53 protein-coding genes and 1 pseudogene (2 of these 54 only partly in view) are annotated in these 56,515 nt (G+C 70.5%); 31 read left to right on the top strand and 23 right to left on the bottom strand.

The window, feature by feature from the left end; all coding sequences use genetic code 11:
• From REH65_RS15465 to REH65_RS15440, 6 genes are all read left to right on the top strand, one after another.
• A protein-coding gene (locus REH65_RS15465) for a vWA domain-containing protein (RefSeq protein ID WP_406692948.1) crosses the window boundary here: on the top strand, nt 1–38 show its 3' portion. It extends 1,105 nt beyond the left edge of the window; only the last 38 of its 1,143 coding nucleotides appear in the window; its start codon lies beyond the left edge, outside the window; it ends in the stop codon at nt 36–38.
• Nucleotides 39–90: 52 nt separating this feature from the next.
• Nucleotides 91–1,209: an XdhC family protein gene (locus REH65_RS15460; RefSeq protein WP_406692947.1), complete on the top strand. Its 1,119-nt coding sequence runs from the start codon at nt 91–93 to the stop codon at nt 1,207–1,209.
• Between the two features lie 132 nt (nt 1,210–1,341).
• The gene (locus REH65_RS15455) at nt 1,342–1,908 is read left to right on the top strand and encodes a (2Fe-2S)-binding protein (protein ID WP_281456977.1); all 567 of its coding nucleotides are present in this window, start codon (nt 1,342–1,344) and stop codon (nt 1,906–1,908) included.
• Nucleotides 1,905–4,334 carry a xanthine dehydrogenase family protein molybdopterin-binding subunit gene (locus tag REH65_RS15450; protein WP_406692946.1) on the top strand — a complete coding sequence of 810 codons (2,430 nt, stop codon included), beginning with the start codon at nt 1,905–1,907 and terminating at the stop codon, nt 4,332–4,334. The genes REH65_RS15455 and REH65_RS15450 overlap by 4 nt, the downstream gene beginning before the upstream one ends.
• A complete protein-coding gene (locus REH65_RS15445) occupies nt 4,331–5,185 on the top strand; it encodes a xanthine dehydrogenase family protein subunit M (RefSeq protein WP_281456975.1) in 855 nt (284 codons plus the stop codon). Before REH65_RS15450 ends, REH65_RS15445 begins: the two co-directional genes overlap by 4 nt.
• A gap of 220 nt (nt 5,186–5,405) precedes the next feature.
• Nucleotides 5,406–6,194, top strand: coding sequence for an SRPBCC family protein (locus REH65_RS15440; protein ID WP_406693171.1), 789 nt, complete (start codon nt 5,406–5,408; stop codon nt 6,192–6,194).
• 205 nt (nt 6,195–6,399) lie between these two features.
• On the opposite strand, the gene REH65_RS15435 is transcribed toward REH65_RS15440, so the two are convergent.
• From REH65_RS15435 to REH65_RS15425, 3 genes are all read right to left on the bottom strand, one after another.
• Nucleotides 6,400–7,380, bottom strand: a complete 981-nt coding sequence (locus REH65_RS15435; RefSeq protein WP_406692945.1) for an o-succinylbenzoate synthase — start codon at nt 7,378–7,380, stop codon at nt 6,400–6,402.
• Between the two features lie 246 nt (nt 7,381–7,626).
• Nucleotides 7,627–8,220: a suppressor of fused domain protein gene (locus tag REH65_RS15430; protein ID WP_281456972.1), complete on the bottom strand. Its 594-nt coding sequence runs from the start codon at nt 8,218–8,220 to the stop codon at nt 7,627–7,629.
• A gap of 107 nt (nt 8,221–8,327) precedes the next feature.
• The gene (locus REH65_RS15425; RefSeq protein WP_406692944.1) at nt 8,328–9,989 is read right to left on the bottom strand and encodes a DNA repair helicase XPB; all 1,662 of its coding nucleotides are present in this window, start codon (nt 9,987–9,989) and stop codon (nt 8,328–8,330) included.
• 390 nt (nt 9,990–10,379) lie between these two features.
• On the opposite strand from REH65_RS15425, the gene REH65_RS15420 reads away from it, so the two are divergent.
• The 3 genes from REH65_RS15420 to mdlC all read left to right on the top strand — a co-directional run bounded on the left by REH65_RS15420 (nt 10,380) and on the right by mdlC (nt 13,294).
• The gene (locus REH65_RS15420; protein WP_406692943.1) at nt 10,380–10,934 is read left to right on the top strand and encodes a GXWXG domain-containing protein; all 555 of its coding nucleotides are present in this window, start codon (nt 10,380–10,382) and stop codon (nt 10,932–10,934) included.
• A 58-nt stretch (nt 10,935–10,992) separates the two neighbouring features.
• Nucleotides 10,993–11,628, top strand: a complete 636-nt coding sequence (locus REH65_RS15415; RefSeq protein WP_406692942.1) for a hypothetical protein — start codon at nt 10,993–10,995, stop codon at nt 11,626–11,628.
• Between the two features lie 70 nt (nt 11,629–11,698).
• Nucleotides 11,699–13,294 (top strand): benzoylformate decarboxylase, encoded by a 1,596-nt coding sequence (mdlC, locus tag REH65_RS15410; RefSeq protein ID WP_281456968.1) that lies wholly within the window; start codon nt 11,699–11,701, stop codon nt 13,292–13,294.
• A 254-nt stretch (nt 13,295–13,548) separates the two neighbouring features.
• On the opposite strand, the gene REH65_RS15405 is transcribed toward mdlC, so the two are convergent.
• From REH65_RS15405 to REH65_RS15385, 5 genes are all read right to left on the bottom strand, one after another.
• Nucleotides 13,549–14,370, bottom strand: a complete 822-nt coding sequence (locus REH65_RS15405) for an ABC transporter ATP-binding protein (RefSeq protein WP_406692941.1) — start codon at nt 14,368–14,370, stop codon at nt 13,549–13,551.
• Between the two features lie 3 nt (nt 14,371–14,373).
• Nucleotides 14,374–15,180 (bottom strand): ABC transporter permease, encoded by an 807-nt coding sequence (locus tag REH65_RS15400; protein ID WP_281456966.1) that lies wholly within the window; start codon nt 15,178–15,180, stop codon nt 14,374–14,376.
• 88 nt (nt 15,181–15,268) lie between these two features.
• Nucleotides 15,269–16,036 carry an ABC transporter permease gene (locus tag REH65_RS15395; protein ID WP_281456965.1) on the bottom strand — a complete coding sequence of 256 codons (768 nt, stop codon included), beginning with the start codon at nt 16,034–16,036 and terminating at the stop codon, nt 15,269–15,271.
• A gap of 7 nt (nt 16,037–16,043) precedes the next feature.
• Nucleotides 16,044–17,057, bottom strand: coding sequence for an ABC transporter substrate-binding protein (locus tag REH65_RS15390; RefSeq protein WP_281456964.1), 1,014 nt, complete (start codon nt 17,055–17,057; stop codon nt 16,044–16,046).
• A gap of 562 nt (nt 17,058–17,619) precedes the next feature.
• The gene (locus tag REH65_RS15385) at nt 17,620–18,633 is read right to left on the bottom strand and encodes an ABC transporter substrate-binding protein (RefSeq protein ID WP_406692940.1); all 1,014 of its coding nucleotides are present in this window, start codon (nt 18,631–18,633) and stop codon (nt 17,620–17,622) included.
• Nucleotides 18,634–19,203: 570 nt separating this feature from the next.
• Here REH65_RS15385 and REH65_RS15380 point away from each other — a divergent pair.
• The 4 genes from REH65_RS15380 to REH65_RS15365 are packed head-to-tail and all read left to right on the top strand — an operon-like array spanning nt 19,204 to nt 24,509.
• Complete coding sequence (locus REH65_RS15380; RefSeq protein ID WP_406692939.1) at nt 19,204–22,581, top strand: nitrate- and nitrite sensing domain-containing protein; 3,378 nt, start codon at nt 19,204–19,206, stop codon at nt 22,579–22,581.
• 20 nt (nt 22,582–22,601) lie between these two features.
• A complete protein-coding gene (locus REH65_RS15375; RefSeq protein ID WP_175548002.1) occupies nt 22,602–23,009 on the top strand; it encodes a roadblock/LC7 domain-containing protein in 408 nt (135 codons plus the stop codon).
• Between the two features lie 32 nt (nt 23,010–23,041).
• A complete protein-coding gene (locus REH65_RS15370; protein WP_406692938.1) occupies nt 23,042–23,929 on the top strand; it encodes a DUF742 domain-containing protein in 888 nt (295 codons plus the stop codon).
• Nucleotides 23,910–24,509, top strand: coding sequence for a GTP-binding protein (locus REH65_RS15365; RefSeq protein WP_406692937.1), 600 nt, complete (start codon nt 23,910–23,912; stop codon nt 24,507–24,509). Before REH65_RS15370 ends, REH65_RS15365 begins: the two co-directional genes overlap by 20 nt.
• A 125-nt stretch (nt 24,510–24,634) precedes the next feature.
• Here the strand turns inward: REH65_RS15365 and REH65_RS15360 are convergent, their stop codons facing one another.
• Nucleotides 24,635–26,887 (bottom strand): helicase-associated domain-containing protein, encoded by a 2,253-nt coding sequence (locus tag REH65_RS15360; protein WP_406692936.1) that lies wholly within the window; start codon nt 26,885–26,887, stop codon nt 24,635–24,637.
• Nucleotides 26,888–27,157: 270 nt separating this feature from the next.
• Here REH65_RS15360 and REH65_RS15355 point away from each other — a divergent pair, with 270 nt between their 5' ends.
• The 4 genes from REH65_RS15355 (at nt 27,158) to REH65_RS15340 (ending at nt 30,783) form a co-directional block, all read left to right on the top strand.
• Nucleotides 27,158–27,352, top strand: a complete 195-nt coding sequence (locus REH65_RS15355) for a hypothetical protein (RefSeq protein WP_406692935.1) — start codon at nt 27,158–27,160, stop codon at nt 27,350–27,352.
• Between the two features lie 256 nt (nt 27,353–27,608).
• Complete coding sequence (locus REH65_RS15350; RefSeq protein WP_406692934.1) at nt 27,609–29,063, top strand: NAD-dependent malic enzyme; 1,455 nt, start codon at nt 27,609–27,611, stop codon at nt 29,061–29,063.
• A 131-nt stretch (nt 29,064–29,194) separates the two neighbouring features.
• Nucleotides 29,195–29,677, top strand: a complete 483-nt coding sequence (gene moaC, locus REH65_RS15345) for a cyclic pyranopterin monophosphate synthase MoaC (RefSeq protein ID WP_281456956.1) — start codon at nt 29,195–29,197, stop codon at nt 29,675–29,677.
• Between the two features lie 164 nt (nt 29,678–29,841).
• Nucleotides 29,842–30,783 carry a molybdenum cofactor biosynthesis protein MoaE gene (locus REH65_RS15340; RefSeq protein ID WP_406692933.1) on the top strand — a complete coding sequence of 314 codons (942 nt, stop codon included), beginning with the start codon at nt 29,842–29,844 and terminating at the stop codon, nt 30,781–30,783.
• A gap of 190 nt (nt 30,784–30,973) precedes the next feature.
• Here REH65_RS15340 and REH65_RS15335 read toward each other — a convergent pair whose 3' ends face one another.
• The 3 genes from REH65_RS15335 to moaA all read right to left on the bottom strand — a co-directional run bounded on the left by REH65_RS15335 (nt 30,974) and on the right by moaA (nt 33,660).
• Complete coding sequence (locus REH65_RS15335; RefSeq protein ID WP_406692932.1) at nt 30,974–31,561, bottom strand: transglycosylase family protein; 588 nt, start codon at nt 31,559–31,561, stop codon at nt 30,974–30,976.
• Between the two features lie 726 nt (nt 31,562–32,287).
• A complete protein-coding gene (locus REH65_RS15330; protein WP_406692931.1) occupies nt 32,288–32,596 on the bottom strand; it encodes a MoaD/ThiS family protein in 309 nt (102 codons plus the stop codon).
• 5 nt (nt 32,597–32,601) lie between these two features.
• Nucleotides 32,602–33,660, bottom strand: a complete 1,059-nt coding sequence (gene moaA / locus REH65_RS15325) for a GTP 3',8-cyclase MoaA (protein WP_281456952.1) — start codon at nt 33,658–33,660, stop codon at nt 32,602–32,604.
• Nucleotides 33,661–33,821: 161 nt separating this feature from the next.
• Between moaA and REH65_RS15320 the strand changes: the two genes are divergently transcribed.
• The 5 genes from REH65_RS15320 to REH65_RS15300 are packed head-to-tail and all read left to right on the top strand — an operon-like array spanning nt 33,822 to nt 37,652.
• Complete coding sequence (locus tag REH65_RS15320; RefSeq protein WP_281456951.1) at nt 33,822–34,223, top strand: molybdopterin-binding protein; 402 nt, start codon at nt 33,822–33,824, stop codon at nt 34,221–34,223.
• Nucleotides 34,224–34,994: a molybdate ABC transporter substrate-binding protein gene (gene modA, locus REH65_RS15315; RefSeq protein ID WP_406692930.1), complete on the top strand. Its 771-nt coding sequence runs from the start codon at nt 34,224–34,226 to the stop codon at nt 34,992–34,994. It begins immediately after the preceding gene.
• A gap of 20 nt (nt 34,995–35,014) precedes the next feature.
• Complete coding sequence (locus REH65_RS15310) at nt 35,015–35,785, top strand: ABC transporter permease (RefSeq protein WP_406692929.1); 771 nt, start codon at nt 35,015–35,017, stop codon at nt 35,783–35,785.
• Entirely contained in the window at nt 35,782–36,861 is a 1,080-nt protein-coding gene (locus tag REH65_RS15305) for a sulfate/molybdate ABC transporter ATP-binding protein (protein ID WP_406692928.1), read from the top strand. The genes REH65_RS15310 and REH65_RS15305 overlap by 4 nt, the downstream gene beginning before the upstream one ends.
• The gene (locus tag REH65_RS15300) at nt 36,852–37,652 is read left to right on the top strand and encodes an HAD-IIA family hydrolase (protein WP_281456947.1); all 801 of its coding nucleotides are present in this window, start codon (nt 36,852–36,854) and stop codon (nt 37,650–37,652) included. The genes REH65_RS15305 and REH65_RS15300 overlap by 10 nt, the downstream gene beginning before the upstream one ends.
• Nucleotides 37,653–37,886: 234 nt before the next feature.
• On the opposite strand, the gene REH65_RS15295 is transcribed toward REH65_RS15300, so the two are convergent.
• Nucleotides 37,887–38,849, bottom strand: coding sequence for a R2-like ligand-binding oxidase (locus REH65_RS15295; protein WP_406692927.1), 963 nt, complete (start codon nt 38,847–38,849; stop codon nt 37,887–37,889).
• Between the two features lie 107 nt (nt 38,850–38,956).
• Between REH65_RS15295 and REH65_RS15290 the strand changes: the two genes are divergently transcribed.
• Complete coding sequence (locus REH65_RS15290; RefSeq protein ID WP_406692925.1) at nt 38,957–39,574, top strand: HAD family hydrolase; 618 nt, start codon at nt 38,957–38,959, stop codon at nt 39,572–39,574.
• Here REH65_RS15290 and REH65_RS15285 read toward each other — a convergent pair.
• Nucleotides 39,571–39,777, bottom strand: coding sequence for a hypothetical protein (locus tag REH65_RS15285; protein WP_406692924.1), 207 nt, complete (start codon nt 39,775–39,777; stop codon nt 39,571–39,573). The genes REH65_RS15290 and REH65_RS15285 overlap by 4 nt on opposite strands.
• 239 nt (nt 39,778–40,016) lie before the next feature.
• Here REH65_RS15285 and REH65_RS15280 point away from each other — a divergent pair, with 239 nt between their 5' ends.
• Nucleotides 40,017–40,412 (top strand): cold-shock protein, encoded by a 396-nt coding sequence (locus tag REH65_RS15280; protein WP_281456943.1) that lies wholly within the window; start codon nt 40,017–40,019, stop codon nt 40,410–40,412.
• A 212-nt stretch (nt 40,413–40,624) separates the two neighbouring features.
• Here REH65_RS15280 and REH65_RS15275 read toward each other — a convergent pair whose 3' ends face one another.
• From REH65_RS15275 to REH65_RS15265, 3 genes are all read right to left on the bottom strand, one after another.
• Nucleotides 40,625–41,101, bottom strand: a complete 477-nt coding sequence (locus REH65_RS15275; RefSeq protein WP_281456942.1) for a DUF2771 family protein — start codon at nt 41,099–41,101, stop codon at nt 40,625–40,627.
• Nucleotides 41,102–41,110: 9 nt separating this feature from the next.
• Nucleotides 41,111–42,853, bottom strand: a complete 1,743-nt coding sequence (locus tag REH65_RS15270) for an MFS transporter (protein ID WP_406693170.1) — start codon at nt 42,851–42,853, stop codon at nt 41,111–41,113.
• Nucleotides 42,854–43,017: 164 nt separating this feature from the next.
• A complete protein-coding gene (locus tag REH65_RS15265) occupies nt 43,018–43,818 on the bottom strand; it encodes a glutaminyl-peptide cyclotransferase (RefSeq protein WP_406693169.1) in 801 nt (266 codons plus the stop codon).
• A gap of 180 nt (nt 43,819–43,998) precedes the next feature.
• On the opposite strand from REH65_RS15265, the gene REH65_RS15260 reads away from it, so the two are divergent.
• Nucleotides 43,999–44,871 carry a DUF3027 domain-containing protein gene (locus REH65_RS15260; RefSeq protein WP_281457923.1) on the top strand — a complete coding sequence of 291 codons (873 nt, stop codon included), beginning with the start codon at nt 43,999–44,001 and terminating at the stop codon, nt 44,869–44,871.
• Nucleotides 44,868–47,846 carry an ATP-binding protein gene (locus tag REH65_RS15255; protein WP_406692923.1) on the top strand — a complete coding sequence of 993 codons (2,979 nt, stop codon included), beginning with the start codon at nt 44,868–44,870 and terminating at the stop codon, nt 47,844–47,846. Before REH65_RS15260 ends, REH65_RS15255 begins: the two co-directional genes overlap by 4 nt.
• On the opposite strand, the gene REH65_RS15250 is transcribed toward REH65_RS15255, so the two are convergent.
• Together REH65_RS15250 and REH65_RS15245 are read right to left on the bottom strand one after the other, a co-directional pair.
• A complete protein-coding gene (locus tag REH65_RS15250) occupies nt 47,843–48,013 on the bottom strand; it encodes a DUF397 domain-containing protein (protein WP_406692922.1) in 171 nt (56 codons plus the stop codon). The two genes, REH65_RS15255 and REH65_RS15250, sit on opposite strands and share 4 nt — an antisense overlap.
• Nucleotides 48,010–48,849, bottom strand: a complete 840-nt coding sequence (locus REH65_RS15245) for a helix-turn-helix domain-containing protein (RefSeq protein ID WP_406692921.1) — start codon at nt 48,847–48,849, stop codon at nt 48,010–48,012. Before REH65_RS15245 ends, REH65_RS15250 begins: the two co-directional genes overlap by 4 nt.
• 108 nt (nt 48,850–48,957) lie before the next feature.
• Between REH65_RS15245 and REH65_RS15240 the strand changes: the two genes are divergently transcribed.
• Nucleotides 48,958–49,170, top strand: coding sequence for a hypothetical protein (locus tag REH65_RS15240; protein WP_281457919.1), 213 nt, complete (start codon nt 48,958–48,960; stop codon nt 49,168–49,170).
• Between the two features lie 18 nt (nt 49,171–49,188).
• Here the strand turns inward: REH65_RS15240 and REH65_RS15235 are convergent.
• A pseudogene (locus REH65_RS15235) lies at nt 49,189–50,141 on the bottom strand (zinc-binding dehydrogenase).
• Between the two features lie 96 nt (nt 50,142–50,237).
• Here REH65_RS15235 and REH65_RS15230 point away from each other — a divergent pair.
• Nucleotides 50,238–50,858 carry a TetR/AcrR family transcriptional regulator gene (locus tag REH65_RS15230; RefSeq protein ID WP_406692920.1) on the top strand — a complete coding sequence of 207 codons (621 nt, stop codon included), beginning with the start codon at nt 50,238–50,240 and terminating at the stop codon, nt 50,856–50,858.
• A gap of 13 nt (nt 50,859–50,871) precedes the next feature.
• Here REH65_RS15230 and REH65_RS15225 read toward each other — a convergent pair whose 3' ends face one another.
• Nucleotides 50,872–51,171 carry a DUF2530 domain-containing protein gene (locus tag REH65_RS15225; protein ID WP_281457916.1) on the bottom strand — a complete coding sequence of 100 codons (300 nt, stop codon included), beginning with the start codon at nt 51,169–51,171 and terminating at the stop codon, nt 50,872–50,874.
• A gap of 64 nt (nt 51,172–51,235) precedes the next feature.
• Here REH65_RS15225 and REH65_RS15220 point away from each other — a divergent pair, with 64 nt between their 5' ends.
• The 3 genes from REH65_RS15220 to REH65_RS15210 all read left to right on the top strand — a co-directional run bounded on the left by REH65_RS15220 (nt 51,236) and on the right by REH65_RS15210 (nt 54,710).
• Complete coding sequence (locus tag REH65_RS15220) at nt 51,236–52,702, top strand: NCS2 family permease (protein ID WP_281457915.1); 1,467 nt, start codon at nt 51,236–51,238, stop codon at nt 52,700–52,702.
• A gap of 215 nt (nt 52,703–52,917) precedes the next feature.
• Nucleotides 52,918–53,352, top strand: coding sequence for a MarR family winged helix-turn-helix transcriptional regulator (locus REH65_RS15215; protein WP_406692919.1), 435 nt, complete (start codon nt 52,918–52,920; stop codon nt 53,350–53,352).
• A 116-nt stretch (nt 53,353–53,468) separates the two neighbouring features.
• Complete coding sequence (locus REH65_RS15210; protein WP_406692918.1) at nt 53,469–54,710, top strand: MFS transporter; 1,242 nt, start codon at nt 53,469–53,471, stop codon at nt 54,708–54,710.
• A 189-nt stretch (nt 54,711–54,899) separates the two neighbouring features.
• Here REH65_RS15210 and REH65_RS15205 read toward each other — a convergent pair whose 3' ends face one another.
• Together REH65_RS15205 and REH65_RS15200 are read right to left on the bottom strand one after the other, a co-directional pair.
• Nucleotides 54,900–55,529: a superoxide dismutase gene (locus REH65_RS15205; protein ID WP_093415409.1), complete on the bottom strand. Its 630-nt coding sequence runs from the start codon at nt 55,527–55,529 to the stop codon at nt 54,900–54,902.
• Between the two features lie 86 nt (nt 55,530–55,615).
• Nucleotides 55,616–56,515: the 3' portion of a glutamate--cysteine ligase gene (locus REH65_RS15200; RefSeq protein ID WP_406692917.1), read on the bottom strand. 597 nt of this gene lie beyond the right edge of the window; 900 of the gene's 1,497 nt are visible here — the last part of the coding sequence; its start codon lies beyond the right edge, outside the window — the gene reads right to left on this strand; its stop codon occupies nt 55,616–55,618.

Here is a 56,515-nt window from a genome sequence, read left to right as displayed (position 1 = left end):
GGGAGCAGATCCCCGGCGTACCGGTCGGTTTCGCCTGACACCGGTCCGGGTGGATGCTTGAAGGGCCGGTGAGGCCCGTGGAGGTGTGCTGTGCGTGACGTGTTGGACGACTTGACCAAGCGCTGGGAGGCCGGCGAGTCCGTCGGGCTGGGCACCGTGGTGGCCACCTTCCGCTCCGCGCCCCGCCCTGCGGGTGCCTCGATGCTCGTCACCCAGGAGGGTGAAGCTGTCGGCAGCGTGTCCGGCGGATGCGTGGAGGGTGCCGTCTACGAGGAGGGCTCCACCGTCCTGCAGGGCTCGGATCCGGTGCTGCGCCGCTACGGCGTCAGCGACGACGACGCCTTCGCGGTGGGCCTGACCTGCGGCGGCATCCTCGACGTCTTCGTCGAGCGGATCGACCGCGAGACCTTCCCCGACCTCGACGAGGTCGCCGCTTCGGTGCGCGCGGAGGAGCCGGTCGCGGTGGCCACCGTCATCGAGCACCCGGAGCGGACCCAGGTCGGCACCCACCTGCTGATCTGGCGGGACCGGGTGCGCGGCACGCTCGGCTCCAGCCGGGTCGACGACGCCGTCGTCGACGACGTGCGCGGCATGCTCGCCAGCGGCCGCAGCGGCGTCATCGAGTACGGCCCGGAGGGGCAGCGCCGCGGCGAGGGCATGCGGGTGTTCGTCAACTCCTTCGAGCCGCCGCCGCGGATGCTGGTCTTCGGCGCGATCGACTTCGCCGCCGCGATGGCCCGGATGGGCGGTTTCCTCGGCTACCGGGTCACGGTGTGCGACGCCCGCCCGGTGTTCGCCACCAACAGCCGCTTCCCGGGCGTGGACGACGTGGTCGTCGACTGGCCGCACCGCTACCTCGCCGGCCAGGCCGAGGAGGGACGGCTCGACGAGCGCACCGCCGTCATGGTGCTCACCCACGACCCCAAGTTCGACGTGCCGGTGCTCCAGGAAGCGCTGCGCCAGAACGTCGGCTACATCGGCGCGATGGGCTCGCGCCGCACCCACGAGGACCGCATGCAGCGGCTCCGCGAGGAGGGCGTCACCGAGGAGGAGCTGGCCCGCGTGTCCTCGCCGATCGGCCTCGACCTGGGCGCCAGGACGCCCGAGGAGACGGCGGTGTCCATCGCCGCCGAGCTGATCGCGCTGCGCTGGGGCGGCCGCGGTGTGAGGCTTTCGGACGTGGAGGGTCCGATCCACCACCACGACTGAGAGCGCTTGGCCCCTCGCCGGGTGCTCTTGCTCTCGCCGGGACGGAGTAGGACCCTCTAGCCGAGTGACATCCGTCACTCGGCGGATAGTCGCGTTCCCGAACGCTCGCGCTCCTGGCGAGGAGGCCGCTCCATGTCCCGCATCACCGTCAACGTAGACGGCACCGAGTACACCGACGAAGTGGAACCCAGAACGCTGCTCGTGCAGTACCTGCGCGAGCGGCTCGGCAAGACCGGCACCGTCATCGGTTGCGACACCAGCAACTGCGGCGCCTGCACCGTTCACATGGACGGGCACAGCGTCAAGTCGTGTTCCGTCCTGGCCGTGCAGGCCGACGGCACCGACGTCACCACCATCGAAGGGCTGTCCCAGGACGGCAAGCTGCACCCGCTGCAGGAGGCCTTCCACGACAACCACGCGCTGCAGTGCGGCTACTGCACGCCCGGGATGATCATGCAGGCCCTGGACCTGCTGGCGGAGGAGCCCGAACCCGACGAGCAGGCCGTGCGCGAGGGCATGGAGGGCAACCTCTGCCGCTGCACCGGCTACCAGAACATCGTCCGAGCGGTGCGCGACGCCGCCCAGCGCATGGAACCCGGCGCCGGGCCCGCGGCCGAGCACACCGACGACACGCCCATGCAGCGCAGGCCCGCCGACGAGCGGACCGGTGCCGAGGCAACGGGAGGTCGCCAGTCATGACCGCTGTGGCAGAACCGGAACTCGGTCGTTCCCGCAAGCGCAAGGAGGACGCGCGGCTGATCACCGGCCGCACGCGCTGGACCGACAACCTCGCGCCCAGCGGGACCCTGCACCTGGCGATCCTGCGCTCGCCGATGGCGCACGCCAAGATCACCGCGATCGACACCGAGGCCGCCAAGAAGTCCCCGGGCGTCGTCGCCGTCGTCACCGGCCGCGACATCGCCGACCTCCAGGGCAGCCTGCCCTGCGCGTGGCCGATCACCGAGGACATGAAGGCCCCGCAGGCACCGCCGATGGCCGTCGACGAGGTGCGCTTCGCCGGTGAGGCGGTGGCGATGGTCGCCGCCCGCTCCGCCGCCGAGGCCCGCGACGCGATGGACGCCATCGACGTCGACTACGAGGACCTGCCGGTCGTGCTGGACATGCCCTCCGCGATCGCGCCGGGATCACCGCTGGTCCACGAGGACCTGGGCACCAACACCAACGCCGTGTGGACCTTCGACTCGGTCGAGGCCGGCACCGGCGGCGACGTCGAGCAGGCGCTGGCGAGCGCGGAGGTGCGCGTCGAGCGGACCTTCCGGCAGCAGCGGCTGATCCCGGCGTTCATGGAGCCGCGCTCGGTCGTCGTCGACCCGACCGGCGAGCAGATCACCGTCTGGTCGGCCACCCAGGTCCCGCACATCCTGCGCGTCATGCTCGCCATGACGCTGGGCGTGCCGGAGAGCAAGATCCGCGTCATCGCCCCCGACGTCGGCGGCGGATTCGGCGGCAAGCTGCAGGTCACGCCGGAGGAGGTGCTCGCGTTCCTGATGGCCCAGCGGCTCGGCCGCCCGGTCAAGTGGACCGAGACCCGCTCCGAGTCGATGGTCTCGGCGCACCACGGCCGCGACCAGATCCAGAAGCTGTCGATGGCGGCCACCCGCGACGGCCGGATCACCGGGCTCAAGGTCGAACTCCTCGCCGACATGGGTGCCTACCTGCGCCTGGTCACCCCGGGCGTGCCGATCCTGGGCGCGCTGATGTTCAACTCGATCTACAAGATCCCGGCGTACCACTTCAGCTGCACCAACGTGTTCACCAACAAGACGCCGACCGACGCCTACCGCGGCGCCGGACGTCCGGAGGCCACCTTCGGCATCGAGCGGATGATGGACGAGCTGGCCGCCGAGCTGGGCATGGAACCGCTGGAGGTGCGGCGCAAGAACTGGATCGCCCACGAGGAGTTCCCGTACGACACCGTCGCGGGCCTGACCTACGACTCGGGCAACTACGAGGCCGCGACCGACAAGGCGATGGAGCTGTTCGGCTACACCTCGCTGCGCGAGGAGCAGGAGCGCCGCCGCCGCGACAACGACCCGGTCCAGCTGGGCATCGGCGTCTCCACGTTCACGGAGATGTGCGGCCTGGCGCCCTCGCGGGTGCTCGGCTCGCTGTCCTACGGCGCGGGCGGCTGGGAGCACGCGTCGATCCGGATGCTGCCCACCGGCAAGGTCGAGGTCGTCACCGGAGCCACCCCGCACGGCCAGGGGCACGAGACGGCGTGGAGCCAGATCGTGGCCGACCGGCTCGGCGTGCCGTTCGAGGACGTCGAGGTGCTGCACGGCGACACCCAGGTCTCGCCGCGCGGCATGGACACCTACGGGTCCCGGTCGCTGGTCGTGGGCGGCATGGCCGTCGTCGCGGCCGCCGACAAGGTCATCGACAAGGCCAAGCCGATCGCCGCGCACATGCTCGAATGCGCCGAGGAGGACGTCGAGTTCGCCGCGGGCAAGTTCGGCGTGCGCGGCACCGACCGGGGAGTGGGGATGGCCGAGGTGGCGCTCGCGGTGTTCGCCGCGCACGACCTGCCCGACGGGGTGGAGCCCAACCTCGACTCCGACGCCACGTTCGACCCGGAGAACTTCTCCTTCCCGCACGGCACCCACCTCTGCGCCACCGAGGTGGACACCGAGACCGGGCAGGTCAAGATCCGCAAGTACGTGTGCGTGGACGACATCGGAGCGGTGGTCAACCCGCTGATCGTGGAGGGCCAAGTGCACGGCGGTCTCGCCCAGGGCATCGCGCAGGCGCTCTACGAGGAGGCCGTCCACGACGAGACCGGCACGCTCACCACGGGAACCCTGGCCGACTACCTGGTGCCTTCGGCCGCCGACCTGCCGGAGTTCGTCACCGACCGCACCGAGACCCGCGCGACCTCGAACGCCCTGGGCGTCAAGGGAGTCGGGGAGGCGGGCACGATCGCCTCGACCCCGGCGGTGGTCAACGCGATCGTCGACGCGCTGCGCCCGATGGGCGTCAACGACGTCGAGATGCCCTGCTCGCCGCAGCGCGTGTGGCGGGCGATGACCGGCGCTCGCGCGTCCGGGAAGACCGCGCCCGAGGCGGGCGGCGGACTCGGCTCGATGAACCCCGGAGGTGTCCAGTGATCCCGGCACAGTTCGAATACACCGCGCCCTCCACCGTCGAGGAGGCGGTGGCCGCGCTCGCCGCTGCGGGCGAGGACGCCAAGGTGCTCGGCGGCGGGCAGAGCCTGCTGCCCGTGCTGCGGATGCGGATGGCCGATCCCGGCACGATCGTCGACGTCGGCCGCATCCCGGAGATGCGGGGCGTCCGCGAGGACGGCGACCGGCTCGTCATCGGGGCGATGACCACCCACTACGAGGTGCAGCGCGACCCGCTGATCCAGCAGCACGCCGAGCTGATCGCGCTGGCCACCCGCACCGTCGCCGACCCCCAGGTGCGCCACCGGGGCACCTTCGGCGGCTCGCTGGCGCACGCCGACCCGGCCGGTGACCTGCCGGCCCCGGCGCTGGCGCTGGACTGCGAGATGGTCATCGCCGGGCCCACCGGCCGCCGGACCGTCCCGGCGTCGGAGTTCTTCGTCGACTACTTCACCACCGCGCTCGAACCGACGGAACTGCTGGTCGAGGTGCGGATGCCGAAGTGGACCGGCTGGAACGCCCACTACGAGAAGTTCAACCGGGTCGCCCAGGCGTGGTCGATCGTCGGGGTCGCCGCCGCGGTGCGGGTCTCCGGCGGTGCGATCGCCGAGGCGCGCATCGCGCTGACCAACATGGGCGCCACCCCCATCCGGGCGATGGGCGTGGAGCAGGCGCTGGTCGGCAAGCAGGCGACCTCCGACGCCATCCGCGAGGCGGCCCGGCACGCCACCGAAGGCACCAGCGCGGCAGGCGATTCCAGCGCCGACGCCGATTACCGGGAGCACCTCGCCGAGGTGCTGACCGGTCGCGCCGTGCTCGCGGCGGCGGGCGGCTGATCACGATCGATCGATGCGGGCCTGGCGGCGGTTGCGAGGAATCGTCGCCAGGCCCCGATCGTTCTCGTGGACGGGGTGGTCCGACTCGCTGGGCCGAACGGGCTACCGGCACGCCGTCCGGCCTGGGAGGCTGGTGGGCGGACTGCGTTATAGCTTCAGACTCAACGACGGCTCTGCGCCTGAGCCGAGCACGGCCAATCAGGAGGACCTTCCAGTGGAGATGCAGCACACGTTCAGCGTTCCGGTGCCGATCGATGCGGCGTGGAAGGCGATGACCGACCCCGAGGCGGTCGCTCCGTGCATGCCCGGCGCCACGCTGACCAAGGCCGAGGGGAACGAGTTCGCCGGATCGGTGAAGGTCAAGCTCGGCCCGGTCACCCTGCTGTACAAGGGAACCGGCGTCTTCAAGGACGTCGACGAGAAGAACCGCCGACTGGTCATCGACGCCAGCGGCAAGGACTCGCGCGGCGCGGGCACGGCGGCCGCGACGGTCGTGGTGAACCTGACCGAGCAGGACGGGACCACCCACGGCACCGTCGACACCGACCTCAAGGTCACCGGCAAGCCCGCCCAGCTGGGCCGGGGGCTGATCTCCGAGGTCGGCGGCAAGATCCTGAACCAGTTCGCCGACAACCTCGCCAAGAAGCTGGAGTCGGAGCGCGAGGCCCCGGCGTCCCAGGAGTCGGCTGCCGCCGCGGAGCCGAAGAGCACCGAGACCTCCAGCGGTTCCAGCGGGAACGGCACCGCCGCCGCCGCGGGTGCGGCCGCCGCCGGTGCCGCGGTGGGGTCGACCTCGGCGCGCAAGGACACCAGCTGGCGGGTCACCCCGGCCGATTCGAGCGCGGCCTCGGCGTCCGAGCCCGCCGCCAACGACGAGGCCATCGACCTGCTGGGCACCGCCGGAGCGCCGGTCCTCAAGCGGGTGGCCCCGGCCGCGATCGGTCTGCTCGTCGCCTTCATCGTCCTGCGCCGCTTCAAGAAGCGCCGCGCCCGCAAGCGCGCGGCTTGATCCTGAAACTGGTTCGTGACCACCCTGCTCAGCGGTGCGGGTGGCGGAACCTGAGCGCCTTCGTGGACTCCGTGCGCCGTTCCTTGAGCATTCGAATACGCGGCGTCCCGGCGTGCTCGCCACGAAGGCGCTCAGAACCCGCGCCGATGCCAGTTGCCGGGGTGGTGGAAGAGAATGCGGCTCCGCCGCATGCCTCAACGGCCCCCTAGGCCCCCAGGAGAGTTCCGACCCGGCCGAGGCGGTCGAGCCACCAGCGCTGCACGTCGGCGGGCGGGGTGGCGGCCGCGACCAGCGCCGGGTCGGGCTCCGGGGGCGCCGAGGGCACCGGCATCGAGCCCTGCTCGGGCAGCAGCGAGTCGGCCACGACGTCGCCGTCGAGCAGCGCCATCGTGCCCAGACCGCAGGCGAACGGCAGTTCCGGCAGGGCACCGGCCAGCGCGAGCTGGGCGGACAGGCCGACGCTGGTCTCCACCGCCGAGGACACCACGCACGGCAGCCCGCAGGCCTCCGCGACCTGCAGCGCCCGGCGGACCCCGCCCAGCGGGGTCGCCTTGATGATCGCCACGTCGGCGGCCCCGGCCACGGCCACCCGCAGCGGGTCCTCGGCCCGGCGGATGCTCTCGTCGGCGGCGATCCGCACGTCGACCTTGCGCCGCACCGCGGCCAGCTCCTCGACGCTCGGGCACGGCTGCTCGGCGTACTCCAGACCCCCGGCGGCCTTGTCGAGCTCGCGGATGCGCTCGATCGCGGTGTCGACGTCCCACGCGGCGTTCGCGTCGATCCGGATCGCCCCGTCCGGCCCGAGCGCGTCCCGCACGGCGGCGACCCGCTCCAGGTCGTCCGCGGCGGGCTGCCCCGGATCGGCGACCTTGACCTTCGCGGTCCGGCACCCCGAACCCGCCACGATCTGCTGCGCCTTCTCCGCTGACACGGCGGGAACGGTGCAGTTCACGGGAATCCGCTCCCGCACCGGCTCGGGCCAGCGCTCGTGGCACGCCTCCAGCGCGGCCCGCAACCACGGCACGGCCCCGGCGTCGTCGTAGTCCTCGAACGGGCAGAACTCACCCCACCCGGCGGGGCCCGACATCAGCACCCCGCGCCGCACGGTGATCCCGCGGAAGCGGTTCCGCATCGGCAACGCGTACACCCGGACCGCATCCAACGCCGCAGGATCGAAGCTCGCCATACCCCAATCCTTTCAGCCCGCACCGCCACCCGCGCCCCCGAGGGCACGCGATCACGTCCGTCTCAGGATCCGGATTACTCCCGTATTCCGTCACCCGAACACGGCCGCAATCCGCCGACCCCCGGCCCGGGGTGGGACCGGAATACGGCCGTAATCGGGGACCCGAATACGGGCGCAATCGGGGACCCGAATACGGGCGCAATCCGGAACGCCGGAGCCGGAGACGGGGGCCAGGGGTGAAGGGCGTCAGGCGATGCTGGGGCGGCCGAGGTCGAAGACGTCCACCTCGAAGCGGGCCCACTGCTGGCGGAGGGCTGTCACCCCGTGGTCGAGGATGTAGTTGAGCTCGCCCAGGGTGACCGGGAGCAGCGTGAAGACCTGGAGCTGCTCGTTGCCCTCGGGGTCGGTGAAGCGGGTGAACTCCGAGGGGAAGATCGGGTGGCCGCTGGCGAGGACGCCGTGGAACTCCGTGCCCGGGAGCAGCGGTTTCTCGTTCGGGACGATCTGGTCCGGCACCAGGAAGGTGCGCTGCTGCACCAGCAGCTCCGAGGTGAGGTCCACGAGGTGGCGGGCGGCTTCGGCCTGCTCCTTGTAGACCGTGCAGGCCAGCTCCTGCGCCGGTTCGGCGCCCAGCGGCTGGAACCGCAGGCCGCTGCTGATCACCGTCGTCAGATGGAGCTCCTCGAGGAAGAAGAACACCAGACCGTAGCCGCGGTTGCTGCCGTGCACGTTCGGCGGCTCGGCGCCGGTGGGCGTGCCGGCGTAGCGTTCCAGGTTCTCCGCGAGTCCGACGAAGCGGTGCGCACCGCCCATCGCCGGTCGTTCGTGCTCGGTTTCCATCCGATCTCCAGTGTCTTGCAGCTCAGACGCTGCGTTCGTTCATCGCAACGGTAGCCGCAAAGCAGCCGCACGCGGACCCCTTTTGGAGGACGACTGTCCGCAGATCCTCACCCGGCGTCAGGGAGGGCCGGGCCGAGCAGGTCGTCGGCGTCCACGATCCGGTAGGCGTAGCCCTGCTCGGCGAGGAACCGCTGCCGGTGCGCGGCGTAGTCGGTGTCGAGGGTGTCGCGCGAGACGACGGAGTAGAAGTGCGCCTGCTTGCGCTCGCTCTTGGGACGCAGCAGGCGGCCGAGCCGCTGCGCCTCCTCCTGCCGGGAGCCGAAGGTGCCGGAGACCTGCACGGCGACCGAGGCCTCCGGCAGGTCGATCGAGAAGTTGGCGACCTTGGACACCACCAGCCGGTTGATCTCGCCGCGCCGGAACGCGTCGAAGAGCTCCTCGCGCTCCTTGTTCTTCGTCGAGCCCTCCACGATCGGTGCGTCCAGCGCCTCGCCGAGCTCGTGCAGCTGGTCCAGGTAGGCGCCGATGACCAGGGCCGGTTCGCCCGGGTGCTGGTCGAGGATCGCCTTGACCACCGGGGCCTTGGTGCGCGCGGTCGCGCACAGCTTGTAGCGGTCCTCGGCCTCGGAGGTTGCGTAGCGCAGCCGCTCGTCGTCGGTGAGCGTCACCCGCACCTCGACGCACTCGGCCGGCGCGATCCAGCCCTGGGCCTCGATGTCCTTCCACGGCGCGTCGTAGCGCTTCGGGCCGATCAGCGAGAACACGTCGCCCTCGCGGCCGTCCTCGCGGACGAGGGTGGCGGTCAGGCCGAGGCGGCGGCGGGACTGCAGGTCGGCGGTCATCCGGAACACCGGGGCGGGCAGCAGGTGCACCTCGTCGTAGACGACCAGGCCCCAGTCGCGGGAGTCGAACAGCTCCAGGTGCTTGTACTCGCCCTTGGAGCGGCGGGTGATCACCTGGTAGGTGGCGATGGTGACCGGGCGGATCTCCTTCTTCTCGCCGGAGTACTCGCCGATCTCGTCCTCGGTCAGCGAGGTCCGCTCGATCAGCTCGCGCTTCCACTGGCGGCCCGCGACGGTGTTGGTGACCAGGATCAGCGTGGTCGCGGCGGCCTCGGCCATCGCGGCGGCGCCGACGAGGGTCTTGCCCGCGCCGCAGGGCAGCACGACGACGCCGGACCCGCCGGCCCAGAAGGACTGGACGGCCTGGCGCTGGTAGTCGCGCAGGTTCCAGCCGTCCTGCTCCAGCTCGATGGGGTGGGCTTCGCCGTCGACGTAACCGGCGAGGTCCTCGGCGGGCCAGCCGACCTTGAGCAGCATCTGCTTGAGGCGTCCGCGCTCGCTGGGGTGCACGACGACGGTGTCGTCGTCGATGCGCGAGCCCAGCATCGGGATGATCTTCTTGTTGCGCAGGACCTCTTCGAGCACGGCCCGGTCGACGGAGCTGAGCACGAGTCCGTGCGCGGGGTCGTTGACCAGCTGCAGCCGTCCGAAGCGGCCCATGGTCTCGACGATGTCGACCAGCAGCGGCTGCGGGACGGGGAAGCGGGAGTAGCGGACCAGGCCGTCGACGACCTGCTCGGCGTCGTGCCCGGCGGCGCGGGCGTTCCACAGCGCCAGCGGCGTGATCCGGTAGGTGTGCACGTGCTCCGGCGCGCGCTCCAGCTCGGCGAAGGGTGCGATGGCGGTGCGCGCGTCGTCGGCGAGGTCGTGATCGACCTCGAGCAGCAACGTCTTGTCGGACTGGACGATGAGAGGTCCGTCGGTCAAGGTGAGCGCTCCCTCGGGGTTCGGGCGGCGTTTCCGCAGGTGATCAGCGCTGTTGGCAGCCACCAACCGGACTCCCGACCCAGTATTCCACCCGCTCCGACCTGCTCCCCGCGGGTCCGACCCCCAGAACCCGGCGAAGTGACCCACATCGCCTGATCCCGGCGCGCGCGTGCGTCACCAGATGACGGTTTTAGTGAGAACTGTCCGGACATAACGGACATTGATCACGGGTGATTCGAGGAAGAACTGTCCCCTGGTGACGTGAGCGCGGACCGGAGCGGTGGGCGGGAGGCCGGGGTGCGGACTGGGGCGCTTGGGGGATTGTCGTGGGAGGGGAGGGGTGGGAGCGTTTTTCGATCTTGGTCGTGATCGGTGAGGAGGGTGCGGGTCGTGGTGGACGTCGTGGGGCGGTTGCGGGAGTTGGAGGCCGGGGCCGCGAAGGACGGCCGGGTCCGGCGGGAGGACGTGCTGGAGTTGTTCGACTCGCTGCCGCCGGTGCGGGTCGAGGAGCTGGCCGGGACGTGGCGGGGGAACGGCATCGCGACCGGGAACCCGTTCGACGGGCTGCTGGAGCGCTTCGGCTGGTACGGCAAGCGGTTCAGCGGTCCCGAGGACGCCGAGCCGCTGCTGTTCCGCGGCAAGGGCGACCGGGTCGTGAGCATCAACCCCGCGTTCATGCCGGTCGGGCTGATGCTCGGCATCGCCGACAAGCTCAACAGCCCGGTCGTCGCGAAGCTGTTCCGGCTGCTCATGCCCCTGATGACCACGGCGAAACCCCGCGCGCGGCTGCGGATGGTCGAGTACCGGGGCGTCTCCTCGGCTGCCGACGCGCTGCCGATCCACGACCCGTTCCGCAAGATCGACGACGACACGCTGCTGTGCGCGATGGACCTCCGCGGCCTCGACGCCCCCTTCCTGTTCGTGCTCCGGCGGGATGCCGCGTAACCAGGTGTTTTCCCTGGCCGGGTAGGTTGATCGTGGCGAACTCGACCACGGAGGACCAGTGACCTACCCACCGCAACCGGACCCCTACGGCGCGCAGTCCGGCCCGTACCCGGGTGGCTGGCAGCAGGGCTACCAGTACCCGCAGCAGGGTTCGGACGCGTTCTGGCGGCAGGTCGCGGGGAACCAGCAGCCGCCACCGCCGCCGCCGCCGAAGAACCGGACCGGTCTCGTCGTCGGGCTCGTGATCGGCGCGGTGGTGCTGCTGCTCGGGAGCGCCGTCGCGATCACGCTCGCCGTGGCCGCGAGCAACCGCATCGAGGCCGGTGACTGCATGGCGCTGAACGACGAGCGCGGCGGTCGCATGGCCTCCGCCGACTGCGGTTCCCCGGACTCCGACTACGAGGTCGTCGACGTCCGCGAGGGGCGCGACCTCGCGGGCTGCGGCGACGACTACGTCAACTTCGCCGACGACAGCACCTACTGCATCGTGCTCGACGTCCGGGTCGGCGACTGCCTGACGCCGTTCCAGCAGGACGAGGGAGTCCTGCCGCTGAAGCTGGAGTGCTCGAAGGCCGAGGACCAGGTCACCAGGGTCGTCGGCGGGCAGGACCCGGAGTCGGCCTGCGACGAGAACGAGGGCTACTACGTCTTCAGCCGGAAAACCGTCTGCTTCGGAGACGTCCGGGGCGTTTAGAGTTTCTTACCGCTAACGAATTCGGTCTGCCGCGACGGGTCGGGACCAGCGCGGCGAGGAGGGGATGGACATGGGTAGCGAGGATCGCACGGTCCGCGACATCACCCGGGGGTTGATGCGCGAGCTCGGGCTGACCACGGTGTTCGGCAACCCGGGCACGACCGAGGTCCCCTTCCTGACCGGCTGGCCGGACGACTTCCACTACGTGCTCGGGCTCCAGGAGTCCGCGGTGGTCGCGATGGCCGACGGCTACTCCCAGTCCCGCCGCGAGCCGGTGCTGGTCAACCTGCACTCGGCCGGTGGCGTCGGGCACGCGCTGGGCGCGGTGTTCACCGCCTACCGGAACCGCACGCCGATGGTCATCACCGCTGGTCAGCAGACCCGCAGCCTGATGTTCGGCGAGCCGTTCCTGGGCGCCACCGAGGCCCCGAACTTCCCGAAGCCGTACGTGAAGTGGAGCTACGAGCCCGCTCGCGCCGCGGACGTCCCGGCCGCGCTGGTGCGCGCCTACCAGATGGCCACCACCCCGCCCCACGGCCCGGTGTTCCTGTCGATCCCCGCCGACGACTGGGACGAGCCGGGCGTCGAGGTCGCGGCCCGCCCGCGCACGCCCGGGTTCGCGCCGGACCCGACGGCGATCACCGAGCTCGCCGAGGCGCTGCGGCGCTGCGAGCGGCCCGCGTTCGTCGCGGGCCCCGCCGTCGACGCCGACGGCGTGGTGGACGAGATGGTGCGGCTGGCGGAGAAGACCAAGGCGTCGGTGTACGCGCCGCCGATGTCGCCGCGCTGCTCCTTCCCGGAGGACCACCCGTGCTTCGCCGGGTTCCTGCAGCCCGAGCAGCGGCTGCTCAGCCAGGAGCTCGGGAGCTACGACCTGGTCGTGGTGTGGGGCGCGCCCGCGTTCACCTACCACGTCTACCGGGGCGAGGCCGAGGTCGCGCTGCCGGAGCTGTTCCTGGTCCACGACGACGCCGACGTGCTGGCGCGCGCCCGCTCCGGGCGCGGCGTGATGGGCACGATGGCGCACGCGGTCCCGCAGGTCAACGCGCAGCTGGAGGATCTGGAGCGGCAGGCGCCCGCGACGATGCCGCGGCCGGAGAAGCCCGCCGCGACCACGCCGATGACCGCCTCCTACGTCTTCGACGCGCTCGTCGAGCAGCTGCCCGCCGACGCGGCGGTCGTGGAGGAGACCCCGAGCCACCGCAACGACCTGCACGAGTACTTCCCGGTGCGCTCCACCGACGGCGGGTTCTTCACCGGCTTCTCGGGCGCCCTGGGCTACGGCGTGGGCGCGGCGGTCGGCGTCGGCATGGCCGACCCGGCCCGGCGCACGGTGGCGCTGCTGGGCGACGGCTCCAGCATGTACGGCATCCAGTCGCTGTGGACGGCGGTGCGCGAGCAGGCCCCGGTCACCTTCGTGATCATGGACAACTCGCGCTACGCGGCGGTGGCGGTGCTGGGCGAGGCCGCGGGCGGCAGCAAGCTGCCGGGCGTGGAACTCGGCGGCATCGACTTCGTCGGACTGGCCACCAGCCTCGGCTGCCCGGCCAAGCTCATCCAGACCCCGGAGGAGCTCGCCCAGGCGCTGCCGGAGGAGTTCTCCGGCAAGCAGGGCCCGAGCCTGCTGCACGTCAAGGTCGACCCGGGCCAGCGCTTCCTGTACTGACACCCACAATTCGGCACTCGTTCTGCGTGGCGGTGCGGGTAGCGGAACCTCAGACGCCGCCTGGACTCCGTGCGCCACTCCTTTTGCATGCCACACACGGCGTCGCGGCGTACTCGCCAGACGACGTCTGAGAACCCGCGGCGGTGCCGGCTGCGAGAGCGGGCTCCGCACCTCGCGGCTCCGCCGCTTGCACCGAGGTTGACATGGAAGAAGGGCGGTCCCGGAGCAACCGGGACCGCCCTTCTTTCGTTGCGTCACATGACCTGAGTGGTCTCCGCGGACGAGGCCGGGGCCGGGCCCGCGCTCTTGACGTCGAGGAGGCGGGCCACCTCGCTGCGCAGGTGCACGAACGTCTCCGACTCGCGGGTGGTGATCTGGTCGCGCTCGCCGCCGAGCGGGATCTCCAGGTCCTTGACGATCGTCGCCGGGGACTTCGACAGCACGAACACCCGGTCGGCGAGGTAGATGCTCTCGTCGATGTCGTGGGTGACCAGCAGGACCGTGCTGTCGAACTGCTTGCGGACCCGCAGCAGCAGGTCCTCCAGCTCGAAGCGGGTCTGCGCGTCGACCGACGCGAACGGCTCGTCCATCAGCAGCAGCGCCGGCCGGCAGGCCAGGGCGCGGGCGATCGACACCCGCTGCTGCATGCCGCCGGAGAGCTGCCACGGGTACTTCTTCGCCGCACCCGACAGGCCGACCCACTCCAGCACCTCGTCGGCGCGCTCCCGCCGCTCGGCGCGGCTGACACCGCGGGCCTGCAGCGGGAACTCGACGTTGGCGCGCACCGACTTCCACGGGAACAGCGAGCGGCTGTAGTCCTGGAAGACCACGGCCAGGTCGCTGGGCACGCCGTCGACCGGCTCGCCGTGCAGGCTCACGTCGCCGGTGGTCGGCTTGATCAGGCCGGAGATGCCTCGCAGCATGGTCGACTTGCCGCAGCCGGACGGGCCGACGATGCACGCCAGCTCACCGGTGCGGACCTCGAAGGTGAGGTCGGCGATGGCCTGGTGCCCGTTCTCCCCGCCGTAGCGGTGACCGAGTCCGGAGACTTCCAGCATCGTGTTCGTTCGGGTCATTGGTCAGCCTCCGACAACTTGGTCCGCCGACGCCTGCGAGGGCTGCCAGCTCAGCGCACGGCGTTCCACCACGAGCAGCAGGGTGTTCAGTACGTATCCGAGGACGCCCAGCAGGACGATTCCCGCCCACATCGCCGGGAAGTCGAACTGCCGCTGGTCGAACATCAACCGGTAGCCGATGCCGTTGGTGGAGCCCACCAGCTCCGAGACGACCATCAGCACCAGCGACAACGACAGGCTAACCCGCAGTCCGGCGAAGATCTTGGGCGTGGCGGCGGGCAGCACCACGCCGGTGATCCACTGACCGCGCGGGATCCGGAAGGACCGCGCGGTGTCCACCTTGACCTGGTCGACCGAGCGGACGCCGTCGACGGTGTTGAGCAGGATCGGCCACACGACGCTGAACACGATCACGGTGATCTGCATCGACGAGCCGATGCCCAGCAGCACGATGAACACCGGCACCAGCACCGGGGACGGGATGGCGCGCATGAACGCCATCAGCGGCCCGACGTAGTCCAGCAGCGTGCGGGACCGGCCCAGCAGCGTGCCCAGGGCGACGCCGATGACCGCGGCCAGCACCCAGCCCAGCGCGACCCGGCCGAGGCTGGCCAGCAGGTCGCCGGTGGCCTCGGTGGTCAGGAACAGCGACTGCGGTGGTCCGGAGAACCACTTCTGCCCGGCCGTGGCGAGGATCTTGCTCGGCGACGGGAAGAACGGGTGCTGCGCGAGCTGGGTCACCAATTCCCACAGCAGCACGGCGACGATGAACACGAGCCACTGGCGGAGAAATCCACGCGTCTTCTTCATTGCGCACCTCGCAACCGCGCGTTGAATTCCAGTGAATTCGCGATGTCAATTCCCGGGGAATGGGGAAAGCCGGGAAAGTGGTGGCCCGTCACACTGCCTCCCGATCGACCGCGCTCCACGCCAGGCCGCGCTTGTGCACCGTCTCCAGCGCCTCGTTGATGAGGTAGCCGACGATGCCCGCGACGATCGTCCCGGCCAGCACCAGGTCCATCCGGCCCGCGCCGGTGGAGGCGTCCAGCACGAAGCTGCCCAGGCCGGAACCGCCGCCTGCCAGGAACTCCGTGCTGACCACCAGGATCAGCGCGACCGAGGCCGACATCCGGATGCCGGTGAGCACGAACGGCGCGGCGTTGGGCAGCAGCACGGTGAACATCGTGCGGACCCGGCCGAAGCCGAAGGACCGCGCGGTGTCCACCATCACCGGGTCGACCTCGTCCAACGCGTAGATCGTGTTGAACAGGATCGGCCACACCGCCGCGTACACCGCGAGCGCGATCTTGGTCTCCGGTCCGGAGCCGACCAGCACGATGGCCAGCGGGATCAGCGCCACCGAGGGGATCGGCCGGAGGAACTCGATGATCGCGCGGGTGGCCACCCGGATGCCGCGGACGCTGCCCAGCAGCAGACCCGCGGGGACCGCGATGGCGATCGAGATGCCCAGCGCGATGGCCCAGGCCAGCACGCTCGCGATCAGGTCGAGCAGGAAGGAGGAGTCGCCGAGCAGCTCGACGAACCTGGTCAGCACCACCGAGGGCGGTGGGAAGTACTGCGGGTCGACGAGCCCGGACCTGCTGAAGGCTTCCCACAACAGCAGGAATCCCAGCAGTCCGAGCAGACCCCGGATTGTTCTGGTCATGTCCCGATCAGCTCTGCGGCGGCTGGATGATCATGCTCGCCACGTCGACGTCCTTGTTGATGTAACCGAATTCCAGCATCAATCGGGGAACGCGCTGCAAGCGGGTGGCGTCTGCGCGCGCGTTCAATTTCAGCAATGTGATGATGGACGCAGTTTCCTTGTCGATTTTGGCGAACTTGGGCAGCAGCGGCTCGATCTTGGCCCGGTCCTGCGCCTCGGCCACCGACGCGGTCATCGCGCGCTGGAACGCCGCGACGGTCTTCGGGTTCTGCTCGGCGAACTGGGAGTTGGACACGTAGCCGCCCAGCGGCAGGTCCTCCAGCGGCCCGGTGGTGGTGTCGAGGACCGGGACGGCGTCCGCGTCGCGGGCGGCCAGGGTCAGGAAGGGCTCGACGACCATCGCGGCGTCGACCTGGCCGGTCTTGAGCGCGTTGGGCATGTTCATGAAGCCCAGCGGCACCATCTGCACCTTGTCGGAGGGCACGTTGTTGGCCTTCATCGATGCCTTGACCAGCAGCTCGGAGATGGTGCCCGCACCGGAGATGGCGATCCGCTTGCCCGCCAGGTCCTGCGGAGTGCGCACGTTGGAGTTCGGCCCGGACATGATCAGGCAGCTGTTGGGCACCGCGGACATGCAGTCGGCGACGATCTTGAGGTTGGCCACGCCCTTGGCCTGCGCGGCGAAGATCGGCACGTAGCTGGAGAAGGTGATGTCCAGGTCGCCGCCGATGGCGCTGTTGAGCGCGGCGCCGCCGTCGGGGGCGGAGACGATCTCGACCTGGAGGCCCTCGCGCTGGAAGTGGCCGGCTTCCACGGCCAGGTACAGCGGGGCGAGCTCGGCGGTGGGCAGCGCGCCGACGCGCAGCCGCGACTTCTCCACCTGGGCGTTGCCGGAGGACTGCTGCTCAGCGCCGCCGAGGAGCCCGCAACCGCTGGATCCCATCAGCGCTCCCGCGGTGACCGCACCACCGGCGATCTTCAACAGGTCTCGGCGGCCGAGCGGGCGGTGGGTGGGACGCATCGTTTTCCTCCTGGCGTGGCGGGGTGTGGCCCGGGGCGGGCCTGGCGGCTGGAGCGACTTGCGTGGACCGAGGCCGCTGCGGCCGGGAGGCGGGTGCGCGTGCGCTGCGGGTGGCGGCGCTCGCGGGACGAGGGCGTCCCCCGTTTCGGGCACGTCCCGCGTTCTCCAGGTCACCGGCTGCATCGGTGCGTGCAGAACTCTAGATACCTGACCAGGGGGGAACAACAAGACGTAATTGCCTCGTTGTGACGAGTAGTCGAAGGTGTGTCTCTCATCACTCGTTCGCGAGAGCAAATAACACGAAGGGTGTCCTCCACATCGCGAACGGGTGAGGTTGTGTTCAAAAACGGGAAATACACGGATGTTGCAAACGAAAGCCGCAGACGTCTCGAAGCGGACGAAACGTCTGCGGCTCGGTGGGAATCCGTGGCGGGTTCCGGACAACTTCAGAGCCCGGAAACCGGTCTGGACCGGATTTTCGACGGAGGAAGACGAACGCCGGGCTCATCCCGAAGGAGGCCCGGCGTTCAGCCCTGCGTCTGAGATCAGCCCGCGCGGCAGGTCAGGCCTGGGCCGGCGGCACGATCATCTTGGCGACGTCGATGTCCTTGTCCAGGAAGCCGAAGTCCTTCATCAGGCGCGGAACCCGCTGCAGGCGCGTGGCGTCGGCGCGCGAGTTGAACTTCAGCAGCGAGATGATCGCGGCCGTTTCCTTGTCGATCTTGGCGAACTCCGGCAGCAGCGGCTCGATCTTGGAGCGGTCCTGCGACTCGGCCACGGCCCGGTCCATCGCGCGCTGGAAGGCGGCCACCGTCTTGGGGTTGTCCTGCACGAACTTGGCGGTCGCGCCGTAGCCGGTCAGCGGCAGGTCCTCCAGCGGGCCGGTGTTGGTGTCGGCCACCGGGACGGCTCCGCTGCTGCGCGCGGCCTGGGTCAGGAACGGCTCGGTCAGGATCGCGGCGTCCACCCGGCTCTGCTGCAGCGCGGCCGGCATGTTGATGAACGGGATGGCGGTGAACTCGGACTTCGAGAAGTCCACGCCGTAGGCCCGCATGGTGGCCTTGACCAGCAGTTCCGAGATGGTCCGCGGACCCGAGATGGCGATCGTCTTGCCCGCCAGGTCCTGCGGCGTGCGCACCCGGGAGTTCGGCGAGGTCATGATCGTGGTCGTGTTCGGCGCGCCCGCACCGCAGTCGGCCACGATCTTGAGGTCGGCCACGCCCCGCGCCTGAGCGGCGAAGAAGGGCACGTAGCTGGCGTAGGTGATGTCGTAGTCGCCGCCGATGGTGCTGGTCAGCGCCGCGCTGCCGTCCGAGGTCGTGACGATCTCGACGTTGAGGCCCTCCTGCTGGAAGATGCCGTTGCGCACGGCCAGGTGCAGCGGGGCGAGGTCGGTGACCGGCATGGCGCCGACCTTGAGGTTCGGCTTCTCGATCTGGCCGTCGCCGCCGCCCGCCGATTCCGAGCCGCCGAGCAGGCCGCAGCCGCTGGCACCCATCAGCGCGCCCGCGGTGGCGGTGCCACCGGCGAGTTTGAGCAGACCTCTCCGCGACATAGCGCGACTGGCCAGGGTCATCGAGTCCTCCTTGCGAAACGCACGACATGGCGCGCCACCGGCGAGAACTCCCCGCCGGTCGGGCGCGGACAACCCCGATCAGGGTCCCGCAGGTGCGTCTGTGCACTGTGGACTTGGCCACGGCGTTCGATGGAGCGCGCCGGTGCGGGCCGGGCGCGAACCCGACTGCCGTGACGGGTGGGGCGCAAAAAGGACTGTAAAGGTTTGAACTATCGGGTTACAACCAGGCGTAACTAACTATGGGTCACACGTTTGGCCCAGCTGTTATCCACGGCACTCTTAAGAGTGATGGACACCCGTATTGGGGGCCTGACTTGTGACGCCGGGTTAAGTATAGTCTCGCCCGTCGAGGTGACCGGCCTCTGCTTCGGGGGAATGCACGTTGTGACCAGGGAGTGTGATGGCAAGCCCGGCTGACAGAGTCGGGGTCTGCGGAAACTCGATCGCCGAGGTGACGTGGACCCGCTCGTGGGTACCCGATGCGGCAGCGTCGGTTCGCGGGCACATTCCCAGCACGATGATCTCCACCGTCACGGCCAGAGAGGGCAGCTAGCCGTGGCGGTTCCGCACATGTCCGCCGCAGCGCAGGAAACAGGGATGCTCAACAACGACCCCGCGACCGCAGCCGGTGCAGCCGATCCGGCTGCCGCCCGGACCAAGAAGTGGTGGCTGCGCAACTGGCGCCTCCGGTACAAGATGGCCGCCGTCCTGCTCGTGCCGACCCTGGCCGCGCTCGGCGTCGGTGGCGTGCGCATCTACGACGGCCTCAGCAGCCAGTCGCAGATGCAGACCATCGTCGACCAGGTCGAGTTGGCGCAGCAGACCTCCAACCTCACCCACGAGCTGCAGCGCGAGCGGGACTTCGCGATCGTGCTCACCACCGCCAACGGCGGCAGCGCGGGCACCGACTACGCGAACCAGAGCAAGCGGGTCGACACCGCCGTCCAGCAGGTGATGGCGTTCGACTCGCAGGTCGGGGGCTTCACCCCCGAGGTCCGCTTCGCCTTCCAGAGCGCCGAGCACCGGCTCGGCAGCCTCGGAGCGCTGCGCGGCACCGTCAACAGCGGCTTCACCAGCCCGCAGACGATGATCGCCTACAACTCGGTGATCGACACGCTGCTGACCATCAACAACCAGGTCGCCAACTCCGCGGCCAACACCGACACCGCGCAGACCGCTCGCGCCGCCGACTCCCTCGGCCAGGCCAAGGAGCAGCTCGCGCGGCAGCGCTCCATCCTGCTCAGCGCCGCGCTGCGCGATGAGTTCCTGACCGGTCAGCCCGACGAGATGCGCGCCGCCAACGCCCGCTACGAGGCCGCCTTCGGCGAGTTCGAGTCCGCGGCCACTCAGGAGCAGCGCGCCCTGTTCGCCGAGCGGGTCGCCGGTGCGGCGATCGACCGCACCGAGCAGATGGAGCAGAGCTCGCTGATCGCCTACGACAACGATCAGCAGAACCAGAACCTCGGCGTCTCCCCGGCCGACTGGGGGCAGGAGTCCGGGCAGCGCACCGACCTCGTCCGCGAGGTCGAGTCCGACGTCCTCGAAGACCTGCACTCCGACGCCACCGCGCTTGCCGACTCGGCCACCTGGACGCTGATCCGCGACTCCGCCCTGGTGGCGCTGCTGCTGATCGTCGCGTTCGGCGTCGCGACCTTCATCGCCCGCTCGATGCTGCGGCCGCTGCGCACGCTGCGCTACAACGCGCTGGAGATCGCGCAGAAGAGCCTGCCGGACGCGATCAACCGGGTCACCGAGAACCCGGGCGCCTCGCACCAGACCACGGTCCCGACCGTGCCGGTCTACACCGACGAGGAGATCGGGCAGGTCGCCCGCACCTTCGACGCGGTGCACCAGCAGGCGCTGCGACTGGCCGTCGAGCAGGCCATGCTGCGCAACAACGTCAACGACCTGTTCGTCAACCTCGCCCGCCGGTCGCAGACCCTGGTGCAGCGCCAGCTGGCGCTCATCGACCGCCTGGAGCAGGACGAGCAGGACCCGGACCAGCTGTCCAGCCTCTTCGAGCTGGACCACCTGGCCACCCGCATGCGGCGGAACAACGAGAACCTGCTGATCCTCGGCGGCACCGACCTCACCCGGCGCACCATGCGCCCGGTCCCGCTCACCGAGGTCCTCGGCGCCGCCGTCTCCGAGGTCGAGCAGTACGCCCGGGTCGCAGTGGTCGACGCCCCCGAGCTGGCCCTGCAGGGCCGCGTGGTCAACGACTTCGTGCACCTGGTCGCCGAGCTGCTGGAGAACGCCACGGTGTTCTCCAACCCCGACACCGAGGTCACCGTCCGCACCGCCTACCGCCGCCAGCAGCTGGTCATCGAGATCCGCGACCGCGGCGTGGGCATCGACGCCGGCGAGATCGACGAGATCAACGAGCGGCTCGTGCGGCCGCCGGAGATCGACGTCGCGGTCTCCCGCCGGATGGGTCTGTTCGTGGTCGGTCAGCTGGCCCGCAGGCACAACATCGAGGTCGAGCTCGGCAACAACGAGGGCCTGGAGGGTGGCGTCACCGCGACCGTGCGCCTGTCCGGCGACCTCGTCGTCCAGCTCACCCCGGACGGCCCGGTGCCGATGCCCGACATGCCGCGCACCCCGCAGCCGGAGGAGCGCGGGCCCGGCGAGACCGGCACCCAGCTGGGCCTGGCCGCCGCGTTCGGCGGTCGCGCCGCCACCAACGGCCAGCAGCCGGGCCTCGACGCGCCGACCACCCGGGCCGAGCTGCCCAGCCTGAGCGGTTCCGAGCCGCCGACCTCGTTCACCTCGATGAACCAGGCGGCTCGCGACTCCGACAGCTCCATGCCGGGCATCGCCTCGTTCAACGGCCAGGGCTTCAACGGCCACGACGTCAACGGCCACGAGTTCCAGGACCAGGACGACGACTTCGGCGCCGAGCCGCCGCAGTACTCCATCACGACGTCCACCGGCGATTCGTTCGGCGCAACGAGCGTCCCCCGATGGGAGGATGACGACCGGGCGCCCCACGACGACGGTGTCGGGGCGGAAGCCTGGCCGGACATCGACCCGGGCTTCGACGGGCAGTGCGGTGCACCGTCGGAGACCTCGTCGACCGACCTGTTCCACAGCCCGTTCGAGGCGGAGAAGACCAAGAACTTCGCCCCGTCGCAGCCCTTCGGCTCCGATGAGGACCGCAACGGCTTCAGCGGTGGTGGCCTGAACGGGAGCGAGCACGACAGCGGCTCGCTCAACGGCGGCTCCCTGAGCGGAAGCAGCCTGAACGGCGGTGGAATCGGCGCGGCCTTCGGCGGCGGTCACGAGGGCGCCCCAGGAAACGAAAGCCGGCCGGAGCCGGCGTCGGAGTCCTGGGAGTCCGAGAACGCATCCGTGCGAGGCACTTCCGGTCCGGACACCCCGGGCTTCGACGGCGGGTCGACGGCTTACGCCGACGACGAGCCGAGGGAGTCCTGGGACATGGACGATGCGCCTACCCAACGCCTGCCGATCTACGAAGCCGTGCTCTCGCAGTGGTTCCGCGAGTCCGATGTGGAGGACTCGACCGCCGCTGCCGACCCCAAGCCCGCCGATCCGGCAGCCGCCGCGCCCTCGACCCCGTCGAGCCCCGCGTCGGAGCCGGTGGTCGACGAAGTTCCGCGCACCACCACGCCCGACCCGGGCTGGGGACAAGCGGATGTCGGTTGGAAAGCCGCCGAGGCCCTCCTGCAGACCCCCGAGGTCCAGGAGACGACCGCGGCCGGACTTCCCAAGCGGGTGCCCAAGACCAACCTCGTGCCCGGCTCGGCAGCGCCCCGCACCCCGCAGACCCCTCGCCGCAAGCCCGCCGCCCCGCGTTCGGCTGACGCCGTTCGCGGACGCATGGCGAACTTCCAGCAGGGCGTCCACAAGGGCAGGCACGCCAAGTCCGAACCGGTTTCCACCGAACTTCCCCGCTCGAATCCGAGCCGTCCCGAGGAGCAGGAGTGAACGGGTCCGTGCAGCAACCGATGAGCAGCAACAGCTTCAGTTGGCTGATCACCGACTTCGTGCGCCGGGTGCCCGGCGTCGCGCACTCGGTGGTCGTGTCCGCGGATGGTCTGCTGCTGGCGGGTTCCCAGGGCTTGCCGCGGGACCGCGCCGAGCAGCTCTCCGCCGTCGCGTCCGGTCTGGTCAGCCTCACCCAAGGCGCCGCGCGCTGCTTCGAAGCAGGCGAGGTGACCCAGACCGTCGTCGAGATGGAGCAGGGCTACCTGTTCCTGATGTCGATCAGCGACGGGTCGTGCCTGGCCGTGCTGGCAGCGCCCAACGCCGACATCGGCCTGGTCGCCTACGAGATGACCCTGCTCGTGGAGCGGGTCGGTCGTCAGCTCACGCCCGAACTGCGCGCGCAGCTGCAGGGCATGGGTCGCCGGTGATTCCGGCTGGGGAGAGCTGAGGGGAGCTGACCATGAACGCCGGTTCCGAACCCAGCTGGGACGGTGACCTGTTCCGCCTCTACAACAAGCGGCTGAGCGCGGAGTCCTGGCAGGACGACTTCGTCGACGACGCGCCCTCCGGGCAGGGGGGCGACGCCATCGGCGGGTACGACCGCGCGCTGTTCGGGGGACCGGGTGCCGACCTGTTCGGGTCGGGCGGGTACGGCGACTCCTCTGGCGGGCAGAGCGCCCAGGCTTCCTACGACGGCCAGTCTTCCCAAGACGGCCGGGCTTCCCAAGACGGCCGGGCTTCCCAAGACGGCCAGCCCCGGGACCCTCGCGGACCCCAGGGCAACTGGGCGCCGCAGGACAGCTGGGGCTCCCAGGACGGTTGGGGTTCGCAGGACTGGGGTTCCCAGGGCGGCGCCCCGACCCCGCGTCCCCGCTCGGACGGTGGTCCGCCGTCGGTGTCGATGCCGTCCATCTCGCAGTCGATGTCACCGATTTCCCAGTCCATGCCGTCGATTTCCGGCTCGATGCCGGCGATCCCGGCGATGGACGAGATGGAAGCCGAGGACAGCGGCGGTTCACTCGTTCGGCCGTACGCCCGCACTCGGGGGCGCACCCGCACCGATTATGATCTTGCTATCGAGACGTTGGTAAGCACCAGCGAACGAGGTCGCAACCAGGCGACCCAATCCCGGCCCGAGCACCGCTCGATCTCCGAGCTGTGCCTGGAGGCCCGCTCGGTCGCCGAGGTCGCCGCGCACATGCGGCTGCCGCTCGGCGTGGTGCGGGTCCTGATCGGCGACATGGCCGACACCGGGCTGGTTCTGATTCATGACAGTGGCATGGTCGTCGGTGATCGGCCGTCCATGGAGTTCTTGGAGAGGGTGCTCAGTGGGCTTCGCAGGCTCTGATCCCCGGTCGCAGCAACCGAGCAACCAGAAGACCTCGACGAAGATCGTGGTCGCCGGTGGTTTCGGTGTCGGGAAGACGACGTTCGTCGGTTCGGTCTCGGAGATCGTTCCGCTGACCACCGAAGCGGTCATGACCGAGGCCAGCGTCGGCGTCGACGACCTCACGGCCACGCCGGGCAAGGTCACCACGACCGTCGCGATGGACTTCGGCCGGGTTTCGCTCGACCAGGACCTGATCCTGTACCTGTTCGGCACGCCCGGCCAGCACCGGTTCTGGTTCATGTGGGACGACCTGGTGCGCGGCGCGATCGGCGCCGTCGTCCTGGTCGACACCCGGCGGCTCGCGGACGCTTTCGCCTCGATCGACTTCTTCGACGACCGGGGTCTGCCCTACATCGTCGCCGTCAACACCTTCGACGGGGTCACGCACCACCGCATGGAGGACGTCCGCGAGGCCCTGACCATCGCGGAGACCGTCCCGATGATCACGGTCGACGCCCGCGACCGGGAATCGACCAAGACGGCCCTGATCACGCTGGTCCAGCACGCGATGCGCCAGCGCCTGGCCACCCAGTCCTGACCTGGGGCTTGTTGACAGGTTCCCCCAGAGGAGACAACACGGCGGTGCGGGCTGAGTCCCACACCTGGAGCAGCGGCTTCGCCGCCCTTCACACAGCTCTGAGCCGGGGTCCGTACCGCGCCAGGTCAGTCCTCGACGAGGGCTACCGACGTGATGCGGTGCAGCGGGAAGCTGCCGAGCTCGTCGTTCGCCGCGTCGACGCCCCGCAGGATCCCGCCGCCGACGCTGACCGGGCGCACCACGTGCTGGCTGCGCACCCCGTGGGTGTCCACGAAACCCAGCCACACGCTGCGGTCGTCGGCCGCCGCGTCGCGCAGCAGCGCCAGCGTCGCCTCCGCGCTCGGGCGCCCGCGCTCCGGGATCACGGCCCGGCCCAGGCGGGCCGACCCCGCGATGTCGTTGGCGCGCAGCTGCGTGACCATCGCCTGCAGCTGCTCCGCGCCGGGCACCGGCGGCCCGTAGGCGGGGCGCTGCCGGGTCTTGCCGCGGGTGCGGCGACCGCTCGCCCGCAGGTCCAGCACGGTGCCGTCGGGTCCTTCCGCGACCGGCGCGAACCCGGCCGCCCGCAGCCCGTCCACCAGGTCGGCCAGCGGGAGCGGGCTGATCAGCACGGTCGGCGCGATCCGCCGCAGCTCCAGCTCCTCCGCCGACGGCGTCGCCAGCACCTCGGCCAGCACCACCGGATCGTCGCAGCGCAGGAAGGCCGACGCGGTCCCGGCGCGGAGCTTGCCGTGGCGGCGGGCGACGTCGTCGATCAGGTAGGTCAGGCCCTGCGGGATGGGCGTCTTGGACCGGTCCCGGAACAGGGCGTGCAGGTCGTCGGCGGTGTGCCCGGCGTCCAGGGCGCGGCGGACGCTGCCCTCGCTCACCCGGTAGACGGTGGCGCTGCCCGCCGACTCCACGTCGGCGACCAGCTTCATCTCCGTCGCCAGGTCGGGCTCCAGGCGTCCCGGGGCGACGATCGTCAGGTCCGCCTGCACCAGCACGTGGTCCAGCGGCTCCGGCAGCACCTCGCCGAGCCGGTGCGCGGCCTCGGCCGGGCCGTCGAACAGCAGCGCGCGACCGGCGGTGGTCATCGCGTCCAGCGCGACGATCCCCAGCGCGGTGGCCTCCGACAGCGTCCAGCGCACCAGGTCGTCGCGCAGCCGGCCCGCGTGCCGGGGCGCGCGCCAGGCCAGCACGGTGGCCACGTCGTCCGGGCGGGCACCGCAGCCGCCGGGCAGCTCGTCGAGGTAGTCGAGGACGCGGCGGCGGTCCTTCGGCGCCAGCGGGCGGCTGAGCTCGTCCGACAGCGGCCCGATCAACCGGTCCTTCTCGTCGCGGGCCCCGGTCAGCCCCGGCAGCCGGGGCAGGTCCAGCCACGCGGCGGCCAGCGCCGCCCAGCGCTGCTCGACGGGGGAGGCCAGCCAGGTGTCGGAGGAGATCGTCGGCAGCCAGCGCGGCTCGGCGTCCTCGGTGCGGTCCAGCAGACCGGCGGCGACGGCCACCTCCACCAGCAGCGACATGTGCTGCTCGTCGACCTCGACGGTCTTGGCGGTCCGGCGCACGTCGCGGATGCCGACACCGCCCGAGCGCAGCACGTCCGGCGGGTCGGCCTCCCACGCGTGCAGCAGCTCCTCGACGTGCCGCAGCAGCTCCAGCGCGGCGCCGCCCGCGGTCGAGTCCACCCGCTCCCGATCGGTCTGCGTCAGCTCCGGGGCCGGTTCCTCGGGCTCGACCCGGCCCATCGGGTGGTCGCCGCGCACGGCGAGCGCCAGCTGGCGGGGGAGCTCCACGGTCTCGGTGTCGCGGCGCAGCAGCAGGCCCTTGGCCAGCAGCCGCTGGATCGGGTTGGCCGCCTTCTCCAGCGGGACGTGCGCGGAGGCGTCCTTGGTGCGGCCGACGGGGGAGCCGTCGGCGAGCGCGCCGACCAGCCGCCGCTCCTCCTCGTCCAGGTCCGCCAGCGCGGCCTTCGCCGTCACCTCGGTCAGGTCGTCGGCCGGTCGGCCCAGGCCGCCGGGGAACGTCGGCAGCACCTCGCGCGCCGTGCCCGCGATCTCCAGCGCTTCGTCGTCACCCCACACCAGGGCGAGGTCGCGCAGCGCGGTCACGGTCCGCCGGACCCGCTGCACGGTGACGTCCGAACCCAGCAGCTGCGCCACCGCGTCGAGGGAGGCGGGCTGCTGGTCGGCGTCGAGCAGCACCAGCGCCTCCATCGCGCTCAGCGCGAAGGAGTCCAGCTCCTCGCAGGCGCGCGCCACCGACGATCGCTGCGCGACCCGGGAGCCCAGCACGGACAGGTCGGCGGGCGGCGGCGTCGCCAGATCCGGGCGCGCGCGCAGCAGCGCGACGAGCTGCTCGTCGCTGCGGTCCCGGAGCCACATTCCCACTGGAGACATCGCGTCCACGATACCCAGGACTCGTCCCCGACTCCCCGCACTCGCCCTCACCACCCCACCCGCCCACCGGCAGGTTTCACGATTTCAATGGAAGTCAGGGGGCCGGGTTCCATTGAGATCGGACCCCTGAGTTCCATTGAAATCCGGTCACCCCGGGTTCTGCGGTGACCTGTCCCTGCGCAGTGGCGGGGGAGGATCGGCGCGAGCTGGGCCACCCTTGGGTGAGTTCGATCGCGTCGATCCGGCAGACTGGGATTACCCGTAGCCGGAATGTGCAGGAGGAATGACGTGGCCGGCAAGACGAAGAAGGACCGCATCGACCCGAGCTGGCCGCAGGGCGACCACGCGGTCAGCGAGCTGGTGGCCGACAAGCAGGGCGCGCTGTCGCCGTTCGGGGACACGACGTTCCCGCTCAACGAGGACGTGGTCCCGTACGAGCACCCGGTCACCGTCATCAACAAGTGACACCCGGCGGCCGGACCGGCTTCGCGCCGGTTCGGCTGTTTCGTCCCCCCGCCGAACGCGCCCTGTCAAGGCTGACCGGTGAGTAGCGGACCGGATCTAGCTCACAGTCGAAAAAGTTTTAGGCTTTTTCGTGCTGGGTGAAGTTCCGGCCGCTTAGCGGGATCGAGGGGCTTGCGTCCTGGGCAGTTGATCTGCTGCGAGGGCGCTGGAGAACGGCACCCACGTCCATAGCCGTTCGCTCGACAGGGGTGTGCCAATGCCGGTTCCAGGTCCTGGGTACTCGATCACCGTTCGCGTCGAGGCGCCGCCGTCGACGACCGCCGCCGGTGACCTGACCAGCGCGATCGGTCGAGCGGGCGGGGTGATCACGGCGTTCGACGTCGTCGAGTCGCACGCCGACCGCATCGTCGTCGACATCACCTGCAACGCGCAGTCCGCCGACCACGCAGGCGAGGTCACCGAGATCCTCGAGGCGCTGCCGGGGGTCCGCGTCCGCAAGGTCTCCGACCGGACCTTCCTGGTCCACCTCGGCGGCAAGATCGAGGTCAACTCCCGCGTCGCCCTCGCCAACCGGGACGACCTCTCCCGCGCCTACACGCCCGGCGTCGCCCGCGTGTGCACCGCGATCGCCGAGAACCCCGACGACGCCCGCCGCCTGACCATCAAGCGCAACGCGGTCGCCGTGGTCACCGACGGCTCGGCCGTGCTCGGCCTGGGCAACATCGGCCCCGAGGCCTCGATGCCGGTCATGGAGGGCAAGGCGGCGCTGTTCAAGAAGTTCGCCGGCGTCAACGCCTGGCCGGTGTGCCTGGACACCCAGGACACCGAGGAGATCATCCGCGCCGTCGAGCTCATCGCCCCGGTCTACGGCGGCATCAACCTGGAGGACATCGCCGCGCCGCGCTGCTTCGAGATCGAGGCCCGGCTGCGCGAGAAGCTCAACATCCCCGTCTTCCACGACGACCAGCACGGCACCGCCATCGTCGTGCTCGGAGCCCTGCGCAACGCGCTGCGCGTGGTGGAGAAGGACATCTCCGACTGCCGCATCGTGGTCTGCGGCGTCGGTGCCGCGGGCTCGGCGATCATCCGCCTGCTGCAGAAGAAGAAGCCCGCCGACATCATCGCCGTCGACATCAACGGCATCGTGCACACCGGGCGCGGCGACACCGACGAGAACCTGCGGAACATCGCCGCCACCACCAACACCGAGGGCCGCACCGGCACGCTGTCCGACGCGGTGCGCGAGGCGGACGTGTTCATCGGCGTCTCGGCGCCGAACCTGCTCTCCGCCGACGACGTGGCCACGATGAACTCGGACGCGATCGTGTTCGCGCTGGCGAACCCGGACCCGGAGATCGACCCGCTGGAGGCCCAGCAGCACGCCACCATCGTGGCCACCGGGCGCAGCGACTACCCGAACCAGATCAACAACGTGCTGGCGTTCCCCGGCGTCTTCCGCGGTCTGCTCGACGCGCACGCCCACGAGATCACCGACGACATGATGCTCGCGGCCTCCAACGCCATCGCCGACGTCGTCGACGGCGAGCGCCTCAACGCCTCCTTCATCGTCCCCAGCGTCTTCGACAGCGCGGTCGCCCCGGCGGTCGCGGACGCCGTCAAGAAGGCGGCCCTCGCCGCCAAGCCAGCCGAAACCACCTCCCGAGGAGGCTCCTCCCTCCCCTGGAGCATGGCCGAAGACCTCGACTTCTGACCCCTCCCACCACCGCGTCGAAGACCCCGGCATCCATCGCGTCGAGAACCCGGTTCTCGCGCGACGAACGCCGGGGTTTTCGACGTCGCCTGCACTCGGTCGGGGGATGCGGGTCCTCTAGGCTCGGGGGCATGGCGCAGGAGGAGCTCACGCACGTGGACGCGGCCGGGGCCGCGCGCATGGTCGACGTGTCCGAGAAGGACGCCACCGCCCGCAGGGCAGTGGCCAGCGGGGTCGTGCGCACGACCGCCGAGGTGATCGCGCTGCTGCGCCGCGACGGGCTGCCCAAGGGCGACGCCATCGCCACCGCGCGGCTCGCCGGGATCATGGGCGCCAAGCGCACCCCCGATCTCATCCCGCTGTGCCACCCCATCGCGATCTCCGGCGCCAAGGTCGAGCTCGAACTCGGCGACACCGACGTCCGGATCACCGCCGCGGTCAAGACGACCGATCGCACCGGCGTCGAGATGGAGGCGCTGACCGCGGTCGCCGTCGCCGGGCTCGCGCTGCACGACATGATCAAGGCCGTCGACCCCGGCGCCGTCCTCGACCAGGTCCAGGTCGAGCGCAAGGAGGGCGGCAAGACCGGCCTCTGGGAGCGCGAAGCGGACTAGGAATGGTTCGCGGTTGATTTGCGTGGCGGTGCCAGTGGCAGAACCTGCGGCGGTGCGGGCTGAGCCCCACACCTGGAGCAGCGGCTCCGCCGCCTTTCGCAGCAGGGACTAATCAGTCACTGGTCGTCGTTGCACCAGGACCGGGAAAACCACGGGAGGTCTCCATGACGAGGACCGCGCGAGTCGTCGCCGCGTCCAACCGCGCCGCAGCCGGGATCTACGAGGACCGCACCGGTCCCGTGATCGTCCAGTGGCTGCGCGACCGGGGCTACGACACTCCCGACCCGTTCGTGGTCCCCGACGGCGATCCGGTCGGCGACCAGCTGCGCACCGCCGTGAACGGCGGCGTCGACGTCGTCATCACCACCGGCGGCACCGGCATCAACCCCACCGACCGCACCCCCGAGGTCACCGCCGGAGTCCTCGACCACCAGGTCCCCGGGCTCGCCGACGCCATCCGCGCCGCCGGACTGCCCGAGGTCCCCACCGCCGTGCTCTCCCGCGGCCTCGCAGGCGTCAGCGGTCGCACCCTGATCGTGAACCTCCCCGGCTCCACCGGCGGCGTCAAGGACGGTCTCGGCGTGCTCGGAGGCGTCCTCGACCACGCCGTCGACCAGCTCCACGGCGGCGACCACCCCGGCTCCGGCACCGCGTCCACCCACCCCGGGGCCGCCCGCACCGCGGCCGACGTCCTCCGGGCCGACGTCGTCGACGAGGCCATCGACGTCGAGGCCCTCGCCAGGCTCGTCGAGCACAACGCCGCCGGGGCCGTCGTGACCTTCAACGGGGTCGTCCGCGACCACGACGGCGGACGCGGCGTCCTCGAACTCGAGTACACCGGGCACCCCATCGCCCAGGACGTCATCCAGGAAGTCGCTGCCGACATCGCCGGGCGGTTCGAGGGCGTTCGGGCCATCGCCACGTCGCACCGGATCGGGATGCTCAAGATCGGGGATGTGGCGCTCGGGTGCGCCGTCGCCGCCGAGCACCGGAAGCAGGCCTTCAACGCCTGCTCCGAGCTCGTCGACGAGGTGAAGCGGCGGCTGCCCATCTGGAAGCGGCAGGTCTTCGACGACAACTCCGAGGAATGGGTCAACTGCCCCTAGGGGTTTCCGTTGCCGTCCCTGCCTCGTCGTTGCTGGTAATTCGGACTTCCGTCTGCACGAGAAGAACCCCTCCACCGCGTTGGGGGCGTTGCGGTGGAGGGGTTCTCCTGGCGAAGCACGTGCTGTGTCGGGGGAGACGGCGCGTGCTTCTCTTGCCGGTCGGCGTTGGGGGATGCCTGACCGCGCAGTCTTACTTCACGTCGAGCTTCTGACCCGGGAAGATGAGGTTCGGGTCGCTGATGACGCTGGAGTTCTTGCTCGCGATGTCCTGGTAGTTCACGCCGAACTGCTGCGCGATCTTGCCCAGGGTGTCGCCCACCTTCACGGTGTAGTCCGCGCCGTCCGCCTTGACCGTCGACTTGGTCGTCGTCGTGGTGGTCTTCTTCTTCGGCGTGGACTCGGTCTTGGTGCTCGACTTGGTCGAGCCGCTGGTCCAGTTCAGCTTCGCGCTGCAGCCCGGCCACGCGTTCTTGCCCTGCGAGGCCAGAACCTTCTCCGCGACCTCGATCTGCTGCTCGCGGGTGGCGTTGTGGGCGCTGCTGGCGTACTGGCTGCCGCCGTAAGCGGCCCAGGTCGACGGGGTGAACTGGAGGCCGCCGTAGAAGCCGTTGCCGGTGTTGGCGCTCCAGTTACCGCTGCTCTCGCACTGCGCGAGGGTGTCCCAGTCCGCTGCGTTGGCGGGTGCGGCGATCGCGATCGGGGTGGCGACCACAGCGCCGGCAACGGCGATCCGGGCGAAGTTGCGCTTGGTACTCGAAGGCTTGCGGTGCTTGCCCATGTCCCTCTCTCCAGCCGCGCCTCGGGTCGAACCCTCGTCTGGCTCCTTCGGGTGGAGCCGGGTCCGTGCCCGCCGGTCTCGGGGGAGCCGGCGGCATCTCGGAGCTTTCGGGGAGCCCTGAGATGTCCCTCGTTCCTGTCCGGTTCGTTTTCGTTTTCGGGGTGAGGGCCCGCTGGACAGGCTCGGCGCCACGGGCTCTCGGGTTCCTTGCTGATCGGTTCGGGGCCGACCGAGGAGCGACACTACGTAACCAATCCGAAGATCGGAAATCTTCTACCATGTGACGCTGGTCACAGTAACACCGGCCGAAGGGGTGGCGATCCCGATCATTTTGCCTGATCAGAGCGTCGTTATCGGACCGTTTCCGGGCTGATATCGATCACCGTAAGTGAGGCTTGGGTCACCTCGATGCTCCCACTGGGGAACCCCCGTCACGCCGTCACCAACCGTCGAGCGCCCGTGGGCCACCCCGGGTCGTGGGGGACACGGGTGGCAGAGCGCCAACGCGATGCGTGTTCACATTCTGACGGACCGTGAGTGGTCTAGTCGCTGGATCGGGTGGCGTTCAAGCGGTCGGGCGGGGGCTCCGGAGAGCGCCCCGCGGACCAAGATCGAATGAGGGAAGAATCAACCGGAAAGTCACCCGGACGAGGCTGTACGACACGCCAGGGCATGTTGTATTCGCGCGCACCCGCACGCGCGCAGAAGAAACAGTGCGCGGGGGGTTCAGCCGCCCGCGAACGGCGGCAGGACGTCCAGCGTGGCGTCAGCGGGAATCAGCGTGCCGCGGTCCCGCACGGCCACGCCGTCCAGCAGGAAGCTGCACGCCGGCATCACCTTGGCGAGCTTCTCGTCGTGCTGGTTCAGCGCCGCCGCGATGGCGTCGGAGACGGTCGGCGCCGCGCCCGCCGGGCGGGCCAGCAGCAGCGTCTCCTCGGGGACGCCGGCCGCCGCGCGGGCGCCGGCGAAATAGCGGACCTGCACCGAGACGGCGCCCTCCGCCGGACCGGTGCTCTGCTCCGACACCGCGGTCATCTCCGCTAACCCCCGATTGCGCTCATCGGCCTGGATGGTTGGGCGAACTCGCCGGAGTCCATCCCGTGCCCGGCGGCCTTGGCCCACATCTCGCCCTGCCACAGCCGGATCAGCTCGGCGTCGGTGGCCCCTTCGCGCATGGGTCCGCGCAGGTCCGTCTCCGTCGTCGAGAACAGGCACGAGCGTAGCTGCCCGTCGGCGGTCAACCGCGTGCGGTCGCACGCCGCGCAGAACGGCCTCGTCACCGAGGCGATCACGCCCACCGTGGCCGGGCCGCCGTCGACCAGCCAGCGCTCGGCCGGGGCCGACCCGCGCTCGGCGACGTCCGGGGTCAGCGTGAAGTCCCTGCTCAGCATCTCCAGGATCTCGTCGGCGGTGATCATCGCGCCGCGGTCCCACTCGTGCTGGGCGTCCAGCGGCATCTGCTCGATGAACCGCAGCTGGTACCCGCGCTCGATGCAGTAGCGCAGCAGGTCCGGGGCCTCGTGCTCGTTGACGCCGCGCATCAGCACCGCGTTGACCTTGACCGGTTCGAGCTTCATCGTCTTGGCCGCCGCGAGCCCGTCGAGCACGTCCTGCATCCGGTCGCGCCTGGTCAGCTCCTTGAACACCGCTCGGTCCAGGGTGTCCAGCGAGACGTTGACCCGGTTCAGCCCGGCCGTCACCAACTTCTCGGCGAACCCGCCGAGGTTGATGCCGTTGGTGGTCAGCGAGGTCGTGGGCCTGCTCGGCAGCGACGAGGTCGCCGCGATGACGTCGACCAGGTCCTGGCGCAACAGCGGCTCACCACCGGTGAAGCGCACCGTGGTCACGCCCAGCTCCTCGACCGCGATCCGGATCAGCCGGATCATCTCGTCGGTGTCGAGCATCTCGTCGCGCTTGAGCCACGGCAGCCCCTCGGCGGGCATGCAGTAGGTGCAGCGCAGGTTGCACTTGTCGATCAGGGAGACGCGCAGATCCGTCGCCACCCGGCCGAAGCGGTCCACCAGTTCCGGAGTGTCCGGCCGTTCGGAGGAGTCGGTCGAGCGGCGCACGAGCGGGATTCCCAAGTCCACCGCGTTCACAACTCGACCCTATCTCCTCGCACCGACGATTTTCGATCGCGCGCGAGGATTCGAGCCCGCCAAGAGCGCTGGTCAACAGGGGTGCGGCGGAGGTTAACGATCCGAGTTCGCGGGTCGAGAGGGCCTAGTTTCGCCGTATCTGCGGAAGTATCGTCGTGCGCGTGCCGCACTATCGGATCGCAGAATCAGCCTCGCTGCTCGGCGTCAGCGACGACACCGTTCGCCGCTGGGTCGACGGCGGGCAGTTGCCCGCGGAGCGCGACTCGGCCGGACGGCTGGTCGTCGACGGAGCCGCGCTCGCCGAGTTCACCCGCGACCAGGCCCGGTCCGCGCCGGACCCGTCGGCCGTCGGGCGCTCGGCGCGCAACCGCTGGGTGGGGCTGGTGACCGAGATCGTCTCGGACAAGGTGATGTCGCAGGTGGAGATCCAGTGCGGTCCGCACCGGGTGGTGTCGCTGATGAGCACCGAGGCGGTCCGCGAACTCGGGCTGGTGCCCGGGTCGCTCGCGGTGGCCGTGGTCAAGTCGACCAACGTCGTGGTGGAGACACCGGGAGAGGGCTGAATGTCGAAGCTCAAGATGATCGCGGGCGGGATGCTCGCGCTGACCCTGCTGGCGGGTTGCGGGCAGGCCCAGCCAGGCCAGGAGGTGCAGCCAGGCCAGGCACCCGCGGAGCGGAAGACGGTCACCGTGCTGGCCGCGGCGTCGCTGACCGAGTCCTTCGACGAGTTGGGGAAGCGGTTCACCGCCGAGCACCCGGACGTCGAGGTGCGGTTCGACTACCAGGGCTCCTCGACGCTCGCGGAGCAGATCAAGCAGGGCCGCCCGGGCGACGTGTTCGCCTCCGCCGACGACAAGAACATGGCCAAGGTCGCCGATCTCGTCTCGTCGCCGCAGACCTTCGCCACCAATCGGCTGACCCTGGTCGTGCCTCCCGGCAACCCCGGCCACGTGACCTCGCTGCACGACCTCGGCGGCAAGAAGCTGGTCGTCTGCGCACCTCAGGTGCCGTGCGGCGCGGCGACGCAGAAGGTCGCCCGGGCCGCCGGGGTCGGGTTGCAGCCGGTCAGCGAGGAGAACGACGTCAAGCAGGTGCTGCAGAAGGTCGTCGCGGGCGAGGCCGATGCCGGTCTGGTCTACGTCACCGACGCCGAGGCGGCGGGGGACCAGGTGCAGGTGATCGACTTCCCGGAGTCGCCGCAGGTCGTCAACAGCTACCCGATCGCCACCGTCAAGGACTCGCAGCAGCCGCAGGCCGCCGACGAGTTCGTGTCGTTCGTGCGCGGTCCGGTCGGCCACGAGGTCCTCGGCGCGCACGGCTTCGACGTTCCGTGATCAGGCGTCATCCGCCGCAGGTGCCCGCCGTGCTGTGGGCGCCTGCGGCGCTCGCGCTGGCGCTGGTGGCGCTGCCGGTGTTCGGCCTGCTCACCCGGGTCGAACCGGCCCGGCTGCCCGCGCTGCTGCTGAGCCCTTCCGCGCTGGACGCGCTGCGGTTGTCGGTGGTCACGGGCCTGATCGCGACCGCGCTGGCCGCCTTGCTCGGGGTGCCGCTGGCGGTCGTGCTGGCCCGCTCCCGGATGCGCGGGCTGCGCGTGGTGCGGGCGCTGGTGCTGCTGCCGCTGGTGCTGCCGCCGGTCGTCGGCGGTCTCGCGCTGCTCTACCTGCTGGGCCGGACCGGGCCGCTCGGCGGCGTGCTGGCGGTGGCCGGGGTCCGGTTGCCCTACACCACCGCGGCGGTCGTGCTGTCGCAGACGTTCGTCGCGATGCCGTTCCTGGTGGTGGGGCTGGAAGGGGCGTTGCGCACCGCGGGGGGCCGCTACGAGCAGGTCGCGGCGACGCTGGGCGCGGGCCCGTGGCTGGCGTTCCGGCGGGTCACGCTGCCGCTGCTGCTGCCCGCGCTCGGGTCGAGCCTGGTGCTGACGTTCGCCCGCGCGCTGGGCGAGTTCGGCGCCACGATCACCTTCGCGGGCAGCTTGCAGGGCAGCACCCGGACCCTGCCGCTGGCCATCTACACCACCGCCCAGTCCGATGTGGACGCTGCGGTGGCGATGTCGTTGTTGCTGGTGGTCGTTGCCCTGCTGGTGATCGTGATCGCCCGCCCGAGAGCTGTGGAGGGACGGTTGTGAGCGGCCTGAGGGTGGACGTCGAGCTGCACCGCGCGGAGTTCTCGCTGCGCGCCGACTTCGAGGTGGCCCCCGGCGAGGTGCTGGCGGTGCTCGGGCACAACGGCGCCGGGAAGTCGACGCTGCTGTCGGTGCTGGCCGGACAGCTGGTGCCGGATCGGGGCGTCGTCGAGCTGGACGGGACGCCGTGGCTGGACACCGAGCGCCGCGTCCACGTCGCCACCCACCGGCGCGGTGTGGGGTTGCTGGCGCAGCAACCGCTGCTGTTCCCGAACCTCACCGCGCGCGACAACGTCGCCTTCGGGCCCCGCGCGGCGGGCGCGAGCAAGGCGCGGGCGAGGGAGATCGCCGAGCACTGGCTGGTCGAGACCGGTGTCGCCGAGCTGGCCGGACGCCGTCCCGCGCGGCTCTCCGGCGGTCAGGCGCAGCGGGTCGCGCTGGCTCGCGCGCTGGCCGGTGACCCCCGGCTGCTCATGCTCGACGAGCCGCTGGCGGCGCTGGACGTCGACGCGGCCCCGGCGATGCGCGGCCTGCTGCACCAGGTGCTGCGCCGCCAGGAAATGCCGACGGTGCTGGTCACCCACGACGTGCTCGACGCCGTGGTGCTGGCCGACCGGCTGCTGGTGTTGCGCGACGGGCGGATCGTCGAGCAGGGCCGGACCAGCGAGGTCCTGTCCCGGCCGCGCGAGGCCTTCACCGCACGCCTGGCCGGGCTCAACCTGCTCGCGGGCACCGCGGTCGACGGGGGAGTGCGGATCGGCGACGAGATCATCAGCGGCCGGGTCGTGGAGGAGCTCGACGTCCGGGAACCGGCCGCGGCGGTGTTCGCCCCGGCGGCGGTGGCCGTGCACCGGGAGCGCCCGCACGGCAGCCCGCGCAACGCGCTGCCGGTCACCGTCGCGGCCCTGGAACCGCGCGGCGACGTCGTCCGGGTGCGCGCTGAGAGCGGTCCCGCCGCCGACGTCACCCCGGCGGCCGTCGCCGAGCTCGGACTTTCCGCAGGTGAGGACGTGTGGTTCGTGATCAAGGCTACCGAGGTGGCCATACACCCCGTTCCCGGAGGATCATCATGGGCGTGACTGAGCCATCCACCTGGACGTACCTGATGGACATGGACGGCGTGCTGGTCCACGAGGAGCACATGGTGCCCGGCGCGGACGAGTTCGTGGCCGCTCTTCGGGAGAACGGCATCCCGTTCATGGTCTTCACCAACAACTCGATCTACACCCCACGGGACCTGCGTGCCCGGCTACTGCGCAGCGGGCTGGACATCCCGGAGGAGGCGATCTGGACGTCCGCGCTGGCCACGGCGCAGTTCCTGGAGCAGCAGCGCCCCGGCGGTTCGGCGTTCGTCGTCGGCGAATCCGGGCTGACCACCGCGCTGCACAACATCGGTTACGTGCTCACCGACCGGGACCCCGACTACGTGATCCTCGGCGAGACGCGCACCTACAGCTTCGAGGCCATCACCAAGGCCATCCGGCTGGTGGAGAACGGTGCCCGGTTCATCGCCACCAACCCGGACGAGAAGGGGCCGAGCCGCGAGGGGACGTTGCCGGCCACCGGTGCCGTCGCCGCGCTGATCGAGCGGGTCACCGGCCGCGCCCCGTACTACGTGGGCAAGCCGAACCCGCTGATGATGCGCTCCGCGCTGCGCCACCTGGGCGTGCACTCGGAGAACACGCTGATGATCGGCGACCGGATGGACACCGACGTCCGCTCCGGCCTGGAGTCGGGGCTGCAGACGATCCTGGTCCTGTCCGGCATCTCCGATCAGGACACGGCGGAGCTGTTCCCGTACCGCCCGACGAAGGTCGTCCGCTCCATCGCCGACCTCCGAGACCACGTCACGGACCCCTTCCAAGCCTGACCCCGCTCGTGGTGGCGAAGTTTTCATGAAAACTTCGCCACCCACGGAACCCGGAGAACGGACAGTTCTCATGAAAACTGTCCCCACCCGACGACCCCACCAGGCGTGACGAGTGCCTTGTGGGGTGTTCGGAGGTGGGGGAAGTTTTCATGAAAACTTCGCCGTCAACATCACGTCTTCGACGGGAATCGTCTTGTGTTGACCTGGTGCGGTTTTCATGAGAACTGCACCGGGTCAGGTGCGGAGCTTGTCGAGTTCTGCTGCGTCTTCGGCGCCGAAGCGGTCTTCGAGGGCTTCGGGTTCGGCGTCGACGTCGATCTGGGCCAGCGGCATGCCGCGGGCGCTGGAGATCGCGCCGAGTCGGCGGGTCGCGCGGTCCGACGCGTAGGCGGTGAGCTCCTCCTTGTCGAGCTGGAAGGGCAGCTCCTCCGGGGCGTCGGCGGGCTGCCACTGGACCTGGGCGATGGCGTGCGGCAGCAGCGTCGCCATCTGGTCCTCGACGACCGCCCAGTTGCGCTCGTCGGCGGCCACGTGCCTGCGGCAGGTGAAGGTGCCCCAGGCCATGTGCCTGCGCTCGTCGTCGCCGATGAGCTTGATGACCTGCTGCATCCCCGGCAGGATGCCGCGGCTGACGCAGATCTTGTGCCAGGCGAAGTAGCCGGTGAGCGCCAGCGTCCCCTCGACCACGTGGTTGTAGGTGACCGAGGCGCGGACCTGGTTCTCCGGGCTGGGGTCGGTGTGCAGCGCCTGCAGCGTCTCCGGCAGCGCCTTGTAGAAGATCTCCCGGTAGCCGGGGTTCTCGGCGACGAACTCGTGCAGGTCGTCGGTGAGGCCGACCGCGTCCATCCACAGCCGGAACACCTGGGTGTGCTTGGCCTCTTCGAAGCAGAACTGGGTGAGGTACATCTCATCGCCGAAGCGGCCCTCGGCGGCCATCGCCGCCATGAACGGCTGGAGGTCCTCGGTGACGGCTTCCTCGCCGGCGATGAACTGGGCGCACAGCCCGGCCACGCCGCGCTTCTCGTCGTCGGTGAGTTGCTGCCAGTCCTGGGCGTCCTGGGTGAAGTCGATGTCGGCCGGGTTCCAGAAGCGGGCGTTGCCCTTGGAGAACAGCCGCAGCGGCAGCGATTCCCAGTTCAGGCCGCGTGCTTGCAGGGAGTGGAAGCTCTCGCGCTGGGCGGGGTGCGTGCTCGTCATTGAACGACTCCGGCTCGCCGTGGTGTGAGGTGCGCTACTCCAGCCAGTTTCGGTACCGGACAGTTTCGCGTCAAGTTCGCCGCGCGCGTATCCGTAGGCTGGCCGCGATGGACGAGCGCAACGCACTCACGGTCGGATTCGACCTGGACATGACCCTCATCGATCCGCGGCCCGGCATGGTCCGCGCCTTCGAGGCCCTCAACGAGGAGTTCGGCACCGAGCTCGACGGGCAGCACTTCGCGTCGAACCTGGGGCCGCCCCTGGAGGACGTGCTGCGCGGATACGGCTTCGACGAGCCGATGGTCGCGCGGCTCGTCACCCACTTCCGCGCGATCTACCCGACCGTCGTCATCGGCGAGACGATCGCCCTGCCGGGCGCCGCCGAGGCCCTGGAAGCCGTGCGCGCCGCGGGCGGGCGGACGCTGGTGGTCACCGGCAAGTACGAGCCCAACGCCGCGCTGCACCTCAAGGCGATGGGCTGGAACGTCGACCGGCTCGCCGGCGGCGTGTTCGGCGCGGGCAAGGGCGACGTGCTGCTGGCCGAGGGCGCGAGCATCTACGTCGGCGACCACTTCGGCGACATCGTCGGCGGGCACGCGGCCGGAGCCACCGCGGTCGCCGTGGCCACCGGCCCCTACTCGACCGCCGAGCTCAGCGACGCCGGAGCCGACGTGGCGCTCAACGACCTCACCGAGTTCCCGGCCTGGCTGGCGGCCCGCGTCTAGCTCCGGCGGGCGCGCACCACGGTCGCGATCACGCCGAAGATCAGGCCCGCCGGGCACAGCAGGGTCGCGAGGCTGACCCACGCCGGGAGGTCTTGATGACCGGTGGCGAAGAGCGCGAAGATCACGATGATGGCGAGCAGGCCGACGCCGAACATCGCCATCGCGACCGGAAGCACTGCGGATCTGGGTGAGTTGCTCGCCATGTGAGCAGCGTATTCACAGCAGCACCAACGGCTGCAACCGGTCTGGGTCGACAAGGATGGGTGACGTGGTCCACCTTCGCGGTACGCTTGGTGGGACGCGTCCCGGCGCGCGCACCTGCGTGGCGTTAACGGGGCGCTTTCGTCGTGACGGGGCGTTTGCCGCGTTGCGGTGGGAACAACGGCAGGGATCGTGGCCCGCGAGCGGGTCAGCGCGCATTCGACAGGGAACGGTGAGGACAGTGCCGACCGGCAGGGTCAAGTGGTTCGACTCGGACAAGGGCTTCGGCTTCCTGACCCAGGATGGCGGGGAGGACGTGTACGTGCGTTCCTCCGCGTTGCCATCTGGTGTGGATGCGCTCAAGACCGGCCAGCGCGTCGACTTCGACATGGCGCAGGGTCGACGCGGCCCGCAGGCGTTGAAGGTGAAGTTACTGGACCCGCTGCCCTCGGTCACGGAGGCGCGCCGCCGTCCCGCCGACGAGCTGCACGGCATGGTCGAGGACATGATCAAGCTCCTGGAGCTGAAGGTCCAGCCCGATCTGGCCCGAGGCCGCTACCCCGACCGCAAGACGTCCAAGCGCATCGGCGAAGTGGTCCGCGCCGTGGCCCGAGAACTCGACCCGGGCGGCAACTGACCGGTTTCAGGAAGACTCCGTGGTCTTCTTGCTCGGCGGTGCGGGTAGCGGAACCTGACACGCCTTCTGGCTCCGGGATCCGAGACTGATGTGTGACCAATACACGGCGCTTCGGCTGTCCTCCCCAGAAGACGTGTCAGAACCCGCGGCGGTGCGAGTGCCTCAGGTGGGGTGCTGAGAAAGCGCTTCCGGCGCTTTCCTGACGCGCGGCCTCACTGCTTGACGTCGAGGACCCAGCTGCCGCCGATGCCGAAGTCGACTCCGCCGTCGGCGCCTTGGGTGAGCACCGCCGAGAACTGCTGGACCTCGACGTGCTCGATGCGGGCGCCGTCCGGCGGCAGCTGCAGCGTGTACGAGTGGCGCGAGTTCGGCGTGAACACCGGGCTGCGGCCGTCCAGCTGCTTGCCGTCGAGACCCTGGTAGAGGAACACCACCTGCCACGGCGCGTTGGCGACCTCGGCGGGGACCGAGATCTGCAGCGGGTCGCGATCGACCATCCGCAGCTCACCCACCGCCTCCTGGTTCGGGGGAGAGCACTGGTCACCGGTCGGGTCGCAGTACTGGGCGGCGTCGACGGCCACCGAGTCCCCGTGCGAGTAGAAGGTCACCTGCGGTTGGCTGGGGGAGGAGCAGCCGGCGGCGAGCCCGGCAGCGGCCACCGCCAGCAGCGGCTTCAGTCCACGATGCACGGCCAGAGCCTACGGGCCGGTGGTCGACCGGGCGGTGGCCGGTGCGCTCGCCGAACGCCGCAGCCGCGATGGCAGCGGGATCACCGGGATCAGCGTGCCGCCGCGGCCCCGCACGACCGTCTGCGACAGCACCAGGGCCAGCAGCGCGGCCACCACCAGGAACCCGATCCAGTACACCGGTGGCAGCAGCACGCCGAGCGCGCCGCCGAAGACCCAGCTCAGCTGCAGGATCGTTTCGGAGCGGCCGAACGCCGAGGCCCGCGAGGCCTCCGGCATGTCCCGCTGGATCACCGCGTCCAGGCACACCTTCGCCAGCGCCGAGGCGGTCGCGCCGACCAGGCCGACGACCACCGCCAGCGGTAGCCCGGCCAGGGCGGCGGCGCAGGCCGCCACACCCATCGCCGCTCCGAGGCAGCCGATGATCAGCCGGTCCGGTTTCTCGAACGTCATCCGCGAGCCCAGCGCGTTGCCCAGGAAGCTGCCGACCCCGGCCGCGCCGCCAACCAGGCCCAGCAGCACCAGCTGCGTGAACGGGTCGTGCTGGGTGTCGTGCTTGATCACGAAAGCGGCGAACAGCGTCAGGAACCCGGTGAGCACGCGGATGCCGCCGTTGCCCCACAGGGCCACCACGACGTGATCGCTCAGCGCCACCTTGCGGGAGCGCCCCCGATCACCGAGCAACGGATCACCGATGGACGTCTGGACCTCGCCCTCGGTGCTCTCCACCCAGCCCGGGATGCGCAGGCACAGCCACACGCCCCCGGCGGCCATCGCGGCCATGAACCACAGCGCGCCCTCCGACCCCCACAGCCAGGCGAAACCGGAGGCGATCGCGCCGAACGCGCCACCCGCCGCCAGACCGAACGCGGTGAGCCGCGAGTTGGCCTTGGTCAGGGTGATCTGGCCGGGCAGCACCCGTGGCGTCATCGCCGCCTTGAGCACGCCGAAGGACTTCGACAGCACCATGCAGCCCAGCGCGGCCGGGTAGAGCAGCCAGCTGTTGAAGTTCAGCGCCATCACCGCGGCCAGCACCACGCGCACCGCGAACGACGCCGCCAGCGCGGCCCTCCGGCCTTGCTGGAGGCGGTCCAGGGCGGGGCCGATCACCGGGGCGATCACCGCGAACGGCGCGACCGTGATCAGCAGGTACAGCGCGACCTTGTCCTTGCTCTCGGCGGTGGCCGCCGAGAAGAACAGCGTGTTGGCCAGCGCGACCGCCATCGCCGCGTCGACCGCGTAGTTGCCCATCCACGCGTAGGTGAACTTGGCCAGCCCGGACCGGTCGGCCCCGTCGGCGTGCGCCAGCGAGAAGAACAGCCGCACCACCCGCTGGGTCAGGTCCTTGCTGCGCCACGCGGCGACCCGGGTGACGGTCAGTTTCTTCGGCGGCGCCGTCCCGCGACGTTCCCGCGCCTCGGGCTGCTCCGGTTCCGCGGAGTCCTCCGGCGCGGCGGAGTGGTCGTCGGGCAGCGGCGGCAGCGGGCTCGTGCCGCCGGGCCGGTCGTCGTAGTCGGGGTCGTCCTGCCAGGGATAACGGCGCCGCTCGGTCTGGCGGGGCCGCTCGGTCTGGCGGGGCTGCTCGGCCTGGCGGGGCTGCTCGGCCTCGTGGGGCTGGTCGGCGTGGGGCGGCTCGAACCGCTGCCCGGACCGCTGCCGGTCGGCGTACCAACCGCGCTTCCCGCGCTGCCCGGCGCCCCAGCCCGGCCGACCCCGCGGCTCGTCCGACCGCTGGTCACGTCCCCGCGTCCCCATGTCCGCCATCCTGCCCCACCTCCCTTCGCCACGACCGGGTTGCGGGCGAGCCCGTCGCAGTTCGCCCTCACGAATAAGAAGGAGGCGGAAAGCCGCCGAAAAATACAGCTGGACACGATCAGGCTACGAAAATGCGGGCTAGATCACCCCTGCGAGTGATCGATTCACTCGGGCACGAACCGCACGCGGAACATCGACGGCCAGTTCTTCCCGGTCAGCAGGAACTCGTCGGTACCCGGCACTGCCGCGATCCCGTTGAGCACGTCGGCACCGGCCCGCTGCTCCGGCGGCAGCAGCCCCTCGGCGTCCACGACGGCCGTGACCTGCCCGTTCGCCGGATCGATCCGCATGATCTCGTCGCTGCCCCACACGTTCGCCCACACCTGGCCGCCCGCGCACTCCAGCTCGTTGAGCTCCTCCACCTGCGAGCCCTCGCGGGTCACCGGCACCTCACCGACCTGGGCGAACGTCGCCGGGTCGCGGAAGGTCAACCGGTCGCTGCCGTCGCTCATCACCAGCCGGTTCCCGTCGAAGCACAGGCCCCAGCCCTCACCCGGGTACTCCACTCGGCGCAGTTCCCGCAGGGTCGCCCGATCGCGCTCGAACGCAACCCCTTCCTGCCAGGTGAGCTGCCAGATACGGTCACCCGTGACGGTGATCCCCTCACCGAAGAACTCGGCAGGCAGCCGTACCTCGTGCCGCGCCGCGCCGCCCTGCGGATCGCCGGCGCGCAGCACCGAGGAGCCGCGCAGGCCGGTGCCTTCGTAGAGGGTGCCGTCGGCGATTTCCAAGCCCTGAGTGAACGAGGAGCGGTCGTGCGGGAGCACGTTGATCACCTCGACTCGAAGGTGTGGCAGGCTTCCCGCGTGCCCAACGCCCTGATCGGTTTGCTCGCGGTCGTGCTGGCCGTCGTGCTGCGCTGGTACCTGCGCCGAGCACGCAACGCCGAGTCCGATGGTGAGCAGCACTCCGCACAAGAGACGGCCAGTGTGAGCAAGTCGCACCCCGAAAGCTTGACACGCCCGGTCACTCCGAGTGCCACTCCGCTCCGGATCAGCGGTCCGACGGCCTCGGCGGAGACACAGCCGACTGCGGCGCGGAGCGCGTACGGCACAATCGAGCATGTGACGCCTATGCCTGCTCCGATGACCAGCCCAGGCGCGGATGCCCCGTACGACGACGCCGGGCAGCCTGCCGCCGAGCCGTTGAACCCGGAGCTCGCGGCGGCCGAGGACGTCGCCCGAGCCGCGGCGGAGGACGAGGCTCGCCCCGGCGACGACCCGATCGGTTCGCCGGTGCTGACCCTGGACACCACCGAAGGCGACGTCGCCGACAGCACGACGTCCCCGGTCGGTGCGCACGTCGGCGTCGAGCCCGAGGGCCCGAACGCGGTCACGCACTACTTCGAGTCGAACTACCCCGGCTACGTCGGCTGGCGCTGGGCCGTGACGGTCGCCAGCGTCGGCGCGGGCGAGCCGGTCACGGTCAGCGAGGTCGTGCTGCTGCCCGGTCCGTCGGCGCTGACCGCGCCGGACTGGGTTCCGTGGCGCGACCGCGTCCAGCCCGGTGACCTCGGCGCGGGTGATCTGCTGCCGACGAGCCCGGACGACCCGCGGCTGGCCCCGGGCCACCTGACCAGCGACGACGAGCAGTTCGCCGACGTCGCCAAGGAGGTCGGTCTCGGCCGCAAGCGGGTGCTCAGCTTCGAGGGCCGCACCGACGCCGCCGAGCGCTGGCACTCCGGTGACTTCGGCCCGCGCGCCGACACCGCCAAGCTCGCGCCCGCGGCCTGCGGGACCTGCGGTTTCTTCCTGAAGCTGTCGGGTTCGATGGGCAGCGCGTTCGGCGTCTGCGCCAACGAGTTCGCCCCGGCCGACGGCCGCGTGGTCAGCGTCGAGTTCGGTTGCGGCGCGCACTCCGAGGTCGACGTGGACGTCTCGTCCACGGTTCCGGTCGCCGAGATCGTCTACGACGACGCCACGCTGGAGTTCGAACCGCGCGGCACGGAGCGCGGGTGAACGAGCCGGACCGCTTCGGCGCGGCCGGACTGCGGCGTGCCGTGCTGCAGTCCTGGGAGTCCTCCCCGACCCGGTTCCGGGAGGACGCCAACGCCGAGGAGGACCTGCGCCTCGGCGGCTACCGCGACCGCCTGCTGGTCGAGCTCGCCCAGAACGCCGCCGACGCCGCCGGTTCCGACGGCGTCCTGAGCGTGGAGCTCGTCGGTGACGAGCTGCGGGTGGCCAACACCGGAGCCCCGTTGACCGCCGAGGGCGTGGCCGCGCTGGCCTCGCTGCGCGCGTCCGCCAAGCGGGAAGGCGCGTCGGTCGGCCGGTTCGGCGTCGGGTTCGCCGCGGTGCTCGCGGTGTCCGAGGCGCCCAGCGTGCTCTCTACGTCGGGTGGTGTGGCGTTCTCCGCCGAGCGCACCCGCGAGGCCGCCGCGCAGCTGCCCGGACCGGCCGAGGAGCTGTCCCGCCGCGAGGGCGCCGTGCCGGTGCTGCGGCTGCCGTGGGAGGTCGACGGCACCCCGCCGGGGGGCTTCACCACCGAGGTCCGGCTGCCGCTGCGCTCCGATGTGGACGCGACGGCGCTGCTGGACTCCTTCGCCGACCAGGCCCCGGGCCTGCTGCTGTCGCTGCCCGCGCTGACCGAGATCCGCATCGGCCGCCAGACCTGGCAGCGCGATGACGAGGACGTCGATCGCGTCGTGGTGCGCGGACCGGTGCGCAGCGACCGCTGGCTGGTGCACCGGACGTCGGGCGCGCTGAGCCAGTCGGTGCTGTCCGGGCTGGGCGCGGAGAGCCGTTCGGCCGCGCACTGGCAGGTCACGTGGGCCGTTCCGCTGGATTCCGAGGGCCTGCCGATCCCGCTGGCCGAGGACGTGCTGCACACCCCGACCCCGACCGAGGAGCGCCTGTCGCTGCCCGCGCGGCTGCTGGCGAGCGTGCCGGTCGAGGCCGACCGGAGGCGCGCCGCGGCCTCGCCCGCGACCGACGAGGTCCTGACCTTCGCCGCCGAGTGCTACCCGGCGCTGGTGGACAAGCTGCCCGGCCCGCACCGCACGGCCCTGGTGCCGTTGCCGGGATTCCCGCTGTCCGATGTGGACGACAAGCTGCGGCAGGGCGTCAACGACCGGCTGCGCGTCTCGGCCTGGCTGCCCGGGGCGGGCGACAAGCCGGTCGCGCCGCTGGAGGCCCGCGCGCTGGAGCAGGTCTCGCCGGAGCTGGTGGAGCTGCTCGAAGACGTCGTGCCCGGTCTGCTGGCCCCGGAGCTCTCCGACGCCCGGCACCGCCGCTCGCTGCACGCGCTGGAGGTCCGCAGGCTCGGCGCCGCCGAGATCGTCGAGGCCGTCACCGGCCTGAGCCGCGAACCGCGCTGGTGGTACCGGCTCTACGACGCGCTGGCCCCGGTGGCCGAGGCCGATCCGCAGGCGCGCGAGGAGTTCACCGCGCTGCCGGTGCCGCTGGCCGACGGCCGCACCGTCAACGGCGTGCGGGACGTGCTGCTGAGCCGCCCGGAACGCGACCTCGACCCGGCCGCGCTGCTGTCCGCCCTGGACATCTCGGGGCTGCGCATCGCCCACCCCGAGGCCACCCACGCGCTGCTGGAGAAGCTGGGCGCGCACCCGGCCGGACCGGCCGAGCTGCTCGACGCCCCGCCCCTGGCCGAAGCCGTGCGCAGCAGCGTCTCCGACGCGCTGACCGGCGTCGACGTGGGCCCTCTGGCCGAGGCCGTGCTGCGGCTGGTCGAGGAGTCCCACCCGCGCGACTGGCTGGGTGCGCTGGCGCTGCCCGACGACGAGGGCGACTTCCGGCGAGCCGACGAGCTGCTGCTGCCGGAGGCCGCGCTGCTGACGGTCATCGACACCGAGCACCTCGGCGAGGGCGCCCCGCTGTCGGTGCTCGACGACGAGGTCGCCCAGCGCTGGCCCACGGAGCTGCTGACCTCGATCGGCGTTCTGGACGGGTTCGGCGTGTTCGTCGAGGACGATCCGGTGGAGGCCGACGACCGGTTCCCGAACGCGCGGCAGTGGTGGGCCGAGCAGGAGGCCGACCGGCCCGAGGAGTGGCCGCCGCCGCGGTTCGTCGGCATCCGCGATCTCGACCTGGTCGCCGACGACGCCTGGCCGGCCGCGATCAGCCTGCTCACCCGCGACCCGGACACGTTGCGCGCGCTCCGCGAGCCGCACGGCTACTCGGCTTGGTGGATCTCCCGGTTCGCGCTGATCGAGGGACACCCGCCGCGGCACTGGCGGCTTCCCGGGGCCGACGAGCTCACGGGCGTCTACGACCCGGTCCCGGACGTGGATCTCGGCGTCGAGGCGCTGCGGCTGGCCGGTGTCCGCGCCGAGCTGCGCATCGACGACGGCGACGACGCCGAGGACCTGCTGGAGCGCCTCGGCGACCCGGACCGCGCGATCCGCGCGGGCACGGCGCTGCGCGCGCACCAGGTGCTGTCGGAGGCGGTCGCCGCGGGGGTCGTGGACGCCTCCGACCTGGAGCCGCCGGAGATGGTCCGCTCGGTCTCGGGCGCGGTGGTCAGCACCGGCCGCGCCGTGGTGCTGGACGAGCCGTGGATGCTCGGCGTCCTGGAGGCCCCGCTGGTCATCGCCGGTGGCAGCCCGGAGCAGTTCGACGCCGAGGCGCTCGCCGAGCTGCTGGACCTGCCGCTGGCCTCGGAGGAGAACACGCTGCGCGTCCCGGACCCGGGCCGCGTGCAGCGCTGGTCGGAGGTCGCCCGCGTCCCGTCGGGTTGCGAGCTGCTGGGCATCGACGTCCCGGACGGCGAGATCGCGCTGCACGACAAGCTGCGCGTCCAGGCGTCGACGGGCGAGCACCAGGTCCACTGGTGGGTCGAGCCCAACGGCAAGGTCCACGCCGAACGCACCCCGGACGGTCTCGCCCGAGCCCTGGCGTGGGCGGCGAACGCCTGGCCGCAGCGCTTCGCCCTGGCAGCGCTGCTCGCCGACCCGGAAGCCACGACCCTGCTGCGCTAATCGCTCAGCGACCGCAGGAAGCGCTCCCAGACTTCGGTTTCGAAGCGGAGCGTGCCTCCGTCGCGGTCCTTGGTGTCCCGGACCCCGACCTGGTCAGCACTCCAGCCGACCTCGACGCAGTTGCCCTCTTGGCCGCTGTGGCTGGATGTGCGCCAGTCGTCGATCACCCGTCCACCTCCATCGCTTCCGCGCGAGCCAGGACGAGGCTCGCGGAATCCGCTGGGCACAGCGCCATTTCCGCCACGTTAGTAGCGGTTTCGAGAAACGGATAGATCTCTTCGGGTTCGTCGAGGAACAATCCTGATCGGCGTTGTTCGAGGTAGACGATCGGCCGTTGCCTCGCGAACTCCTGGATCAGCACGCTGCCGTACAACGCCCAGTGGACTCCCGCGCTGAAGGGCACGACCTGCACGGTGACGTGGTCGTACCTGCTCATCCGCGCTATGTGGCGCAACTGCCCGGCCATCACGCGGTGACCGCCGACCGGTCGCCAGAGGATCGACTCGTCCAGCAAGGCGTGCAGCTCAACCGGTTTCGCCCTGGTCAGCAGGCGCTGCCTGCCGATGCGCAGCGAAACCCTCGATTCGACGACGTCTTCGTCCAGGCCGCCGTTGCGCATGACCGCTCGGGCGTAGTCGGCGGTCTGCAGCAGTCCCGGGACGAATCCGGGCGACACGTCGGTGATCTTCGTGGCTCGCTGCTCGAATTCCAGCAGTGAGATGAGGTGAGATGGCAAACCCGGACGGCTGACCGCCCACCAGTGCTTCTGATGCGCGTCGTGGGCGAGTTCCAGGAGGCGCTTGCGCTCGTTGCCCCGGATGCCGAGCGCGCCCAGGATGATCGCGATCTCGATGCCGGTCGGGACCTTCTCGCCGGACTCGATGCGTCCGAACGTCGCCCGCGACCAGCCGCACACCTCGGCCAGCTCCTCCAGCCGCAGCCCGGCGTCCTTCCTGAGCCGCCGGATCTCCACGCCCAATCCCCGGGCACGTGCAGTTGTCATACGCAGAATCTATTTCAGGGCCTGAGACGACACCATTACACAATCTAATGAACGAGATTGCCTCCTCGATCGCTGGGACGATCTCATGTCCTCGACCAAGGAGGAGAAATGACGGAATACCTCACCCACATCTGGCGCCCCATCCCCGGAGGCCGCCACGCCTTCCCGGCCTCAGCGCTCCGAGAGAGCCTCGATGACCAGGTGAAATCCCACTGCGGCGCGGAAGCTCAGGCCGCGCGCCTGCACGACGCCACGGAGATCGACTGGATCATCGAACCCACCTGCAACACCTGCTGGAAAATCCTCAAGGAAAATCCGTGAGAAAGCTCGACGCGATTCTCACGGCCTGAGGACGATTCTGCCGAAAACCGTTCCCGCGTCCATCTGCTCGTGCGCTTCGGCCGCTTGATCCAGCCTCAGAACGTCGTGCACGACGGGGTGCAGGTGGCCTCGGACGGCGGCGTCGAACTGCCGGGAGCGGACGGCGCTGCGCTCGTCGAGCGGGACGCTGTCGAGGCTGAGGGTCGCGAACGACCGCGACTGCTGGAAGGACCGCAGGAGCCGCGCTCCGAAATCGGCGGAGGCATCCCGGCGATCACGCCGACGGCGACCATGCGGCCGTTGGGAGCGAGGCGGTCGAGGAATTCCGGCGTCCCGTCACCGCCGACCACGTCGATGATCACGTCGAAGTCGCCGGGTTCTCCGTTTCCACCCCGGTCCAGCACTCGCGTCGCACCGAGCCCGCGGAGCCGTTCGCCGCGCTCCGGCGAGGACGTGGTGACCGCGACGGTGCTCGCCCCGCCTCGGGCGGCGAGCTCGACGGCCGCGATCCCGATGCTGCCCGCCGCGCCCCGCACCAGCACCGACTCACCGGAGGCGAAACGAGCGCGATCGAGCGCGAAGTGCGCGACTCCGGCCGAACTGCCCAGGGTTGCGGCGTCGACGGCGGGGAGTGCGTCGGGGAGTGCGGTGATGTCCTCGACGCGGGCAGCGGCTCGTTCCGCGTAGCCGCCGCTCGTCCCGGTGAAGGCCCACACGCGCCGCCCGAGCCACGTCCGATCGACGCCGTCTCCGAGGTCCTCGACCACACCGGCGACCTCGCTGCCCGGGATCAACCCCTCGGCGAACCCGAGGCCGCCGAGCGTGCCGCGGCGGATCACGGCATCGACCCCACCGACGCCGATCGCCTCGGTCCGGACCACGACCTCACCGGGTGCTGGGACCGGGTCCGGCACCTCGCGCACCGTCATCCCGGACGGGTCACCGAACCGCTCGATCACCACCGCGCGCATCTGTTCCTCCTGTTCAACGCCTTGCTGAGGGGTACAGTCCGGACAGTAGTGGACGCCGGCGTCCGCTTAGCGGAAGTGAGAACGAAGGCGGGAGAAGTGACTCAGAACCTCCGCGCGGACGCGCGGGAGAACCGCGATCGGATCCTCGGCACGGCTCGCGAGCTGCTCTCCGAGCGGGGCTTGGGGATCTCGATGCGCGACGTGGCCCGGCACGCGGGCGTGGGGCCCGCGACCCTCTACCGGCGGTTCCCGACGAAGCAGGTGCTGGTCGACGCTGCGTTCGCCGATGAACTGCGCGCGTGCCGGCAGATCGTCGAAGACGGTTGCGCCGACCCGGATCCCTGGCGAGGTCTGACGACCGTGATCGAGGGTCTGAGCGTGCTCAACGCGCGGAACAGGGGGTTCGTCGACGCCTACATGTCGGCCGGAGGCCGGACGTCGCTGTTCGCCCGCCACCGCTCCGCCGTGCTGCGTCAGCTGGAGGCGCTCGCCGCGCGGGCGAAGCGGGAGGGGAGTCTGCGAACCGATTTCAGCGTCGACGACCTGGTGCTCGTCCTGCTGGCGGGCCGCGGTCTGTCGTCGACGAGCCCTGAGGTGCGGACGGCCGCGGCCCGTCGCTTCGCCGCGCTGGCGCTGGACGCGTTCCGCGCCGACAGCGGCAACGGGGCGCTTCCCCGGTGCCCGAGCCTCATCGGTGAGGTGGCCCGGCTCTCGTGATTCGGGGGAGAAGTCAGGTGTCCAGGCCCGAGAGGCCCTGCCAGGAGCCTCGGGAGCCTCGACGGGCGGCGCTGCGTTGCCAGCGGAAGACGCCGTAGCCGATGATGCCCAGCGTCGTTCCCGCGACGCAGCTGAAGAACTGGATGTCGAAGGTGCCGTCGACGAGGTCGCGCCAACCGAACAGCACCGCGCCCGCGAACCACAGGAAGGTGCCGAACAGGACCACCGGCGTCGGGTCCGCCAGCCTGCGCGGCAGCGAGGGGACCGGCCGGTGATCTGCCTCGGAGGGGGCGCGTTCGCCGTCTTGTACCACGTCAGGCAGGCTACTCCCGGTAACAACGGCCCGCGCATAGGCCACCGTGATGGGAAAGTTTCGTATGGTGGAGAGAACCGAGAGCAAGACCTCGCTGCTGGATCGCTACTTCAAGATCAGTGAGCGCGGATCCAGCGTGGGTCGAGAGGTGCGAGGTGGCCTGGTCACCTTCGTGACCGTCGCCTACATCATCGTGCTCAACCCGCTGATCCTCGGCAGCGATTCGCCGAGCGACGCCGGGGCCAAGCACGACGTGCTGGGCAACATCCTGCCGATCCCGCAGGTCGCGGCCGCCACGGCGCTGGTCGCCGGCGTGATGACGATCCTGTTCGGACTGATCGCCAACTACCCGTTCGCCATCGCCACCGGCCTGGGCATCAACACCCTGCTGGCCGTGACGATCGCGCCGCAGGTGACCTGGCCCGAGGCGATGGGTCTGGTGGTCGTCGACGGCATCGTCATCCTGATCCTGGTCGCGACCGGGTTCCGCACCGCCGTGTTCAACGCGGTGCCCGCCGATCTCAAGGCCGCGATCGCGGTCGGCATCGGTCTGTTCATCACCTTCGTCGGTCTGGTCGACGCCGGGTTCGTGCGGCGCCTGCCGGACGCGGCCGACACCACCGTTCCGGTGGGCCTGGGGATCGACGGCTCGATCGCCTCCTGGCCGACCGCGGTGTTCGTCTTCGGCCTGGTGCTGACCTCCATCCTGGTGGCCCGCAAGGTGCGCGGCGGCATCCTGATCAGCGTCGTGGTCACCACCGTCCTGTCGATCATCGTCGAGTCGGTCTTCCACGCCGGTTCCTCCAGCGACTCCGGTCAGACCGGCTGGAACCTGGGCTACCCGGCGCTGCCGGAGCAGATCGCCGGGATGCCGGACCTGTCGCTGGTCGGCGACATCTCCTTCGGCGCCTTCACCCGGCTGCCCGCGCTGGCCGCCGCGATGCTGGTGTTCACGCTGGTCCTGGCGAACTTCTTCGACGCGATGGGCACGATGACCGGCCTCGGCAAGGAGGGCGAGCTCACCGACGAGAAGGGCAACCTCCCGGGCATCGGCAAGGCGCTGGCCGTCGAGGGCCTGGGCGCGGTGGCCGGTGGTGTGGGCTCGGCGAGCTCCAACACGGTCTTCGTGGAGTCGGCTTCGGGCATCGCCGAGGGCGCGCGCACCGGTCTGGCCAACGTGGTCACCGGTGCGCTGTTCCTGGCGGCGATGTTCCTGACCCCGCTCTACCAGGTGATCCCGGTGGAGGCCGCGGCTCCGGCGCTGGTCGTGGTGGGCGCGATGATGCTCGCGCAGATCCGCCAGATCGACCTGTCGGACTTCACGGTCGCGCTGCCTGCGTTCCTGACCATCGCGGTCATGCCGTTCACGTACTCGATCGCCAACGGCATCGGTGCCGGGTTCGTCAGCTACGTGCTGCTGCGGACCTTCACCGGCAAGGCCCGCGAGGTGCACCCGCTGATGTGGGTCGTGGCGGCCGCCTTCGTCCTGTACTTCGCCTCCGGCCCGCTGAGCTCGGTGCTCGGGGTCTGAACCACTGCCGAAAGAGGCACTCGCGTCCAGGAAAACTCGGACGCGAGTGCCTCTTTTTCGCGCTTCGGGCACGGGTTGTGGCCTGACCTTTTGGCGCTGTGAGCCATGTTCACGTCAAATGCTCCGTTCGGAGGCATCCGCTGGCTAAGGTATGCGACCACTGGTCGTCTGATCAGTTTGTCCGAATTCCCGAGATAGTTTGGTAGACTAACGACGTGTCCGATATCGCGGAGCGCGAACGCACCCTGGCAAGCCGCCTGCGGCTCGCGGTCGTTCGCCTGAACCGGCGGTTGCGCGCGCAGCGGGCCGATTCGGCCCTCACGCTGTCCCAGCTGTCAGCCCTGTCCTGCCTGCACAAGGCCGGTTCCATGACGCCGGGAGAGCTGGCGTCCAAGGAAGGTGTCCAGCCTCCCTCGATGACCCGGGTCATCGCGGCGCTGGAGGAGAACGGTCTGGTGGTCCGGCGACCGCACCCCACCGACGGCCGGCAGGCCATCGTCGAGGTGACCGAGCCCGGTGCCGCCCGAGTGGAAGAGGAAGTCACCATCCGCGAGCGATGGCTCGACCAGCACCTCGCGGAGCTCGACGCGGAAGAGCTGGAGGTGCTGTCCCGCGCCTCCGAGATCATCGACCGGCTGGCCAGTCGATGAGCGAGAGCTGAGAGGCGGTTCGCGGAAGCGTGGTTGACCAAGTTCGAAGGTCTGCGGAAGACGAGGACGCCGAAGACCCGGTCAACCGGCAGACGCGGTCCGCGACGGATCGGGAAGTGGACGCCGGCGGAGGGATGTTCCGCTCGCTGCGCGAGCGCAACTACCGCTACTACGCGTCCGGGCAGGTCGTCTCGCTGACCGGGACCTGGATGCAGCGGGCCGCGCAGGACTGGCTCGTCCTGGAGCTCTCCGGTGGAAGCCCGGCCGCGCTCGGTCTGGCCGTGGCGCTGCAGTTCCTCCCCACCCTCGCGCTCACGCTGTGGGCGGGGGTGTTCGCCGACCGGTTCGACAAGCGCCGGATCCTGATCGTCACGCAAAGCGCCCTGGGCCTCTGCGGCTTCGCGCTGGGGACGCTCGACGTGACCGGGATCGTCGCCCTCTGGCACGTCTACGTGCTGTGCTTCGTGCTCGGATGCTTCTCGGCGGTGAACGCGCCGGTGCGGCAGTCCTTCGTGGTGGAGATGGTCGGTCCCGCGCAACTGACCAACGCCGTCGCGCTGAACTCCATGACCTTCAACCTGGCCCGCATCGTCGGGCCTGCGATCGCCGGCGTCGCCATCACCGCCGTCGGCACCGGATGGGTGTTCCTGGTCAACGGGCTGAGCTCGGTGGCCGTGGTCGCCGGTCTGCTGCTGATGGACACCGCCCTGCTGCACCGCGCCAAGGCAGTGGGCAAGGAACGAGGTCAGCTCCGGGCGGGCCTGCGCTACGTGCGCGGCCGCCCGGACCTGGTCGTCGTGCTGGTGCTGGTGTTCTGCATCGGCACCTTCGGGATGAACTTCGAGAGCACCTTCGCGGTGATCGCCCGCAACGTGTTCCACCACGACGCCGACGGCTACGGCATGCTCATCACGATGCTGGCCGTGGGCACGCTGACCGGCGCGACGCTGGCCGCCCGCCGCAGCGCCCGGCCCGGCTCCCGGCTGCGGCTGATGCTGGTCGGCGCCGGGGTGTTCGGGGCGCTGGAGGCGCTGGCCGGGGTCATGCCGTCCTACTGGCTGTTCGCGGCGACGCTGGTCCCGATGGGCGTCGCGGTCATGACCTTCACGACCAGTGCGAACTCGACCGTGCAGCTGGCCGTCGAGCCGACGATGCGAGGTCGCGTGATGGGCCTCTACATGTTGCTGTTCATGGGGGGCAAGCCGCTCGGCGGTCTCGCCTCGGGTTGGCTGGCGGAGGTCTTCGGGCCGCGCTGGCCGGTGCTGCTCGGTGGCCTGCTCTCGTTGGCCGCCGCGGTCGGAGGCGCTCTCGTGCTGTCTCAGCAGCGCAAGAAGGGGTTGATCCAGCCACAAGGTTAGGCTAACCTAATACATGTCCGCTTCGTGGTGGGAGCGGTAGTCAGTTCGGGAACAGATCGAGCCCCGGCCTCCTTCGGGAGACCGGGGCTCGATCATTACCGGCGGCAAGAACTTGTCGGAGCACTCACCGCCGAGCCGGGGCCCACGATTTCAACGGAAGTCGGGTGCCCGATTTCCATTGAAATCGCGTCAGGCCGTGGGCAGGCGCAGGCCGTTGAGGCCCTTGCGGGCGTCGTCGAAGCGCTTGGCGACCTCGTCCCAGTTGACGACGTTCCACAGCTGCTTGACGTAGTCCGCCTTCACGTTGCGGTACTGCAGGTAGTAGGCGTGCTCCCAGATGTCGAACACCAGCAGGGGAGTGGTGGCGATCGACAGGTTGGAGTGGTGGTCGCGCAGCTGCTGGGTGATCAGCCGCTGACCGACCGGGTCCCACGCCAGCACGCCCCAGCCGTTGCCCTGGATCGTGGTCGACACCGCCTCCATCTGGGCGCGGAACTTGTCGAACGAGCCGAAGTCCTGGTCGATGGCCGCCGCCAGCTCGCCCGTCGGCTTGTCGCCGCCGTTCGGGGACAGGATCTTCCACCACACCAGGTGCATCGAGTGCCCCGCGAGGTTGAACGCCAGCGTGGTCTCCAGGCCGACGATCGAGGAAAAGTCGCCCTTGTCGCGCGCCTCGGCGATCTTGTCGATCGTGTCGTTCGCGCCCTTGACGTAGGTGGCGTGGTGCTTGCTGTGGTGCAGCTCGTTGATCTCCCCGGAGATCGCCGGCTCCAACGCCGCGTAGTCGTAGTCCAACTCCGGCAGCACGTACTCGGGCACCGGGGTCTCCCTCCGTAGTCGACACCATCTGGTTGTTGCCACCCTATGGCAATTGCTCAAGGGTGGCTACAGGTGCCCTCGGAGCGTCAGCCCGCCGGCCAGCTGTGCACCGGATCGCCGTTGTCGGCCAGCTCGATGTAGCGGCGCAGCATCGACGTCAGCGCGGCATGGCGATCCGCGCCGTCGGCCTCCAGCCGCGCGACCGCGTCCCGCTGCCAGGTGGCGCCGTTGCGGCGGTTCAGGCACCGCTGCTCGATGACGCCGAGGTAGCGGGAGCGCGCCTCGTCGGAGACCCCGCAGGCCGCGAGGCCCTCGTGGGCCATCGGCAGCAGGCGGCGCAGGACCAGCTCGTCCGGCCTCACCCAGCCCGAACCGGGCCAGTAGAGGTGCGCGTCGAAGCCGTGCCGGGCGCCCGCGTAGAAGTTCTCCTCGGCCGCCGCGAACGACATCTGAGTCCAGAGTGGACGATCATGCTCGGTCAGCGCGCGCTGCGCGCCGTAGAAGAACATCGCGTTCGCCACGATGTCGACCACCGACGGGCCCGCGGGCAGCACTCGGTTCTCGATCCGCAGGTGCGGCACACCGTCGACCAGGTCGTAGACCGGGCGGTTCCAGCGCCAGATCGTGCCGTTGTGCAGCCGCAGCTCGTTGAGCTTCGGGGCGCGGCCGTTGTCCAGCGCGGCCACCGGATCCTCTTCCTCCGGTTCCGGCAGCAGCGCGGGGAAGTAGCGGACGTTCTCCTCGAACAGGTCGAAGATCGAGGTGATCCACCGCTCGCCGAACCACACCCTCGGCCGCACGCCCTGGTTGCGCAGCTCCGTCGGACGGGTGTCGGTGGCCTGCAGGAACAGCGGGATCCGCGTCTCGTGCCAGAGCGCCTTGCCCAGCAGGAAGGGGGAGTTCGCGCCGAGCGCGACCTGGACGCCCGCCAGGCACTGGGCGGCGTTCCAGTGCGCCGCGAAGTCCTCCGGCGCCACCTGCAGGTG

The sequence above is a fragment of the Saccharopolyspora sp. ID03-671 genome (assembly GCF_045278815.1).
GTDB lineage: Bacteria > Actinomycetota > Actinomycetes > Mycobacteriales > Pseudonocardiaceae > Saccharopolyspora > Saccharopolyspora ipomoeae.
Note: the sequence above shows the minus strand (reverse complement) of the source record. Positions and strands in the feature narration are given on the sequence as shown.

What these genes read in the sequence shown, in the direction of transcription:
- REH65_RS15455 (WP_281456977.1), top strand. Translation starts at nt 1,342, where the DNA reads ATGTCCCGCATCACCGTCAACGTAGACGGCACCGAGTACACCGACGAA.
- REH65_RS15450 (WP_406692946.1), top strand. Translation starts at nt 1,905, where the DNA reads ATGACCGCTGTGGCAGAACCGGAACTCGGTCGTTCCCGCAAGCGCAAG.
- REH65_RS15440 (WP_406693171.1), top strand. Translation starts at nt 5,406, where the DNA reads ATGCAGCACACGTTCAGCGTTCCGGTGCCGATCGATGCGGCGTGGAAG.
- REH65_RS15435 (WP_406692945.1), bottom strand. Translation starts at nt 7,380, where the DNA reads ATGGCGAGCTTCGATCCTGCGGCGTTGGATGCGGTCCGGGTGTACGCG.
- REH65_RS15430 (WP_281456972.1), bottom strand. Translation starts at nt 8,220, where the DNA reads ATGGAAACCGAGCACGAACGACCGGCGATGGGCGGTGCGCACCGCTTC.
- mdlC (WP_281456968.1), top strand. Translation starts at nt 11,699, where the DNA reads ATGGGTAGCGAGGATCGCACGGTCCGCGACATCACCCGGGGGTTGATG.
- REH65_RS15405 (WP_406692941.1), bottom strand. Translation starts at nt 14,370, where the DNA reads ATGACCCGAACGAACACGATGCTGGAAGTCTCCGGACTCGGTCACCGC.
- REH65_RS15400 (WP_281456966.1), bottom strand. Translation starts at nt 15,180, where the DNA reads ATGAAGAAGACGCGTGGATTTCTCCGCCAGTGGCTCGTGTTCATCGTC.
- REH65_RS15395 (WP_281456965.1), bottom strand. Translation starts at nt 16,036, where the DNA reads ATGACCAGAACAATCCGGGGTCTGCTCGGACTGCTGGGATTCCTGCTG.
- REH65_RS15390 (WP_281456964.1), bottom strand. Translation starts at nt 17,057, where the DNA reads ATGCGTCCCACCCACCGCCCGCTCGGCCGCCGAGACCTGTTGAAGATC.
- REH65_RS15385 (WP_406692940.1), bottom strand. Translation starts at nt 18,633, where the DNA reads ATGACCCTGGCCAGTCGCGCTATGTCGCGGAGAGGTCTGCTCAAACTC.
- REH65_RS15380 (WP_406692939.1), top strand. Translation starts at nt 19,204, where the DNA reads ATGTCCGCCGCAGCGCAGGAAACAGGGATGCTCAACAACGACCCCGCG.
- REH65_RS15375 (WP_175548002.1), top strand. Translation starts at nt 22,602, where the DNA reads ATGAGCAGCAACAGCTTCAGTTGGCTGATCACCGACTTCGTGCGCCGG.
- REH65_RS15370 (WP_406692938.1), top strand. Translation starts at nt 23,042, where the DNA reads ATGAACGCCGGTTCCGAACCCAGCTGGGACGGTGACCTGTTCCGCCTC.
- REH65_RS15360 (WP_406692936.1), bottom strand. Translation starts at nt 26,887, where the DNA reads ATGTCTCCAGTGGGAATGTGGCTCCGGGACCGCAGCGACGAGCAGCTC.
- REH65_RS15355 (WP_406692935.1), top strand. Translation starts at nt 27,158, where the DNA reads ATGTGCAGGAGGAATGACGTGGCCGGCAAGACGAAGAAGGACCGCATC.
- REH65_RS15350 (WP_406692934.1), top strand. Translation starts at nt 27,609, where the DNA reads ATGCCGGTTCCAGGTCCTGGGTACTCGATCACCGTTCGCGTCGAGGCG.
- moaC (WP_281456956.1), top strand. Translation starts at nt 29,195, where the DNA reads ATGGCGCAGGAGGAGCTCACGCACGTGGACGCGGCCGGGGCCGCGCGC.
- REH65_RS15340 (WP_406692933.1), top strand. Translation starts at nt 29,842, where the DNA reads ATGACGAGGACCGCGCGAGTCGTCGCCGCGTCCAACCGCGCCGCAGCC.
- REH65_RS15335 (WP_406692932.1), bottom strand. Translation starts at nt 31,561, where the DNA reads ATGGGCAAGCACCGCAAGCCTTCGAGTACCAAGCGCAACTTCGCCCGG.
- REH65_RS15330 (WP_406692931.1), bottom strand. Translation starts at nt 32,596, where the DNA reads ATGACCGCGGTGTCGGAGCAGAGCACCGGTCCGGCGGAGGGCGCCGTC.
- modA (WP_406692930.1), top strand. Translation starts at nt 34,224, where the DNA reads ATGTCGAAGCTCAAGATGATCGCGGGCGGGATGCTCGCGCTGACCCTG.
- REH65_RS15300 (WP_281456947.1), top strand. Translation starts at nt 36,852, where the DNA reads ATGGGCGTGACTGAGCCATCCACCTGGACGTACCTGATGGACATGGAC.
- REH65_RS15295 (WP_406692927.1), bottom strand. Translation starts at nt 38,849, where the DNA reads ATGACGAGCACGCACCCCGCCCAGCGCGAGAGCTTCCACTCCCTGCAA.
- REH65_RS15290 (WP_406692925.1), top strand. Translation starts at nt 38,957, where the DNA reads ATGGACGAGCGCAACGCACTCACGGTCGGATTCGACCTGGACATGACC.
- REH65_RS15285 (WP_406692924.1), bottom strand. Translation starts at nt 39,777, where the DNA reads ATGGCGAGCAACTCACCCAGATCCGCAGTGCTTCCGGTCGCGATGGCG.
- REH65_RS15270 (WP_406693170.1), bottom strand. Translation starts at nt 42,853, where the DNA reads ATGGGGACGCGGGGACGTGACCAGCGGTCGGACGAGCCGCGGGGTCGG.
- REH65_RS15260 (WP_281457923.1), top strand. Translation starts at nt 43,999, where the DNA reads ATGACCAGCCCAGGCGCGGATGCCCCGTACGACGACGCCGGGCAGCCT.
- REH65_RS15245 (WP_406692921.1), bottom strand. Translation starts at nt 48,849, where the DNA reads ATGACAACTGCACGTGCCCGGGGATTGGGCGTGGAGATCCGGCGGCTC.
- REH65_RS15240 (WP_281457919.1), top strand. Translation starts at nt 48,958, where the DNA reads ATGACGGAATACCTCACCCACATCTGGCGCCCCATCCCCGGAGGCCGC.
- REH65_RS15220 (WP_281457915.1), top strand. Translation starts at nt 51,236, where the DNA reads ATGGTGGAGAGAACCGAGAGCAAGACCTCGCTGCTGGATCGCTACTTC.